The following is a 56,038-nucleotide window of genomic DNA, read 5'->3' as shown; positions in this document are numbered from 1 at the left end:
TCTCGGCCTCGCTCGGCACGTCCTCCAGATAGCGGCGGACGGTGTAGTCGGCCCCCTCCGCATCGAGCAGGCCGATGGCGCTGCGGCACTTGGAACAGGCCGGGTTGATCCAGATCTCCATGCCTCTCACGGTACGCGAAAACCCCTGTTCCACCCCTGTCACAGCACCCCCGAAAGCCCTTGTGGCCAGGGGCTTTTGTCAGTGGGGGCGGGTAGAATAGAAGCAGTGTTCGAGGGTGTGGGGCGGGGCCGCGGAAGCCTCGTCGGACACCCTGACCGCGACAGGAGGATGCCTGTGCCCGCTGCCGCTCTGAAGCCGTTGCCCACCCAGTCGACCGTCCAGCACCCGGTGTTGCTCGACCTGCCGTACGCCCCCGTGGAGAAGCGCCCGCTGCCGCCGGGCCGGCCACGCGAGTGGTACATCACGCACAACCGCCGCCTGAAGGCGATGCGGCTCGCCATCGCCCTGCTCGACTCGGGCGTGTACCTGCCGAACCAGGCGCGCAACGAGAAGATACGGAGCACGGCGGAGACGATCGGCGTACACCCGCCGTCGGACACGACGTGCCACATGGTGCGGGCGCTGATGCGTTACGCGCGGTGAGCCGTGGGGTGCCGGGTGCCGGGTCCGCACGGACCCGGCACCCGGCACCCGCCGCTCACGCCGCCCTATGCCGACAACTCCCGCTCCAGCGGCGTCCGGAAGCGGGGTGTCACCCGGGTCGCCCCCACCCACCCGCGCAGCCGCTCCGCCTCCGCGGCGATGGCCGCCTTCGCCTCCCGCCCGACCCCGTCCTCGTCCAGCAGCCGCCAGACGATCTCCCCGTCGGGCCGCTGGGCCCAGCCGCCCACCACCCGGCCGTGCCACCACACGGTGGGCCCGACATTGCCGCTTCTGTCGAACAGCGGGGGCCGCAGAGCGGGCGCGAGAAACCAGTCCCGCCGCTGCCAGCCCATGGCGGTCGGATCGAGAGCGGGCAGCAGAGCGGCCCAGGGCCGGTCACCCCCGTCCACGGGCTCGGCGTCCCCCTGCGCCACATACCCGGTGCCCTCGTCGAGCGCCACGGCCTCCGCGCCGATCGCCGCCAGCGCCCGCCGGACGTCCGTCACCTTCCAGCCGGTCCACCACTTGAGGTCGTCCTCCGTGGCCGGTCCGCACGCCGTGAGCCAGTGGCGGAGCAGGGACGCCTGGGCCTCGGCCACGTCGAGTTCGGGATGCGGGGGAGCGGCGGCCCACCGGAACTGACTCGAGGTCCAGGACCCCAACGGCCGCCCTCGTACGACCTTCCCCTCCACCCCCAACACCCTCAGCAGCCGGGTCGAGACGGTGTGGACACCCTCGTAGCTCTTCCCGGCGGCGTACACGAACTGCTCCCGCAACCGCGGCTCGTCCTGCGCGAGTTCGGCCGCGGTCGCCTGCCCGCGCCGCTCCAGGGCGGCCAGCGTGGACGCCTCGACGTCCGCCAGCCAGGCGGCGTCCGGCGCCCCCGCCTTGGCCATGTCCTTGACCAGCGAGGTCCGTTCACGCCCCGCCACGACCAGCCCGGTGGAGGCGTGCACCACCGCGGTCAGCTCCGCGGGGAACACGAACACCGTGTGCCGCATGCCGTGCATCCGCACCAGGGTCCGGTCCTCGTACAGCGCGCGCTCGGTCTCCGCGACGGTCTTGCCGGACTCCGCCAGCCGGGCCCCGACGGCCAGATGCACGGTCGCCGGATCGCTGCCGTGCAACGCGACGAGAGCCTCGGCGACCTCCTCGGGCCGCTCTGCTCGCGAGCCCGTCGCCAGCCGATGCCGCACGCCCAGCCGTCCGCGCCGCTCCTCCACCCCGACGTACCGCATCCGACCTGCCCTCCGCCCACCACACCACCGACGCCCCCCCATCCTGCCGAACCCCACTGACAACGACGTCTCGACGCGAACCCCCACCCGTCCCCACCCGTCCCCACCCGTCCCCACCCGTCACCCGATCGCCGTACTCCGCATGCGCGCGCCCCCCTCGCACGCTTCCCTGCGATCAGGAGGTGTCCGACACCAGGGATCAGCCGGCACGGCGAAATCGGGAGGCGCGATGCAGAGGCACGGCGGATGAGCGCCCCGGGAACCCCCGGCTCCCCCGGCGTCGCCGGAACCTCCGGCGGCCCCAGCCCCGGCGACCGCGCCGCCCAAGGACGATCCGCCCGCAAACGCGTCCCCCGCTCCGCCCACGCCACCTGGATCCCCTCCCTCGACCGCCCCGACCCCGTCGCCGTCCTGGAACGCCAGGGCCGTGACCGCCTCCCGGAGCTGCTGCCGATCAGATACGGCAGGATGTCGGCCTCCCCGTTCGCCTTCCTGCGCGGCGCCGCCGCCGTGATGGCCACCGACCTCGCGTCGCAGCCTCACACCGGCCTCACCGTGCAGCTCTGCGGCGACGCCCACCTCCTCAACTTCGGCCTCTACGCCTCTCCGGAACGCAGCCTCCTCTTCGACCTCAACGACTTCGACGAGACGTTCCCCGGCCCCTTCGAGTGGGACGTCAAACGCCTCGCCGCCAGCGTCGTCGTGGCCGCCCGCGAGAACGGCCACAGCGAGGCGAAGGCGCACCGGGCGGCCGTGGAGGCGACCGCCGCGTACCGCACGTCGATGCGCCGGCTCTCCGGGCTCGGGGAACTCGCCGTCTGGTACGAGAGCCTGGACGCCGACGCGCTGCTCCCGCTCGTCCGCTCCACCCGCCTCCGTCGCCGAGCCCGGTCGACCCTCACCCGGGCCCGCCGCCGCACCAGCCTCCAGGCCCTCGGCAAGCTGACCGAGGTCGTCGACGGGCGCCGCCGGATCATCGAGGACCCGCCGCTCCTCGAACGCGCCGGTGTCCCCGACATGGCCGCCCTGCGCAAGATCTTCAGCGACTACCGCTCCACCCTCTCCGAGGAACGCCGCCTCCTCCTCGACCGCTATCGCTTCGTCGACGCCGCCCGCAAGGTCGTCGGCGTCGGCAGCGTCGGCACCCGCTGCTTCATCGTGCTGCTCGCCGGCCGGGACGCGGACGACCCGCTGTTCCTCCAGATCAAGGAGGCGCGGAAGTCCGTACTGGAGGAGCATCTGCCGAGCGGGCCGTACGTCCATCCCGGGCACCGGGTCGTCGCCGGCCAGCGACTGCTCCAGGCCGCCGGCGACATCTTCCTGGGCTGGATGAGCGGACCGCAGGGGCGCGCCTACTACTGGCGGCAGCTGCGCGACATGAAGGGCTCGGCGGAGGTCGCCGGGATGAGCCCGGCGGAGCTCACCACGTACGCCCGCCTGTGCGGCACCGCGCTGGCCCGCGCCCACGCGCGCTCCGGCGACCGCATCGCCATCGCCGCCTATCTGGGCGGCGGCGACACCTTCGACCACGCGATCGCCGAGTTCGCCCGCTCCTACGCCGTCCAGACCACCACCGACCACACCACCCTGGGCGCCGCGATCGCCGCGGGCGTGGTGACGGCGGCACCGGAGGTGTGACCGCGAGAGGTCCACGCGCGGCGCGCTGACGACGGGACCCGAGGGGCTGCTCAGGCGTACCGCTCCAACAACCCGCCCACATAAGCCTCCAGCCGCCCGCCCAGCATCTCCGGCGTCAGATCGCTCCGCCCCAGTTCGCGCCACGGCCCCGCAAGCTTCGCGGCGTCGGGGGCGTAACCGAGGGCGTCGAGCAGCCGCCAGTACAAGTGGTCGGCCCCGTCCGCGAGGTGCCGCCCGCCCTGCGCCTCGTACCGCTCCCGGAACGCCAGCCCGTGCTCCGGCCCGTGCAGCAGCGCCAGCGCCGTCGAGCAGTGGGCCACGTCCAGGTCGGCCGGCCCCCAGGAGGTCTCCACCCAGTCGACGACCCCGCTGATCCGCCCCCCGGCGAAGAGGACGTTCCCCGGGTGGAAGTCCCGGTGCAGGAAGACCCCTTCGTACGACGGCGGCTCGCGCCGGATGACGTCCACGGCCCGCTCCCACATCGCGCCCGCCGGCACCCGCGCCCGCTCGGGAGACGTCCACGCCTGATACGTCCGCGGCCGTTCCTCCGGTACGACGGCGTGTATACGGGCGAGTTGCCCCGCCAGCAGGTCCAGGCGTCGTACGAGATCCTCCTCGTCCACCCGCACCCGGCCCGGCAGCCTGGACATCAACAGGCTGGGATGGTCGGCGAGTTCGGCGGTGGCGTCCACGGCGAGCAGCGCGGGGGCCGGGACGCCGTCCGCTCCGGCGAGCAGCGTGAGGATGGCCGCCTCGCGCGCGAGGAGCCCGGGGGCGTGGTGCCGGAAGAAGGGCTTCACGAAGGACCGCAGCACCAGCTCCGCGCCGTCGTCGAGGGTGAGCCCGCGCATCTGCGAGCTCCAACCGCCCGACAGGAAACGGGTCGTGGCGACCGTACGGCCCTCGGGGAGCTGCTTGGCCAGCCAGGCGCGGGTCGCGGTCCAGCCGTCGGCCAGCAGCGCGTCGGCGAACTCCCGCAGGTCGTCCGGGTGATCGTGGAACCAGACCCCCAACCGGTGTCCGGCGTCCGGGAATTCGACGCGGGTGAACTGCGACCGCGCGGCCAGCGCGTCCTGCACGGCCTCGGTCACGGCGGCCGGGATCACCGCATCGTGCCGCGGCACCGCCAGCACCGCCCGGCCCTCGTACGCCCGCAGCGTGTTCAGCGCGGGTGCCTCGTGCCAGCTGTCCGGGGTACGGATGATCTCGCTGAACCGCCCGTCGCCGTCCCCGAAGGGCACGTCCCACGCCTCGGCCGCGTACACCGCGGGCGCGCACAGGCCGATCGCCGACACGCGCCGCCCGTAGTGCCGTACGAGATCCGCGACCGTCTGCCCGCTCATGCTGAACCCGACCAGGACCAGCGACCCGGCCGCCGGCACCCGCGCGTCGATCACCGCGGCGGCCTGCTCGAACCGCCGACGCAGACTCAACTCCCGTAGCTCACCGCTGGATTCACCGTGCCCGGAGAAGTCCAGGGCGAGCACCCCGCAGCCACGGCCGGCGAACTCCGCCAGCACCGGCGTCAGCCGCTCCGTGCTGCCGTTGCCCGCCCCGTGCAGCACGACGACGGTGGCCCACCCCGAACCACCGCCGTCCTGCACCCCGCTGAGCCGTTCGCCGTCATGACCGAGGGTGAAGGAGGAGAGCATGCCGTCATTCGATCACGGGTCGACGACGAAAAGGAGATGCACGCCGAGTGACGGACTCCCTACGCTGGACACCTGTTGCGGAGCTGTCACCTCTGCTTTCCGCAGGGCGGGCGTCACTCTGCGCGTTCGGCACTACTCTGCTGCTCACCCACCCACGCACACGGAGGCCACCGATGGGCACCATCGTCATGGCCGGGACCGCAGTTCTGGTCGTCTTAGGATTCGGGAACCACCTCTACTGGCTCGCCGCCGTCGCCGTGCTGTTCCTGTACATGCAGTACGGGCGCGGGACGTCCGCCACCCCGTCCAAGGGCGGCGGCTCGTCGTCCGGCGGCGGGATGATGCCCAGCGACTACCGCTCCTACCGCGACCGCCGGGACAAGCAGGCCAAGTGGGAGCGTCGCTACCGTCGCGAGCGCCCCTTCGAGTCGCGCCGCCAGGAGCGCGAGAAGAGCAAGTGAGACCGGTACGGGCAGCCCCTGGTCGGCGAGGTCACAGACCGGGGGCGCCCCACACCGGGAACCAGCGGCTCAGATCCTGTTCGAGCCGCAGATCGTCCGCGAGCGCCGCCTTCACCCGCAGCTCCAGCGCGTTGTCCCGCCGCTGCCCGCCCCCGGGCAGCGGCGCGAACGGGTAGAAGGTGCCGCGCTTGTAGAGGTAGACCAGCGCGAGCATGCGGCCCGCGTCGTCCCGGAAGCCCGCGAGCGAGCACAGCAGCTGCGGGCCGAAGCCGTTGACCTCCATCGAGGAGTTCACCGCGTGCAGATCGTTGACCAGCAGATGCAGCTGGTCGGGGGCGCGCTGGGACACCAGCCAGGAATAGCCGTAGTCGTCCCGCCGCAGCTCGACCGGAGGGCCGTCGCGGTCGGTGTCCGCGTCCAGCAACGCCTGCACCTCGCGGTGCGTCTGCTCGAACGCCGCGCCCTCGACGGTCGCGAAGCACACCGCACCGCTCCCGGTCGGGGTGAACCCCGCCGCGGCCTCCAAGGTCACGGCCGCCGACGGCAGGGCGAAGAGCCGGTCGAGATCGGGCGCGACCGGCTTGGTGCGCCCGAGCAGGATGTCCAGCAGCCCCATCCGCTACTCCGACATCCCGGGCCGGGCGGCCTCGCCCAACTCGGCGGAGATCCGCCCCAGTTGATCGAGGCGCTGTTCCAGGGTCGGGTGGGTGGAGAAGTACCGCTCGATGCCGGGCTCCTTGCCGGTGGCCGGGGTGAAGTAGAAGGCGTTGAAGGCCTGCACGGTCCGCAGGTCCTTGGTCGGGATCCGGGCGATGTCCCCGGACACCTTGGTCAGCGCGGAGGCGAGGGCCGAGGGCCGCCCCGTCAGCTGCGCCGCGGCCCGGTCGGCGGCCAGCTCCCGGTACCGGGACAGGGCCCGGATGAGCAGGAAGCTCAGCGCGTACACGGCCGCCGAGACCCCCATGACGGCGGCGAAGATCACGGCGGTGTTCTGGTCCTTCCGCCCGCCGAAGACCTGCGAGTAGAACGCGAACCGGACGATGAGCCCCGCGATGACCCCCAGGAACGAGGCGACGGTGATCACCGCGACGTCCTTGTGCGCCACATGCGACAGCTCGTGCGCGAGGACACCCTCCAGCTCGTCCTTCTCCAGCCGCCGCAGCAGCCCGTCGGTCACGCACACCACGGCGTGCTCGGGGCTCCGCCCGGTGGCGAACGCGTTGGGCATGTCCATGTGGGAGACGGCGACGACGGGCTTGGGCATGTCCGCGATGGCGCACAGCCGGTCCACGACCCCGTGCAGCTCGGGATACGCCTCCCGCTCCACGACCTGGCCCCGCATCGCGAACAGCGCGACCCGGTCGGAGAACCAGTACTGCGCCACGAGCATCGCGGCCACCACGGCCACGACCAGCACCCAGGACTTCAGCAGCACGATCAACGCGCCCACGAAGACGACGTACAACAGCCCGAGCAGGAACAGCGTGACCGTCATCCGCACGGTCAGGCGCCGGTCGCTCCGGAAGCGGCTCTGCATCTGCATCACCCCGCAGTCAGGCACTCGTCCCGACTCCCAGTGTGCACCCGGCCCCACCATGAAGCGGTCGCGATCAGCCCTGGGACGGGCAAAGGCTCAGGCCGGAAGCCCCGCCTCCAACTTGCGCCGTCGCAGCACGTACTCGCTGAACAGCTCCCGCGCCCGGTCCAGCAGCTCACCCACCTCGACCACCCCGTGGGGCACGTCCGCGGTCGGGTGCCAGCGCTGCACGGCCTGCCGGGCCGCGTGCCGCAGCCTGTCGTCCGGGTCGTCGACGAGCGCGACCGCGGCCCGCAGCCGTGCGAGACCGCTGTGCTCGTGAAGCAGCCGGAACGCGGAGACCCGCACCGCCCGGGTCCGCCCCGCCGCGAGGCGCCCCAGCAGCCACTCCTCGTCCAACGACCGCGCCGAGGGCACCAGCTCCGCCGTCGCCTCCCGCACCACCCCGGGGTCGGGATCGTCGAGCAGCGCCGTGAACCGCGCCACGTCCGACACGTCCAGACTCCGCAGCCCCGCCACGGCCCGCGCCCGCACCGCCGCCACCGGGTGCGAGGTCAGCGCCCACAACACGGCCGTGTCCCGCCGCTCCCCGCACTCCGCGAGCCCGCTGACGACCCCCGGTGACACCTCCGCACCGGCACACCGCTCCCGGTACCAGGCCGCCGGATCACCCCCGTACTGCCGCACCACGTACCGCGCACAGGCCCGCACCCGCCCCGCCCGGTCCCCGAGGAACCCAGCGGCCCGCTCGGGCATCCCGGCCCGCCGCAACGCGGTGACCCCGGCCGCCCGGGCCCGCGGATTCCGCGCGCCGAGCAGCGGTTCCAGTACGCCGTCCCGCGGACCCTCCTGCGCCAGGGCAGCCAGCGCGGCATCGGCGCACAGATCCTGCACGACGGTGTCGTCGTCGAGCGCGGCGGCACGGGCGAGTTCGGCGGGGGAGAGGAGACGGTTGGCGATGACGAGACGGTGGGCGTAGCGGCGTACGGCACGGTCGCTGTGCCGGCACAGCGGTACGAGGATCTCGCGGGGCGCGGTGCTCAGCAGCGCGGTGGTCAGATCGGCGGCGAAGTCGCCCCGCCCGCGGCGCCCCATCCGCAGGATCAGCGGTGCCAGCCGGGCCGCGCCCTCGGCGTCCAGCAGCTCCGCCAGCCGCTCCCGGGCCCGCTCGCGCACCTGGGGAACCCAGTCGGCGCACCGCACCACCACCAGCGGCAGCAGTTCCGGGTGCTCGCCGACCCTCTCCAGCGCGGACTGCCGCACCCGGCCGTCCCGGTGGCACAGGCCGAGCGCCAGCTGGGACGCGGTGAGCCGGACGCCACGGGGCAGCAGACGCCGCTCCCGGCCCAGCACCTTGACGAGCAGCCGGCCGCTGTCGGTCCGCTCCCACGCCGACATCCACACGTACCCGTACGCGTCCGGTACCCGGGTGAGCTGCCGTACCCCGGCGTCCAGCGCGGTCCAGCCGGCCGGGTCGGCGGTGTCGAAGGCCTCCCGCAGGGAAGCCCCCTCCGCGAGCCGCACCGCCGCCGCGTTCCCGTCCTCGATGTCCATGCCCACCCGCCTCCGTACGTCCGGCGAGCGTAAGCGACCGCCCCCCGAGCGGGCGTGCGATTTACCTGCTCGGCGCCGTGCCTAGTACGGCGCCCGAAACCCGCTGTACCCCAGCAGCACGATGACCGCCGCCACGACCCCGAACACGATCGCCGCCGAGGCCCAGCCCGAGCGCGGCCGGGACACTCCCTCCGGGTCGGCGCGGAACGGCTGGGGCTCCGGGGGGTTGTCCTTCCAGCGGGCGGCCAGCATCCGGGCCCTCGCCGAGGGCTCCTTGAGCTCGGCGGCGTCGGCCCAGCGGATGTCGAACTCCCGCTCCTCGTCGTCCCGTTCGGGCATTCTCGTGACCCCCGTCAGCTTTCTTCGAACAGTCGTGCCGGAAACCATACGACGGCGCCCCCGCACCTGGACAACAGGGGCGGGGGCGCCGTCGTACGGACTACGCGTCGATCACACGTCGAAGTAGAGCTCGAACTCGTGCGGGTGCGGACGCAGCTGGAGCGGAGCGATCTCGTTCGCGCGCTTGAAGTCGATCCACGTCTCGATCAGGTCGGACGTGAAGACGTCACCGGCGAGCAGGAACTCGTGGTCGCGCTCGAGGGAGTCGAGAACGGCCGGGAGCGAGGTCGGGACCTGCGCCACGCTCGCGTGCTCCTCGGGAGCCAGCTCGTAGAGGTCCTTGTCGATCGGCTCGGCCGGCTCGATCTTGTTCTTGATGCCGTCCAGGCCCGCGAGCAGCAGCGCCGAGAACGCCAGGTACGGGTTGCCGGAGGAGTCGGGCGCACGGAACTCGACGCGCTTGGCCTTCGGGTTGGAGCCCGTGATCGGGATACGCATGGCCGCGGAGCGGTTGCGCTGCGAGTACACCAGGTTGATCGGCGCCTCGAAGCCCGGCACCAGACGGTGGTACGAGTTCACCGTCGGGTTGGTGAAGGCGAGCAGCGACGGGGCGTGCTTGAGGATGCCGCCGATGTAGTAGCGGGCGGTGTCCGACAGGCCCGCGTAGCCGGCCTCGTCGTAGAAGAGGGGCTGGCCGCCGGCCCACAGGGACTGGTGGACGTGCATGCCCGAGCCGTTGTCACCGAAGATCGGCTTCGGCATGAAGGTCGCGGTCTTGCCGTTCTTCCAGGCCACGTTCTTCACGATGTACTTGAAGAGCTGGAGGTCGTCGGCCGCGGCGAGCAGCGTGTTGAACTTGTAGTTGATCTCGGCCTGGCCGGCGGTGCCCACCTCGTGGTGCTGACGCTCGACCTGGAGGCCGGAGGCGGCGAGCTGGAGGGAGATCTCGGCGCGCAGGTCGGCGAAGTGGTCGACCGGCGGGGTCGGGAAGTAACCGCCCTTGTAGCGGACCTTGTAACCACGGTTGTTCTCGACCGCACCGGTGTTCCAGGCGCCGGCCTCGGAGTCGATGTGGTAGAAGCTCTCGTTCGCCGAGGTGGCGAAACGGACGCTGTCGAAGACGTAGAACTCGGCCTCGGGACCGAAGTACGCGGTGTCGGCGATGCCGGTCGACGCGAGGTAGGCCTCGGCCTTCTTGGCCACGTTCCGCGGGTCACGGCTGTACTGCTCGCCGGTGATCGGGTCGTGGATGAAGAAGTTGATGTTCAGCGTCTTGTCACGGCGGAAGGGGTCGACCCGCGCGGTCGACAGGTCCGCGCGCAGCGCCATGTCGGACTCGTGGATGGCCTGGAAACCGCGGATCGACGAACCGTCGAACGCGAGCTCCTCGTCCGGGTCGAACGCCTCGACGGGCAGCGTGAAGTGCTGCATGACGCCCGGCAGGTCGCAGAATCGGACGTCGACGAACTTGACGTCCTCGTCCGCGATGAACTTCTTGGCCTCGTCGGCGTTCTGGAACATCCAGCTCCTCCTACTCCCGACGGTTCCGTGCCGGGGTGGTAGTTCGTTCGTGCGGCCAGTGCGGTGGCACACGCTGTGCCCGACCCTAGGGACGCGTGATTTCTCAGGCGTGACCCATTTGTTTCGCACAAGTTAACCGGATGCCTTCCGATCCACCCCACCTGTCCGTATCCCGAAACGCGGGCAGTACCGTGGATGGGTGGACAAGAGGGAAGCAATCGGATCGTGGCTCTCCGGCCCCCGTGCGGCCGCCGAGGAAGCCGGTGTGGACTTCGGATACCGCGGTCAGCAGCTGGGGCTGCCCGAGGAGGGGCCGGGCTCCATCGCCCGGCCGGGACGGCGCCTGGGCGCCCTGGCCGTGGACTGGGGGATGAGCATTCTGATTGCATCCCAATTGATCACTCAGGGCTACAAGGCCCCGGCGACCTCGAACTGGGCGCTGCTGGTCTTCTTCCTGATGAGCGTCCTCACCGTCGGCACCATCGGCTTCACGCCGGGCAAGCGGCTCTTCGGCCTCCGGGTCGTCGAGGTGACCACCGGCCAGGTCAAGCCCCTGCGCGCCCTGCTGCGCTGCGTCCTGCTGTGCCTGGCGGTGCCGGCCCTGGTCTGGGACCGCGACGGCCGAGGCCTGCACGACCGGCTGGCGGGCACGGTCGAGGTACGGATCTAGACCCACGGGTTGTACGGATCCAGACTCACTGGTTCTTCTACGACGAAGGTTCTTCTACGACGAAGGTTCTTCTACGACGAAGAGGGCGCCCGGATCACTCCGGGCGCCCTCTTCGTCGTACGGCGTCGATCAGCGCGCCTTCGGCCCGCCCTTCGGCAGCTTCATGCCCTTCGGCATGGGCCCCTTCGGGAGCGGCATGTTGCTCATCAGGTCGCCCATCGCGCGCAGCCGGTCGTTGGTGGCGGTCACCTGGGGGCCGGTCAGCACACGCGGCAGCTTGAGCATCGAGGTGCGCAGCTTCTTCAGCGGGATCTGGTCCTCGCCCGTGCCCACGATCAGGTCGTGCACCGGCACGTCCGCGACGATGCGGTTCATCTTCTTCTTCTCGGCGGCCAGCAGGGTCTTCACCCGGTTCGGGTTGCCCTCCGCGACCAGCACGATGCCGGCCTTGCCGACGGCCCGGTGCACCACGTCCTGGCTGCGGTTCATCGCCACCGCGGGGGTCGTCGTCCAGCCCCGGCCGATGTTGTCCAGCACGGCCGCGGCGGCGCCCGGCTGTCCCTCCATCTGCCCGAACGCGGCCCGCTCGGCCCGGCGCCCGAACACGATCGCCGTCCCGAGGAAGGCGAGCAGGAGGCCCAGGATGCCGAGGTAGACCGGGTGACCGATCAGGAAACCGAACGCGAGAAAGACACCGAGGATGAGGAGGAAGACACCCGCGAGCACCAGGCCGATCGTCTTGTCGGCCCTGCGGGTCATCTTGTACGTCAGGGCGATCTGCTTCAGACGCCCGGGGTTTGCGGCATCCGCCGCGCTGTCACTTCTCGCCATGCCACGAAGTCTACGTGGCCCCGGGAGCGCCGACGACGGCAGTCTCCCGACAGCCGCCGGCGTCACGGACGGGAGGCGAGGGCCTTCTCCAGGACCTGCTGGGTCTCGACCCGGTCCTTGGCGCGGCGGCGGTCCTCCAGGACGGACGTCCAGGCGTTGCGGCGGGCGGTGCGCTGGCCGCTGCTCATGAGCAGCGACTCGACGGCACGGAGTGCATCGGTGAACGACGGGATGGCGGTGGCGCGTACGGGCGCGGCCTGCATGATGGAGGTCCCCCCTCAGGGATTGCGGCTCTGGTGAATGGTGCACGGGCTGTACAACCAGGGTCACTGATTGGTGTTACCAGGGCGTGACCGACCGGTCAAACACCAATGAAGCCTTGATATGCGGCCCGAAAACGCTGACGCGGCCCTGATGAGGCCCCCATCTGCGGGGACATCCAGGACCGCGTCAATCGGCCACTACCGTGCGGTAGTTGCTTGTGCTCGGATTCACACGGAGTGAGTGGCACTCCGTGCCATCCAGTCGTTCTCCAGCGAGGCTCAGACAGCCTGCGAGGCGACGTAGGAGCCGCGCTTCTCGACGGCCATCTGGTAGAGCCGGCCGGCCCGGTAGGAGGACCGGACGAGCGGGCCCGACATGACACCCGAGAAGCCGATCTGCTCGGCCTCCTCCTTCAGCTCCACGAACTCGTGCGGCTTGACCCAGCGCTCCACGGGGTGGTGGCGCACGGAGGGCCGCAGGTACTGCGTGATGGTGACGAGCTCGCAGCCCGCGTCGTGCAGCTGCTGGAGCGCCTCGCTGACCTCCTCGCGGGTCTCGCCCATGCCGAGGATCAGGTTGGACTTGGTCACCAGGCCGAAGTCGCGGGCCTCGGTGATGACCTTCAGGGAGCGCTCGTAGCGGAAGCCGGGGCGGATCCGCTTGAAGATCCGGGGCACCGTCTCGACGTTGTGCGCGAAGACCTCGGGGCGCGACTCGAAGACCTCCCGGAGCAGCTCCGGTACGGCGTTGAAGTCGGGGGCGAGCAGCTCGACCTTGGTGTGGCCGCCCTCGCGCTCCGCGGTCTGCTGGTGGATCTGGCGCACGGTCTCGGCGTACAGCCAGGCGCCGCCGTCCTCCAGGTCGTCGCGGGCGACGCCGGTGATGGTGGCGTAGTTCAGGTCCATGGTGACCACGGACTCGCCGACGCGGCGCGGCTCGTCGCGGTCGAGGGCCTCGGGCTTGCCGGTGTCGATCTGGCAGAAGTCACAGCGCCGGGTGCACTGGTCGCCGCCGATGAGGAAGGTCGCCTCGCGGTCCTCCCAGCACTCGTAGATGTTGGGACAGCCGGCTTCCTGGCAGACCGTGTGCAGACCCTCGCTCTTCACGAGTTTCTGCATGGCGGTGTACTCGGGACCCATTTTCGCCCGGGTCTTGATCCACTCGGGCTTGCGCTCGATGGGGGTCTGGGCGTTCCGGACCTCCAGGCGCAGCATCTTGCGTCCGTCGGGTGTGACTGCGGACACATCGGCTCCCTGTAGCTTCGATTCTTCGGCGTACACCAGGGTACGCCCGTGTTTTCCAGGGCCCTACAGCAGAGGCCAACCTCTCGGCCGCGGGCCCCATTCCCCACCGTCAGGCGGTCGCCCGTTCAATCTCGCGGGGCTTCAGATCGGCGTTCTCCAGCACATCCCGCAGATGCCGCTCCACCACCGGCAGCACCTCGTCGATCGTCACGTCCCGGCCCAGCTCGTTCGCCAGCGACGCCACCCCCGCGTCACGGATGCCGCACGGGATGATCCGGTCGAACCAGCGGTTGTCCGGGTTCACGTTCAGCGCGAAGCCATGCATCGTGACGCCCTTGGCGACCCGGATGCCGATCGCCGCGATCTTGCGGTCCTCGCGCCGCTGCCCGGCGTTGGACGGGGCGTACTCGGGCCCGTTCATGCGCGGGTCGAACTCCTCGTCGTGCAGCCGGGGGTCGAAGTCCAGCGACAGGCCGCCGAGCGAAGGGCGCTGCTCGACGGGGTCACCGAGCACCCACACCCCGCTGCGCCCCTCGACCCGGCTGGTCTCCAGACCGAACTCGGCGCACGTGCGGATCAGGGCTTCCTCGAGGCGTCGTACATGCGCCACGACGTCCACCGGGCGCGGCAGCTTCTGGATCGGGTAGCCCACCAGCTGCCCCGGGCCGTGCCAGGTGATCTTGCCGCCGCGGTCCACGTCGACGACCGGCGTGCCGTCGAGCGGGCGCTCGTTGTCGGCCGTGCGCCGGCCGGCCGTGTAGACCGGCGGGTGTTCGAGCAGCAGGACGGTGTCGGGGACCTCGTCCGCGAACCGCGCCGCGTGCACCCGGCGCTGCTCGTCCCACGCCTCCTGGTACTCGACGGCGTCCGCGCCGAACCCCATACGGACGAACCGCAACTCACTCACGGCAAGCGCCTCCCTAGCACGACCGGCTGTCGTAAGGCACGAAACGTGCCTACGCCACTGTACGACTCGCCGTCGCGCGTCAGCCGTGCGGTCAATCCTCACACGATCGGATGAACGAACGTGGAAGTGTGCGATCGTCTGCTCACTCTCCGCTACATTCACGCCGTCCTATAGAGGCCATAAGGGCTGCTCACAGGCAATCCGGGCAGGAGACACCACCGCAGATGACGGAACGACCCGCGCAGCGCACTCCCAACCGCCAGCTCGCCGCGCTCATCGCAGAAGCGGGGTTCTCCAACGCGGGACTCGCCCGTCGAGTGGACCAACTCGGTCTGGAACACGGGCTTGATCTGAGATACGACAAGACATCGGTCACCCGGTGGCTGCGCGGCCAGCAGCCCCGCGGCACCACCCCCGCCCTCATCGCCGAGGTCTTCACCCGCCGCCTCGGCCGGCGCCTGAGCGCCCAGGACCTCGGTCTCGACGCCTGCGCGCCGGTCTACGCGGGCCTGGAGTTCGCGGCCACCCCCGAGGAGGCCGTCGACATCGTCAGCGGGCTGTGGCGCAAGGACTCCGGCAGCCACGCCGAGCTGCGGAAGATCGCCTTCACCCCGGCGGGCCTCGTCGTCCCCAGCCGCGACTGGCTGATCGGCCGGGCCGACGACAAGGTCGCCCGCGGTGAACCCCCGCTGCGCGTCCCCGCCCAGGGCCGCCCCGCGGTGCCCCGGCAGCGCGGCGCCGAACGCGGCCCCGGCCAGAAGGTCACCGGCGGCGACATCGCCGCGCTCCGCTCGGTCGGCGAGCTCTTCCGCTCCCTCGACAACATGTACGGCGGCGGCCACGCCCGCCAGGCCCTCGTGCGCTACCTGGAGCACGAGTGCGAGCCGATGCTGCGCGGCACCTACGGCGAGCAGACCGGCCGCCGCCTGTTCGCGGCCGCCGCCGACCTGACCAGGCTCGCGGGCTGGACGTCGTACGACATCGCGGCGCACGGGCTCGCGCAGCGGTACTTCGTGCAGTCGCTGCGGCTCGCGCAGGCGGCCGCGGACCGGGCCTACGGGTCGTACGTGCTGATCACGATGAGCCGCCAGGCCGTCTATCTCGGGCACGGACGCGAGGCGGTGCAGCTGGCGCGCGTCGCCCAGCAGGGGCTCGGGACCAACGCCCCGCCGGTCGTGCAGGCGCTGCTGCACGCCGTCGAGGCGCGCGGGCACGGGGTGCTCGGCGAGGTGCGCAACTGCACGGGCGCGCTCGTCCGTGCCGAGCGCGCCCTGGAGGCGGCCCGGCCCGGTGACGAAGTCCCGTACTGGGCCCGCTTCTTCGACGAGGCACAGCTCGCCGACGAGTTCGGGCACGCGCACCGGGACCTTCAGCAGTTCCGCGCGGCGGCGCAGCATGCCGAGCGGTCGCTCCAGCTGCGGGCGCCGGCGTACGCCCGCAGTCGGCTCTTCTGCCGGGTCGTCCTCGCCTCCGCCCGGCTCGGCCTCGGTGAGCTCGATCAGGCCTGCGCACTGGGGGCGGAGGCGGCCGGCGCCGCCGCGGAGATGCGGTCGGTGCGGGCGATCGAGTATGTGAGGGACTTCGAGCGGAGGTTGGAGCCGTACAAGGACGCTGCACCGGTGCGGGGGTATCGGGACAAGGTGGCGGCGCTGGGTTAAGCGGCCTCGGCCGAGGGGAGCGGGTCCGCCCTGTGCATCGAACCCCTTGCGCCCAGGTCCGCCAGCAGCGCCGACGTCGCCCGGTGCGCCGAATGCAGCGCCCCCTGGACCGTGCTGGTGTCCCGGTGGTCGCCGCAGACGTACAGGCCCGCCAGGAGGCGTACCGGGCGGCGCAGGTCGTGGGGGGCCCGCATGGTCGGGACCGCCTCCGGGGTGTGGTGGACGGCGAGGGTCTCCCAGCGGGTCGTCGACGTGCCGTAGAGGCGGGCCAGGTGCATGCGTACGGCGGTCTCGACGTCCGGCGGGGGCGGGCCGAGGACCGTCGAGGAGATCAGGGCGCGGCCCGCGGGGGCGCGGCTCGGGTCCACCTGGCTGACCACCGCCGTGTGGGCCACCGGGCCGCCGCGGTCCGCGTCCAGCAGGAGCGCGGTGCCGGTCGCCGGCGGCTCGTCGGTGGTGTGGTGGACGACCGTCACCTGGTGGAAGTCCGGTACGCGCAGCCCCGGCAGCAGCTCCGCGGCGGCGCGCGCGTCGGTCGCCAGGAGGACCGCACGGCAGCGGAACTCGCCGTGCTCGGCGGTGGTCACCGTGTTCGTCGAGACCGAGGTGACCCGGACCCCGGTGTGCACCGTCCCCGGCGGCAGCGAGCGCGCCAGCAGCTCCGGCAGGACCTCCGCCCCGCCCTCCGGCACACACAGCCGCCCGCCCGCGAAGGAGCGCAGCGCGAGGTCCGCGCAGCGGCTGGACGTCGTCAGCTCCGGGTCGCACAAAAGGGCGGCGAGGAGCGGGCGCAGGAAGCCGTCGATCGTGCGGGCGGGCAGACCGCGGGCGGCGAGGGCCCGGGCGGCGGGGAGTTCGGGGCGGGCGAGGAGGCGCTCGACGGGGGCGCTCGCGATCCGGGCCAGCGCGGCGCCGAGGCGGGCCTGGTCGACGGCGGTGCCCAGCGGGGCGGTGCCGGCGCGGGGGAGCGCCGTCGGGCGCGGCGCCGGGCGGGGGGCGCTCGCCAGGGCGCGTACGGCATGCAGTGCGCCCCGCGCGCCCCTCGTGCTCCGCACAGCGCCTCCCGTGGTGCTCCCCGGGGCGCTCCTCGTGTTCGCCGGGGTGGCGCCCGCGCGATGGTGGCGTCCGTCGCTGTGCAGCAGGACGCCGGGGGCGAAGGGGCGCAGCGCCAGCCCGTCGAGCCCTGGTGTCAGGCGCAGTTCGGGATACGCCGTGGACAGCAGCTGCCCGATGCGGTCGAGCCGGAAGCCGTCGACCTTCTCCGTCGACATGCGGCCCCCCACACCGTGGGCGGCCTCCAGGACTGCGGTCGTCACTCCTGCGCTGGTCAGCCGATGCGCCGCGGAGAGCCCGGCGACCCCGGCTCCCACGATCACGACGTCCGCCTGGTACGCGGGCTCAAGCACGTGCCCCTCCTCGAGGTTGCGCGGCCGGTGGGGACGTCATGCCCCCAACAGGCTCCGGGGATACCCGAGTTCGGCTTGAGGTTAAGGCTGTGATCGGTCAGGGACAGTCGCGCATGAACAGGGCACGGTCGCACGGCGGTCGCATACGGTCATACGGCTGCTCGGAGCGCCCCCTCGATCTCCGGGAACGCGAACGTGAACCCCGCCTCCAACAGCCGCTTGGGCACCACCCGTTGACTCCCGAGGACATCCCCGGCCATGTCGCCGAGCACCGTCCGCAGCACCGGCGCCGGCACCGCGAACACCGTCGGCCGGTGCAGCACGCGTCCCATCGCCTCGGTGATCTCCCGGTTGGTCAGCGGGGTCGGCGCGGTGAGGTTGAACGGGCCGGACAGCCCGTCGGTGTCGATGAGATACCGGATCGCGGCCACCTCGTCGTGCAGCGCGATGAACGACCAGTACTGCCGCCCGTCGCCCAGCCGCCCCCCGAGCCCCGCCCTGAACAGCGGGAACAACCGCCCCCAGGCCCCGCCCCCGCGCGCCACCACCAGCCCGGTCCGGGTGAACACCGTCCGCACGCCCGCCTCCTGGGCCGGAGCCGCGGCGCCCTCCCACTCCACGCACACCTCGGGCAGGAAACCCTCGCCGGGCGGCGCGCTCTCGTCCACGACCCGGTCGCCGGTCTCGCCGTAGTAGCCCATGGCGCTGCCGTTGACGAAGACCCGCGGTGGCACGTCGAGCGAGGCGACGGCCTTCGCGAGCGCCGCCGTGCCGTGCACCCGGCTGGACCGGATACGGGCCTTGTACGCCTCCGTCCACCGCCGGTCCCCGACCCCGGCACCCGCGAGGTTGACCACGACGTCGCACCCGGCGAGCCCGGCCGCGTCCACCGTCCCGCCCTCGGGGTCCCAGCGCACCTCGCCCTCCCCTCGCGGCACGCGCCGGACGAGCCGCACCACCTCATGACCGTCCGCCGTCAGAGACGTCACCAGTGCACTGCCGATGAGGCCGGACGCACCGGCCACCGCGATTCGGGAAGGCTGCATGCCGCCCATTCTGCGCCCGGGCAGCGGGAAAACCCGTCGCCGCGGGGTGGACCCGCCGCCGTAGGCTGACGGTCATGTCCGAGCCGTACATACGCCGCGCCCTGCCCGACGACGACGAGGAGCTGGGGCGTCTCGACCGCGCGACCTGGTCACCGCTGCACGCGGTGATGCCCGAACCGCAGCCGCCCTACGAGCCGTTCTTCGACGAGCGGCACAGCCCCGACGACCACCTGGTCGCCGAGCTCGACGGCCGCGTCGTCGGCTACGTCCGCCTGGCCTTCCCCACCTCACTCGCCGCGAACGCCCACGTCCGCCAGATCCAGGGCCTCGCCGTCGCCGAGGAGGCCCGCGGCCGTGGCGTCGGCCGGGCGCTGATCCGCGCGGTCACCGAGGAGGCCCGCCGCCGCGGCGCCCGCCGCCTCACGCTCCGCGTCCTGGGCCACAACACCCCGGCGCGCAAGCTCTACGAGTCCGAGGGCTTCGTCGTCGAAGGTGTGCTGCCGGAGGAGTTCCTGATCGACGGCGCGTATGTCGACGACGTGTTCATGGGGCGCGGCCTCTGAGGCGCGGCGGCCCCTGGTTCAGCAGTCCCTGATCTGGTCGGCCTCGGCGGCGTCGCGGCGTCTGCGGACGACGACGTAGAGCGCGCCCCCGGCCGCCAGCAGGGAGATCAGGAAGAAGACGGGCAGTGTCATGTGCCCAGGGGTACGCCCGCGCGGGCGCCCGGCCAGGGCATTGGTCCGTCCGAGGGCGCTTCTCCTCGGACTGTCACGACGTGATCAGGTCACCCGTGTCCACCGGCGCGGTCGCCGTCGCCGCGCGCTCGGCGTCGGCGGCCACCTCGTCGGCGGTGAGGACGTACCCCGTCTCGTCGTCCGACGTCGACCGGGCGAAGACCACGCCGTACACCTTGCCGTCCGTGGTCAGCAGCGGTCCGCCGGAGTTGCCGGGCCGGACGGTGGACCGGATCGAGTAGATCTCGCGGGTCACGCTCGCGTCGTTGTAGATGTTCTGGCCGGTCGCCCGGACCCGGTTGGCCACGGTGGCCGCCTGGAGGTTGAGGTCGCCGTCCTGCGGATAACCGGCGACGACCGCGGAGTCCCCGCGCGAGGCGCTGTCGTCGAACTTCAGCACCGGCGCCCGCAGCCCCGGCACGTACAGCACGGCCACGTCCCGGTCCGGATCGAAGAGCACGACCTGTGCCTCGTACGACCTCCCGACCCCGCCGATCCGCACGCTCGGCCCGTCGATGCCCGCCACCACGTGCGCGTTCGTCATCACGTGCTCCGGCGCGTACACGAACCCGCTGCCCTCGCGGCCCTGGGTGCCGGAGGCGCCCTCGATCTTCACGGTGCTGACCTTGGCGGCGGTCGTCGCGGCCCGGGTGACGCTGTCGCCGGTGGGCTTGGCGACCTGGGCCGTCGACTCGTTCTCGAACGGGTTGAAGACCTGCGGGAAGCCCGCCTCGGTCAGCGCGGACGTGGCCCGCGAGAACCAGCCCGGCGTGGTGTCCGGCATCGCGTCCTGCACCGCGCCCAGCAGCCGCGAGTCCCGGATCGACGAGGTGAGCAGCGCCGACGAGGACGCGCCCAGCACGCTCGCCGCCACCCACGCCACGATCAGCACGGCCACCGAGTTGGCGGCGGCCCCGCCGATGCCGTCGGCGACCCGGAGCGGCCCCTTGTCCAGCTCCCGGCGCAGCCGCAGCGCCAGCCGCCCCGCCAGTTCATGCCCCACCACGGCCGGGACCAGCACGGTCAGCACCGCGGTCACCGTCGCCGACGTACTGCCCGGTGTCACCAGATCCATCATCCAGGGCAGCACCCACACCCCGATGACCGCGCCGCCGACGAACCCGGCGAAGGAGACACAGCCGGCCATGAGGCCGCGCCGGTAGCCGGATGCCGCGTAGGCCAGGACGACCAGCACCAGCACGATGTCGAGCAGATCCACGGAGCCGCCTTTCTCTCGGACCCCTTATTACGGGCGGGACGGGCCCGGTGATCAGCACGCCCGCGCGCGTGGCGCCGGAACAGGCCACGCGCGCGTGCACACGATGTCCGTGCACCCGGAGAAACGCCCCGGACCTGGACGATGGTTCCACCGGGTGGCACACCACACATCGCGGGCGCGGCGGATCGGGCCGAGAGTGGGACCATGCGTGTCCGAAGAGCACGGGGGATGCGAAGAGGCCGCCGACCGGTCCGAATACGGACCGGGCCGCCGTGGCGAAGCCGCCGCGCGCTGCTCCTGCTGTCCTGCGTACCCGGCCTCGCGGCCGTGGTGGCCCTGGTCCTGTGCGCGACCGGTGTCGAACGCCGCGCCGAGGCCCGCCCCGCGCACGCCCTCGCGGCCCGCCCGGCCACCTCGCACCACGCGCCGAGGCCGCACATCGTGCCGCGCTCGGTGTGGGCGACGGGCACGGGAGAGGCGAACGGCGTCGCCCGGACCCCGCCCCCCGCCCGGTACGACGACAAGGTCGTCGCCGTCTTCATCCACCACACCGACTCGCCCAACAGCTACGACTGCGCGGACGCGCCCCGCATCATCCGCTATCTCGCGGCCGGCCAGACCGGCGTCCGGGACTGGGACGACATCGGCTACAACTTCCTGGTCGACCGCTGCGGCACGATCTACGAGGGCCGCGCGGGCGGCGTCGACCGCCCGGTCACCGGCGCCCACACCCAGGGCTTCAACCACCGCACCAGCGGCATAGCGGCCCTCGGCACCTTCACGGCGGGCGTCCGGGTCCCCCCGGCCATGGCGCACGCGATCGCGGCCCTGGCGGCATGGAAGCTGGGCCTGGCGGGCGTCGACCCGCGCGCGAGCGTCAAGCTCGTGTCGAGCAACAGCTACAGCCGCTACCCCACCGGCACCACCGCCGCCCTTCCGGCTGTCGCCGGCCACAACGAGGGCTACATGACCAGCTGCCCCGGCGCCGCCCTCACCGCCGAGCTCCCCGCCATCCGGAGCGAGGCGGCCCGCCTCCAGGGCAGGCTCACCCCGTCACCGTCGCCCTCACCGTCGCCCGAGGTAGACCCGCACCGCTCGCTGTAGGACGGCCCCCTGGCCGCCCACCGGCCGTTCCCACTCGCCGAGGTACTCCACGACCCGCCCACCCGCCCCGGTCTTGAAGAGCAGCCGCCCCAGCAGCTTGCTCTCCGCCAGCTCCGGCGTGACGGAGCGCAGGTCGTAGGTCTCGGCGCCCGCCGAGCGGGCGTCGTTGAGCATCCGCCACAGCAACGCGCTGCTGGGCCGGAGCTGACGCCCCCGACGCCCGGAGGCGGCGTACGAGTGCCAGCCCCTGGAGCCCACGTTGATCATCAGCGCGGCGGACAGCGCGACCCCGTCGTACTCGGCGAGATACAGCCGCACCTGGTCGTCGTCCAGGGCGTTGAGCGCCTTCCACAGGCGCCGGAAGTAGTCCGGCGGGCGTGCCTTGAAGCCGTCGTGGGCGGCGGTCGAGGTGTAGAGGCGGTGGAAGTCGGGCAGGTCGGCGGCGCTGCCCCAGCCGACCCGGACACCGGAGTTCTCCGCGGTCCGCAGCGCCTGCTCCCAGTGCGGGGCGAGGGCCGCGCGCAGCTCGTCCACCGACCGCCCGGCGAGCGGCACCTGACACCCGTACCGCGGCTGCCCGAGCCCGAACCCGTTTCCCTCCTCGGCACACCGCCGCCACCCGAGCCGCTCCAGCCGCGCCCCGGCGTCCAGCGCGAACCCGTCCACCCCGTCCGCGGGCACCTCCCGCAGATGCCGTACGGCCGGGTCGGCGACGCCCGCCGTGACGGTGCCCGGCTCCCAGTGCCGCACCACCAGCGGCGGCCCGATCCGCAGCGAGAAGGCGCCGCGCCTCTCCACGTGCGCCACGAGCGGGTCGAGCCAGGGTTCGAGGCGCGACCGCCAGTCGATCGACGGCCCCTCCGGGACGTACGCGAGGCAGCGCCGGGTCCCGGGAAGCGGCCTGTACAGCACGAGCGCGGCCGCGACCAGCGCCTCCCCCTCGAACCACCCCACGCTCTCCGCCTGCCAGTCGGGCTTCACATCGCCCCACTCGGGAATCTGGAGATGACTGACCGCGGGGTGCCGCCCGAGGTGGGCGAGATGCTCCTCGCGCGATATCTCCCGCACGTACGGGCTGGTCATGGGCAGGGCGCTCCTGTTCGGGGGCGGCCACGGTACGCCGCGTGTCACGCCACGGGTCAAGAGACCGAAGGTGAACCTTCTGTGCTCCGCTTGCTTCCGTGCGCTCACAGGCTTCTCGTAGCCGGCTCAACGACCACCCCGAGACAACCCTCCTACCGTCAACGCACACGCACTGAAACTGACTGGAGGCGGGGAAGATGAACAGCAGTCACACCGGCACCAAGACGTCCCGCGGCCCCTGGGCGGCGCTCTGCGCGGCCGTGGCCGTCGTCCTCGGCCCGGCCGCCGTCACAGCCTCCGCCCTCGATCAGGCCAACGCGGCGCCCCTGCATCACGTCGTGCTGAAGGCGGATCAGACACAGGCCTACATCCCGACGGACCCGACCCGCCGCAAGGGCGCGGCCTGACCGGGATCCAGGCGAGGCGGGGCTCAGCCCCTGAACCGCTCCCACAGCTTCGGGTAGCGCTCCGCGAGTGCTGTCTCGTCCTCGAAGTCGATCGGTGTGCCCTCCGGCTCCGGAGCCGCCGGGGGGATGCCGAGGTCGGGGGCGACGGCGCCGGTGAGCTGTTCGTACGCCTCGTCCGCCGCGTAGCCGAGCTCCTCGCCGTCGCCGTCGATCTCCTCGTCGAAGTCGCCGAGCAGGTCGGCCAGCGCGTCGGGGGCGTGCACGGCGCCCTCGTACACCTCACGGCCCTGCCCGATCAGCCAGCACCGGAAGAAGTCGAAGGCGTCGTCGCTGGCCCCGTCGAGGAGCAGCCACGCGGCGCCCCAGAGGTCCCAGGTGTACGCCCGGTTGTAGCGGGCCTCGAAGTGACGGGCGAAGTCGAGGACCATCTCCGGGTCCAGTTGGAGGAGTCTGTCGACGAGCAGGTCGGCCTGCTCCTCGGGGTCGCCCTCGGCGGCCTCGCGGGTGGCGTCCACCAGCTCCCAGAACTCCGTCTCGTCCATCACGGGTCCAGCATCGGCCCTGCGCGGGTGGGGCGCACGTGGAGTGCGGCGGATTGTTATGTCCCGTACAGGCGCCCCAGGCGCAGCGCGTCCGCGGTGAAGCGCGCCCGGAGGCTCTCCGGGGCCAGCACCTCCACTTCCGGGCCCAGCCCGGCGAGCTGGGTGTGCGCGACCTCCTCGGACTCCACGGGCACGGTCACCGTCACCCAGCCCTCCGCGTCCGGTGCCGCGGCCCGCGCCAGCGCCTCCCGCACGGAGAGCCGGTCCAGGACGTGCGGCAGCACGCGCACGCCCTCCGGGGACAGCCGTACGACCACTTCCGCCCGCAGGATGGCCCGCGCGAACTGTGCGGCCCGCTCCTCCCAGAACCCCGGCAGATCGAAGTCCGCGTCGCGGGAGAACCGTTCCTCGCCCGGCTCCACCGCCGTGAACCGGTCGATCCGGTACACCCGGAACGCTCCGGATGCCCCCTGTACCCGCGCGCACAGGTACCAGACGCCCGCCTTCAGCACGAGCCCGTACGGCTCCAGCTCCCGCTCCACCTCCGCCTCGCCCTTGCGGTAGCGCGCGACGACCCGCCGGTCGTCCCACACCGCGTCCGCGACGGCGGGCAGCAGCTCGGGCGTCTTCGGCTCGCTCCACCAGGTCGGGGCGTCGAGGTGGAAACGCTGGGCGGCCGAGCGCGAGGCGTCCCGCAGGGAGGGCAGAAGCGCCGCCGACACCTTCAGGCGGGCCGCCGAGGCCGCGTCCTCCAGGCCCATCTCGCGCAGCGCTCCTGGCAGCCCGGACAGGAACAGCGCCTCCGCCTCACCGCGGTGCAGGCCCGTGAGCCGGGTCCGGTACCCGCCGATCAGCCGGTACCCGCCGGCCCGCCCCCGCTCCGCGTACACCGGCACCCCCGCCTCCGACAGCGCCTGCGCGTCCCGGGTGACGGTCCGCTCGGACACCTCCAGCTCCTCGGCGAGCTCGGCGGCGGTCATGGAGGGACGGGACTGGAGGAGGAGCACCATCTTGATCAGGCGGGCGGCACGCATGGGCTCATCATGCAACGAGGCCCCCGCCGCGGCGGGGGCCTCCTCACTCACCGGGCTCCTACAGCCCGTACTTCTCGCGCGCTTCCTTCACCGCCGTCGCCTTGACCTCGCCGCGACGGGCCAGCTGGGCGAGCGCGGCCACGACGATCGACTCGGCGTCGACACCGAAGTGGCGGCGGGCCGCGTCGCGGGTGTCGGAGAGGCCGAAGCCGTCCGCGCCCAGCGACGACCAGTCCTGCTCGACCCACTGCGCGATCTGGTCCGGGACCTGGCGCATGTAGTCGGAGACGGCCAGGACCGGGCCCTCGGCGCCGTGCAGCGCCTGACGGACGTACGGCACCCGCTCCTCGCCGCGCAGCAGGGCCGCGTCGGCCTCCAGCGCGTCACGGCGCAGCTCGGTCCAGGACGTCGCGGACCAGACGTCGGCCGCCACGCCCCACTCCTCGGCCAGCAGCCGCTGTGCCTTCAGAGCCCAGTGGATCGCCGTGCCGGAGCCCAGCAGCTGGATGCGCGGGGCGTTGGCCGCGGCCACGTTCAGGCCCGCCGACTCCGCGGTGTTGAAGCGGTACAGGCCCTTGACGATGCCCTCGTCGATGCCGAGGCCGGACGGCTTGGCCGGCTGCGGGAGCGGCTCGTTGTAGACCGTCAGGTAGTAGAAGACGTTCGGGTCCTCACCCGGGGCCGCCTCGCCGTACATCCGGCGCAGACCGTCCTTGACGATCGTGGCGACCTCGTACGCGAACGCCGGGTCGTACGTCAGGGACGCCGGGTTGGTCGCCGCGATGACCGGCGAGTGGCCGTCCGCGTGCTGGAGGCCTTCACCCGTCAGCGTCGTACGACCGGCCGTCGCGCCGACCAGGAAGCCGCGGCCCAGCTGGTCGCCGAGCTGCCACATCTGGTCGGCCGTGCGCTGCCAGCCGAACATCGAGTAGAAGATGTAGAACGGGATCATCGCTTCGCCGTGCGTGGAGTACGCGGTGGACGCGGCGATGAAGTCGGCCATCGAACCGGCCTCGGTGATCCCCTCGTTGAGGATCTGGCCGTTCTTGGCCTCCTTGTAGTACATCAGCTGGTCGCGGTCGACCGGCTCGTACGTCTGGCCCTTGGGCGAGTAGATGCCCAGCGACGGGAACAGCGACTCCATGCCGAAGGTGCGCGCCTCGTCGGGGACGATCGGCACCCAGCGCTTGCCCGTCTCCTTGTCGCGGACCAGGTCCTTGACCAGGCGGACGAAGGCCATGGTGGTGGCCACGTTCTGGGAGCCGGAGCCCTTGTCGAAGGAGGCGAAGGCCTTCTCGGCGGGGGCGGGCAGCGGGGCCAGCGGGTGCGTACGGCGGGCCGGGGCCGGGCCGCCGAGGGCCGCGCGGCGCTCCTGGAGGTAGCGCACCTCGGGGGAGTCGGCGCCGGGGTGGCCGTAGGGGACGACACCGTCGACGAAGTCGCCGTCCGAGATCGGCAGCTCGAGAAGATCACGCATCGTCTTGAACTCGTCCACCGTCAGCTTCTTCATCTGGTGGTTGGCGTTCTTCGACGCGAAGCCCTCGCCGAGCGTGTGGCCCTTGACCGTCTGGGCCAGGATCACCGTCGGGGCGCCCTTGAACTCGACCGCGGCCTTGTAGGCGGCGTACACCTTGCGCGCCTCGTGGCCACCGCGGGAGAGGTGGAAGCACTCCAGGATCTTGTCGTCGCTCAGCAGCTTCGCCATCTCGGCGAGCGCCGGGTCCTTGCCGAAGAAGTCCTGGCGGATGTAGGCGGCGTCGCGGGTCTGGTACGTCTGGACCTGCGCGTCCGGTACCTCGCGCAGCCGGCGTACCAGCGCGCCCGTGGTGTCGAGCTGGAACAGCTCGTCCCAGGCCGAGCCCCACAGCGTCTTGATGACGTTCCAGCCGGCGCCGCGGAACTGGGCCTCCAGCTCCTGCACGATCTTGAAGTTCGCGCGGACCGGGCCGTCGAGGCGCTGGAGGTTGCAGTTGATGACGAAGGTGAGGTTGTCGAGACCCTCACGCGAGGCCAGTGCGAGTGCCGCGGTGGACTCGGGCTCGTCCATCTCACCGTCACCGAGGAAAGCCCAGACGTGCGAAGCGGACACGTCCTTGATGCCGCGGTTGGTGAGGTACCGGTTGAAGCGCGCCTGGTAGATGGCGGAGAGCGGACCGAGACCCATGGAGACGGTCGGGAACTCCCACAGCCAGGGCAGCCGGCGGGGGTGCGGGTACGAGGGGAGGCCGTTGCCGCCGGACTCGCGGCGGAAGTTGTCGAGGTGCGCCTCGTTGAGACGCCCGTCGAGGAAGGCGCGGGCGTAGATGCCGGGGGAGGCGTGGCCCTGGATGTAGAGCTGGTCGCCGGAACCGTCGGCTTCCTTGCCCTTGAAGAAGTGGTTGAAGCCGGTCTCGTAGAGCCAGGCCGCGGAGGCGAAGGTGGCGATGTGGCCGCCCACGCCGTACTTGCTGCCCCGGGTCACCATGGCGGCCGCGTTCCAGCGGTTCCAGGCGGTGATCCGGGCCTCCAGCTCCGGGTCACCGGGCAGGCCCGGCTCCGCGGAGGTGGGGATGGTGTTGACGTAGTCGGTCTCGAGGAGCTTCGGCAGCGCGATGCCGTTGCCCTCCGCCCTCTCCAGCGTGCGGCGCATCAGGTACGCGGCACGGTGCGGGCCGGCAGCCTTGGCGACCGCGTCCAGGGAGGCCTGCCATTCGGCGGTCTCCTCGGGGTCCCGGTCGGGGAGCTGGTCGAGCTCGCTCGGCTGGATGGCGTTGGGGTCGGTCATGTCGCCGCCTTCCTCAGTCGAAGGGGGTTCCCTCATCGGTAAGGGTTCGGGGGTGCCCTTGGTCTTTGGCAGGACAGGGCTTGAGCTTCGGTGGAAGCCCGTCAGGCCCCGGTGGAGGCCCGTCGGCGACTGTAACTCCCTGATCGATGATCGATCAAAGGGTTGACGGGCAAAACCTCTCGATTCCGAGAAAGTAGGCACGGGGTGCCTTCGGTGATGGCACCGGGTGACCTTGTTGAGGGCTTGTTTTCGCAGGTGAGCGGGGGGCTGCTCGGGTGGTGCCGAGTGGTGTCAGGTACCTAGGGGCGCGGGGCTGTATTCATTTGCGGCTCCGCCGCGTGGGCGCGCCCAGCCACAACGCACCCGCACCCGACAATGCACCTTTCCTACTCGCCTTCATGCCGGGGCGCACACCCCAGCACATGCGCCTTCACCAACTCCGCGATCCGAGGATCCCGGCGCCGAAACGCCTGCACCAACTCCTCGTGCTCCTCCGCATACGACTGCTGCACCGTCCCCAGCCACCGAATCGACAGCGCCGTGAACACCTCGATGCCCAGCCCCTCCCAGGTGTGCAACAACACCGAGTTGCCCGCCGCCCGGACCATCTCCCGGTGGAAGCCCACCGTGTGCCGCACCTGCGCCGTGCCGTCCGACTCCCGGTCCGCCTCGTACAGCGCGGCGACATGCGGCTCAAGGGCCGAGCAGTCGCCCGCCAGCCGCTCCGCCGCCAGCTCCGCCGCGATCGCCTCCAGACCGGCCCGGACCGGGTAGCTCTCCTCCAGGTCGGCCGCCGTCAGGTTCCGCACCCGCACGCCCTTGTTCGGCGCCGACTCGATCAGCCGCAGCGACTCCAGCTCGCGCAGTGCCTCCCGCACGGGCGTCTGGCTGACCTCCAGCTCGGTCGCGATCCGACGCTCGACGATGCGCTCGCCCGGCTTCCAGCGCCCGCTCACGATCCCCTCCACGATGTGCTCGCGGATCTGTTCGCGCAGCGAGTGGACGACGGGCGCGGTCATGAGTGCTCCTTAAGGAGGGGCCGCCCATCGGCCCCGGGGGCGTTTGACGTTTAGACAATAAGGCCGCAAGCGCTTCCCGGAGGGGCGCACGGGGGCGCTTTCCCGCAGGTGAGACGAGACTTACACGCTCACAGGACGACTCGCCCTGTAAAGCCCCGTACCGGAGCGGCCCCGGAGGCGTCACCGCCGTGTCACCGGAGGAACCCCGGCCCGCCTCCTCCCCGTCGCGGTCGGCATGGGGTGCCCGCGCGGGGCGCCCCCGCACCATCGGGGGATGGCATGAACAACCGAGGACGGCGCGGAGCGCTCCGCTGGACGGCCGCGGCGGCCGTGATCGGCGCGATCGTCGGCATCACCGGCTGCCAGCAGACGGCGCCCCGGGCGAAGGCGGCGGCCACGCCCAGCGGCACCGCGGCGATCACCAACATGGCGGGCGGCGGCCAGGCCGGCGGCGGCGCCTGCGTCTTCGTCAAGCCGGACGGGGCGCAGAAGTTCGGGCACGTCGGCTGGGGCTTCCGGGTCACCGGCACGAACCAGTGGGTCTACGGCGCCGTGGAGAACCCCACCAACAAGCTCTACACCCCGCCGGGCGGCGACATCGGCGCCTGGCACGCGCAGGGATCGTACGACCGCATGCTCAGCGACATGTCCCGGGACGCCCACTACCCGGGCAAGTCCACGCACCCGTACAGCCGTTACCGCTGTGTCGCGTCCTCGACCAGTGACGTGAACGCGGCCTGGGCCATGATCCGCAGCGTCGAGAGCCGCGGCTTCCTCGTCGGCCTCGACCCGAAGAGCGGCGAACTCACCTCACGCGACTGCCTCGACGCCACGTACGACGTCCTGAAGGCCTACCGGACCCGGCACCTGACCTACTCGCCCCGGCTCAACGTCCCGAACGTGTGGGTCGAGACCCTGTGGGCCTGGAGCGACCGCACGCTGACGCCCCGGTAGCGGACACGACGGTGCCCCGCCCGGAACAGCTCCGGACGGGGCACCGTACAGGCACTGAAGAGGCTTACAGGCCGAGCTCGACCTCGAACTCGCCCGCCTCCAGGATCGCCTTGACCGCGGTCAGGTAACGGGCCGCGTCGGCGCCGTCCACCAGACGGTGGTCGTAGGAGAGGGTCAGGTAGGTCATGTCGCGGACGCCGATGACCGTGCCCTCCTCGGTCTCGATGACCGCCGGGCGCTTGACCGTGGCACCGATACCGAGGATCGCGACCTGGCCCGGCGGCACGATGATCGTGTCGAAGAGCGCGCCGCGCGAACCGGTGTTGGAGATGGTGAAGGTCGCGCCGGACAGCTCGTCGGGCGTGATCTTGTTGGCGCGGACCTTGCCGGCCAGCTCCGCCGTGGCCTTCGCGATGCCGGCGATGTTGAGGTCGCCCGCGTGCTTGATGACCGGGGTCATCAGGCCCTTCTCGGAGTCCACCGCGATACCGATGTTCTCGGTGTCGAAGTAGGTGATCGTGCCTTCGCCCTCGTTGATCTTGGCGTTGATCGGCGCGTGCGCCTTCAGCGCCTGGGCCGCGGCCTTGACGAAGAACGGCATCGGGGAGAGCTTGACGCCCTCACGGGCCGCGAACGCGTCCTTGGCGCGGGCGCGCAGCTTCATCAGACGCGTGACGTCGACCTCGACGACCGAGGACAGCTGCGCCTGCTCGTGCAGCGCCTTGACCATGTTGTCGCCGATGACCTTGCGGATGCGCGGCATCTTGACGGTCTGGCCACGCAGCGGCGAGGCCTCCAGCGTCGGCGCCTTCTTGGCGGCGGGGGCGGCCGGGGCCGCGGCGGGGGCGGCCGGGGCAGCGGCGGCGGCCTTCGCGGCCTCGGCGGCGGCGATGACGTCCTGCTTGCGGATACGACCGCCGACGCCGGTGCCCTTGACGGAGGCCAGCGCGACACCGTGCTCGGCGGCGAGCTTGCGCACCAGCGGGGTCACGTAGGCGCCGTCGTCACCGGAGGTCGCGGCCGGAGCCGGGGCCGCGGGGGCGACCGGAGCCGGAGCGGCCGGCGCGGGGGCCGGAGCGACCGGAGCCGGAGCGGCGGCGACCGGGGCGGGCGCGGGAGCCGGCGCGGCGGGGGCGGGAGCCGGGGCCGGCGGCGCCACGGGGGCGGCCGGGGCGGCGGGAGCCGGGGCAGCGGCGGCCGGAGCCGGAGCCGCGGGGGCGGCAGCGGCCGGAGCGGCACCCGGGGCACCGATGACGGCGAGCTTGGCGCCGACCTCGGCGGTCTCGTCCTCACCGACGGTGATCTCCAGCAGCACACCGGAGGTGGGCGCCGGGATCTCGGTGTCGACCTTGTCCGTGGAGACCTCGAGCAGCGGCTCGTCGGCCTCGACGGAGTCGCCGACCGACTTCAGCCAGCGGGTGACGGTGCCCTCGGTGACGGACTCGCCGAGCGCGGGCAGGACGACGTCCGTGCCCTCGGCGGAACCGCCGCCGGTGGCGGCCTCGGCGGTGGGAGCGGGCGCCGGGGCGGCCTGCTCGGTGGACGGGGCGGCAGCGGCCGGCTCCGGAGCCGGGGCGGGCTCGGGGGCGGGCTCGGCGGCCGGGGCCGGAGCGGCGGCGGGGGCGCCGGTGCCGTCGTCGATGATGGCCAGCTCGGCGCCGACCTCGACGGTCTCGTCCTCGGCGACCTTGATGGAGGACAGGACGCCGGACACGGGGGAGGGGATCTCGGTGTCGACCTTGTCGGTCGACACCTCGAGCAGCGGCTCGTCGGCCTCTACTCGCTCACCCTCGGCCTTCAGCCAGCGGGTGACAGTGCCCTCGGTGACGCTCTCGCCGAGCGCCGGAAGGGTTACGGAAACCGCCATGGTTTCGGTTGCTCCTTACGAATTGCGGAAGTCTGTGTCGTCGCGGAGACGGAGTCGCTTCGCGGTGTTCGACCGAGGGTCAGTCGTGCGCGTGCAGCGGCTTGCCCGCCAGGGCCAGGTGGGCCTCGCCGAGCGCCTCGTTCTGCGTCGGGTGGGCGTGGATGAGCTGGGCGACCTCGGCCGGCAGCGCCTCCCAGTTGTAGATCAGCTGGGCCTCGCCGACCTGCTCGCCCATGCGGTCGCCGACCATGTGGACGCCGACCACGGCACCGTCCTTGACCTGGACGAGCTTGATCTCGCCCGCGGTCTGGAGGATCTTGCTCTTGCCGTTGCCCGCCAGGTTGTACTTCAGAGCGACGACCTTGTCCGCACCGTAGATCTCCTTGGCCTTGGCCTCGGTGATACCGACGGAGGCGACCTCCGGGTGGCAGTAGGTCACGCGGGGGACACCGTCGTAGTCGATCGGGACGGCCTTGAGGCCGGCCAGACGCTCCGCAACCAGGATGCCCTCCGCGAAGCCGACGTGCGCGAGCTGGAGGGTCGGGACCAGGTCGCCGACGGCGGAGATGGTGGGGACGTTCGTCCGCATGTACTCGTCGACCAGGACGTAGCCGCGGTCCATCGCGACGCCCTGCTCCTCGTAGCCGAGACCGGCGGAGACCGGGCCGCGGCCGACGGCCACCAGCAGGACCTCGGCCTCGAACTCCTTGCCGTCGGCCAGGGTGACCTTGACGCCGTCGGCGGTGTACTCGGCCTTCGAGAAGAAGGTGCCCAGGTTGAACTTGATGCCGCGCTTGCGGAACGCGCGCTCGAGAAGCTTGGAGGAGTTCTCGTCCTCGACCGGGACCAGGTGCTTCAGGCCCTCGATGACGGTGACGTCCGCGCCGAAGGACTTCCAGGCGGAGGCGAACTCGACGCCGATGACACCGCCGCCCAGGATGATCGCGGACTTCGGCACGCGGTCCAGGACGAGGGCGTGGTCCGAGGAGATGATCCGGTTGCCGTCGATCTCCAGGCCCGGCAGCGACTTCGGCACGGAGCCGGTCGCCAGGAGCACGTGCCGCCCCTGGATGCGCTGGCCGTTCACGTCGACGGAGGTCGGGGAGGAGAGCCGCCCCTCACCCTCGATGTACGTCACCTTGCGGGAGGCGACAAGTCCCTGGAGGCCCTTGTACAGGCCGGAGATGACACCGTCCTTGTACTTGTGGACCCCGGCGATGTCGATGCCCTCGAAGGTGGCCTTCACACCGAACTGCTCGCTCTCGCGGGCCTGGTCGGCGATCTCGCCCGCGTGGAGCAGGGCCTTCGTGGGGATGCATCCCCGGTGCAGGCAGGTGCCGCCGACCTTGTCCTTCTCGATCAGGGCGACGTCCAGGCCCAGCTGCGCCCCGCGCAGGGCCGCGGCGTAACCGCCACTACCACCGCCGAGGATCACTAGGTCGAAAACGGTGCTGGCGTCGTTCGCCACGTCACGTCCTCCATGCATGTGCGCCTACGCCGGTCTGCGGTGACCGGTCGGCGGCTGGTGTCCGGCCGCTCTTTCTTCGGCCCTGTGGTGGGGCCCTGTCCTGCCGAGCCCCATCTTCGCACTTGTCCGAAGGGAACGAGACGCCGGGCCGGGGTGTGAGACGCCACACGCTCACATGTGAGGACGGCACAAAGTGAGATGCCTGGGGTGACATACGGAGGGGCGCGGGGAACTGCGCGACCGGCCACAGCCGGCCCGCAGCCGCCCGCGAACCCCAGGCACCGAGCACTCAGGCGATGGTCACCCCAGGTCACCCGCGGCAGTCAGCTCCGCCAGCCGCACCAAGGTACGCACAGCGGTACCCGTCCCGCCCTTGGGCGTGTACCCGAACGGCCCACCCTCGTTGAACGCGGGACCCGCGATGTCGAGGTGCGCCCAGGTGATCCCCTCGCCCACGAACTCCCGCAGGAAGAGCCCGGCGACCAGACCGCCGCCCATCCGCTCACCCATGTTCGCGATGTCGGCGGTCGGGGACTCCATCCCCTTGCGCAGGTGCTCGGGCAGCGGCATCGGCCACGCCGGCTCGCCGACCTCCTCCGCGGCCTCGTGCACGGCCGTGCGAAACGCGTCGTCGTTGGCCATGATCCCGTACGTCCGGCTGCCCAGCGCCAGCATCATCGCCCCGGTCAGCGTCGCCACGTCGACGATCGCGTCCGGCTTCTCCTCCGACGCCGCCCACAGCGCGTCGGCCAGCACCAGCCGGCCCTCGGCGTCGGTGTTGAGGACCTCGACGGTCTTGCCGCTGTACATCCGCAGCACGTCACCCGGACGCACCGCGGACCCCGACGGCATGTTCTCGGCGAGCGCCAGCCACCCGGTGACGTTCACTTCGAGACCGAGCCGCGCGACGGCGACGACGGCGGCGAAAACGGCCGCCGCACCGCTCATGTCGCACTTCATCGTCTCGTTGTGACCGGCCGGCTTCAGCGAGATGCCGCCCGAGTCGTACGTGATGCCCTTGCCGACCAGGGCGAGGTGCTTCTTCGCCTTGGAGGAGGTGTACGACAGCTTCACCAGCCGTGGCTTCGCCTCGGAACCGCCGCCGACGCCCAGGATGCCGCCGTAACCGCCCTTGACCAGCGCCTTGTCGTCGAGCACCTGCACCTTGAGGCCGTGCTCCTTGCCCGCGGCCTGGACGACGGCGGCGAAGGCCTCCGGGTACAGGTCGTTCGGCGGGGTGTTGATCAGGTCCCGAGCGCGGTTCAGCTCCTCCGAGACCGCGAGGGCCCGCTCGACGGCCGCCTTGTAGGCGCGGTCGCGGGGCTTGCCGCCCAGCAGGGCCACCTCGGCGAGCGGCGCCTTGCCCTTCTTCGGGTCCTTGCCGTTCTCCTTGTACGCGTCGAAGGAGTACGCGCCCAGCAGCGCGCCCTCGGCGATCGCACCGGCGTCCGCGGCGTCCGTCAGCGGCAGCGCGAACGCGGCCTTCTTCGAGCCGTTCAGCGCGCGGGCGGCCGTACCGGCGGCCCGGCGCAGCGCCTCGGCGTCGAAGGAGGAGTCCTTCTCGGGCTCCGGGCCGAGACCCACGGCCACCACGAGGGGCGTCTTGAAACCGGACGGCGCGGGCAGCTTCGTCACCTCGCCCTCGGCACCGGAGGCGCCGAGGGTCTCCAGGACGCCGGCGAGCTTGCCGTCGTAGGCCTTGTCCACGGCTTCGGCGCCCGGGGCGACGACCAGGCCCCCGGACCGGGATGCAGCGCCCTTGGCGACACCGATCACGATCGCGTCGGCCCGCAGGCCGGGCGCCGCGGCGGTGCTGAGAGTGAGAGCAGTCACGGTGGTGAAATCTCGCTTCCGATGTGAAGTTCCAGTGGTCGAGCGGGTGGGTCGACCGGGCCCGACAGCCGACCCTAGATCTGACTCAGGGGGCGGCATCGACCGGGGCCTTCACCCCGTCGATGAACACCCGGAACGAGCCTACGCGCGTGGCGCGGTTTCGCTCATTCCTACGGGCGTTCACCTGTCGGTGGCGTCGTAGCCATTTCCCAGCTCTCACTCGCGGTCACCTCGGCCACACTCACTGTGTTCCGGTGGGCGCTCTGTTCGCCGCTTCGCATGATTTCCACGGATCCTCCCCGGATTGCCCGCAAAGGGGCCGCACGAGGATCTTCTGGGGGGAAGGACACCCAATGGCGCAAAGTGCGCACAGATGGAAGGCCGTCGCCGCCGTCTCCACGGCGGCGGGGCTGATCGCGCTGGGCCTGGGGGCGCCCGGCGCCGCCGCGGCGACGACACCGCGCATCGACCTGAAGGTGCTGGTCGTGGACAACGGCGACAGCCCCGTCCAGGCCATCACCGCCCAGCTCAGGAGCACCGGCATCCCGTACACCGTCGTCGACCTGAACGACGCGGGTCGCCCCGCCATCACGAGCGCGTTCCTCGCCGACACGGTGGGTGGCACGCCCCGGGCCAGGTACCAGGGCGTCGTGCTGCCCAACGAGACCCCGTTCGGGGCCGGTTCGGCGGAGCAGACCGCGCTGGAGGCGTACGAGAAGACGTACGGCATCCCGCAGGTCGACGCCTACACCTGGGCGCACCCGGAGGTAGGCCTGGACTACAGCGTGTACTCCGGGACGCTGGACGGCCGGACGGCGGACGTCACCACGGCGGGCAGGGCGGGCTGGTTCGGCTATCTCGACGGGGCCGTCGCCTTCGAGGACAACTCCGCCTCGACGCAGGAGAGTTACGGCTTCGTCGCCACCCCTCGCACCGGCTTCACCAGCTACGTCGACGTCCCCGTGCCGGGCGGCACCGGCCGGGGCAGCCTGATCGGCGAGTACGCGCACGACGGCCGCCGCGAACTCGTCGTGACCTTCGCCTACAACCAGTACCAGCAGCAGTTCCGGGTGCTGGCCCGCGGCATCGTCGAGTGGCTGACCCAGGGCGTGCACCTGGGGCAGGCCCGCAACTACTTCGAGGTCCACGTCGACGACGTCTTCGCCCCCGACAGCCGCTGGGACACCGCGCACAACTGCACCCCGGGCGACTTCACCTGCCCCGGCGGCGACGGCGCGGGCACCGTGCCGATCCGGATGACGGCCGCCGACGCCCAGTACGCGGCGCAGTGGCAGCAGGAACACGGCTTCAAGCTCGACATGGTCTACAACGCCGGTTCCGGCGAGGAGTGGAAGACCGAGAACGGCGGCACCGACGCGCTCGCCACCCAGATGCTCGCCGACAAGGCCAAGTACCGCTGGATCAACCACACCTACACGCACAAGTTCCTCGGCTGCGTCCAGGACACCACCAGCGTGCCGTGGAGCTGCGCCAAGAACGCCGACGGCAGCACCCAGTACCTGAGCCGCGCCGACATCTCCGCGGAGATCGGCGACAACTACAACTGGGGCGTCGGCAAGGGGCTTCCGCTCAACCGCGCCGAACTCGTCACCGGCGAACACTCGGGCCTGCGCACCCTGCCCCAGCAGCCCGACGACAACCCCAACCTCGCGGGCGCGCTGGCCGCGAACGGCGTCAAGTGGACCGCCTCCGACAACTCCCGTGAACCCGAGCAGCGTTCGGTCGGCAGCAGCACCCTCACCGTGCCGCGCTACCCGATGAACGTGTACTACAACACGGGCACCGACGCGGAGATGGCCGACGAGTACAACTGGATCTACACCTCGGCGGCCGACGGCGGCAGCGGCCTGTGCGAGAACAACCCGTCGTCCACCTGCCTGCCCGCGCCGCTCGACACGGCCACCGGCTACCGGTCGTACATCGTCCCGCAGGAGGCCCGCACCGCCCTCGGGCACGCGATCTCGGGCGACCCGCGGCCGCACTACGCCCACCAGTCCAACCTGGCCGAGGACCGCACGCTCTACCCGGTCCTGAACAAGGTGCTGGCCGACTACCAGGCCCTGTTCGCCGACAACACCCCGCTGGAGAACCTCGCCCAGGCCGCCATCGGCACCGAACTCCAGCGCCGCGCCGCCTGGCAGGCCGCGCTGGCCTCCGGCAAGGTCACGGCGTACCGGGTGGGCAACACGGTGACGATCACGGCGCCGAGCGGGACGCAGATCCCGGTGACGGTTCCGGAGGGGAGCAAGCAGCAACTCCTCCTTGGTACGACGACCTTCGGTACGGCGTATGCGGGCAGGCGTTCGGCCTGGGGGGCGCCTGCGGCGCTGCAATCGGCGTTGACTTTGAAACTGCCGTAAGGGGAGCGGCTTTCAGGGGCGCGGGGAACTGCGCGACCAGCCCCCACCCACCCGCAGCCGGGTCTGGTCCGCAGTCCTCCGCACAACATCCGCACAACAGGGGGGAACACGCGCGGCTATGCGAACCGGCCGTCACGTCACCATGCTCACCGAAGGCACCTACCCGCACGTCCACGGCGGCGTCAGCACCTGGTGCGACCAGCTCGTCAAGGGCATGCCGGAGGTCGACTTCCACATCCTGTCGCTCACCGGCAGTGGCCGCGAACCCGTGACCTGGGAGTTGCCGCCGAACGTCTACCGCCACACCTCGGTCCCCACCTGGGGCCCGCGCCCGGGCCGCAGGTCCGCCCCGTTCGGCAGGGCGAGGCGCCGCTTCCTCGACTCCTACGAGCGTTTCCTGCTCTCTTTCCTGGACCCGGAGGCCGGGCACCAGCACGACTTCGGCGAGGCCCTCCACGAACTGGCCCGACTGGCCCGCGACGGACGGCTGTCGGCGGCCCTGCGCACGGAGTCCGCCCTGCGTTCCCTGATGTGGATCTGGACGATGCCGCACCTGCCCGTCGCCGCCGCCCGGCCCACGGTCCACGACGCCCTCACCGCCACCGACCTCCTCGAACACGCCCTGCGCCCACTGGGCGTCCGGGTCCCCGAGGACTCGGTCGCGCACGCCGTCAGCAGTGGCCTGGCCACCCTGCCGGCCCTCGCCGCCCACGCCCTCGACGGCGTGCCGTTCCTCCTCACGGAGCACGGCATCTACCTCCGCGAGCGCTACCTCGGCTACCGCTCCGACGCCCAACGCTGGCCGGTGAAGGCGTTCATGCTCGGCTTCTACCGTGAACTCAATTCACACGGGTACAGAGCCGCCGACCTGATCACACCGTGCAACCAGTACAACCGCCGCTGGGAGGAGCGCGGCGGCGCCGACGCCGACAAGATCCGCACGGTCTACAACGGCGTCGACCCGGCCGCCTTCCCGCACGCGGGCCCCGAACCCGAGGTCCCCACCCTCACCTGGTGCGGCCGCGTGGACCCCATCAAGGACCTGGAGACCCTGATCCGCTCCTACGCGATGGTCCGCGCCGAACTCCCGGAAACCCGCCTGCGGTTGTTCGGCCCGGTCCCACCGGGCGGCGAGGAGTACCGCACCCGTCTGGAGAAACTCGCCGCGGAACTCGGTGTCACCGACGGCCTCACCTTCGAGGGCCGCATCAGCGAGGTCTGGCGCGCCTACGCCGCCGGCCACGTGGTGATGCTCTCCTCCATCTCCGAGGGCTTCCCGTTCTCCATCATCGAGGCCATGTCCTGCGGCCGTACGACGGTGTCGACGGACGTCGGCGGGGTGCGCGAGGCCGTCGGCGACACCGGCCTGGTGGTCCCCCCGAGGGAACCGGAGAAGATGGCGGCAGCGGCCCTGACCCTCCTCAAGGACGACGAACGCCGCCTGAAGCTGGGCGAGTTGTCGCGCCGGAGAGTGATCGACCGCTTCACGCTCCGCCGCTCGGTGGACGCCTTCCGCACCATCTACCAGGAACTCGCGGGCCTGCCCGAGGTGTACGAGCCCACGGTCGAGACCGTCACCGACTGGACCCTCGAACTGCGCGACCCCTGGTACGCGGCGGTCGCGACGGACGGAACCGACTGGTGAGCGGCTCCCTCTGGCTGCCGCCCGGCGCCCGCCCCGACACCTTCCCCGCGATCCCCAAGCAGCGCACCACTCCCAGCTGGGCCGGCCCCGACCCCGTCGACGAACTCGCCGCCCGCCTCGACGACTTCGTGGCGGCGGCGGTCCACCCCGACGAGATCGCCGCGCTCCTGGAGTCCGACGGCCTGTCGGACGACCAGATACGCGAGCGGTACGGCGTGAAGAACTCCTTCGCGCTGGCCGAGGAACTCTACGAACGCGTCGGCCGCCGCCACCCGGAGCCGGAGACCCCACCCCACGACCCGTGGCGGGTCGGCCTGCTGTCCTGCCTGCTCCGAGGAGCCCTCTTCGCCCTCCCGGGCTTCGCCTACGTACTGGCCGCCGCAGCCCCGCTCCCGCTCCTGGCCGGCGCCCTGACCGGCTGGGCCTGGAACCAGGGCCTGGCCCACAGGGCGTACACCTGGCTGGGCTTGGGGGACGGGAGGGCGGCGAGGCGGAGCCTGCTGCTGGGGGCGCCGACGGGGGTGGTGCTGGGCGCCGTGGTGGCATTGCTGGTGTCAGGCGCGGCAGACGAGGCCGCGGCCTTCGCGGCGGGACAGGCCGTGTACATGGGGGCATCGACGATCCTGCTGGTACTGAGCCGCGAACGAGCATTGTTGTGCGCCCTGTTGCCCATGGCGGCGGGAGCGATCCTGACCCTGCTCCACCCCGTCCCGGACGCAGCGAGACTGACGCTGCTCCTGGGCTCGCTGCTCGCGGTGACAGCCCTGGCAGCACGTGAAGTCACGCGTGAGGGCAACGCCCGTCAGGGGCGCGGGGAACTGCGCGACCAGCCCGCACCCGCCCGCAACCAACCAACAGCGCGAGGCCCCCGTCTTTCCGGCTCTTTCCCCTACGCCGTGTTCGGCCTCGCCACCGGCACCCTCGTCCTCCACGCAGCCCTCGCCGACAACCTCACCGCCGTCATCCTCACCCTCAGCATGGGCCCCGCCGAATGGCTCCTGTACCGACTCCGCAGCACAGCCCTCACCGCCCTACGATCGAGCACCACCCCAACAGCGTTCCGCCGCACAACAACCCACACCCTGCTGAAGTACCTGACCGCCTACCTCCTCACCCTCCTCATGGCCCTCACCACCGGCATCAGCCCGGCCCCCCTCCTGCTCCTCGGCGCGGTCCTGTGGACAGCCCTGCTCCTACAGTCCTTCGGCGCGATCCTCACCACGACAGCGATCTGCTCCATGGCGGCCCTGGCCCAGACGCTCGCGTCCCTGACGCACTGTTGCAGCCCGTACTGGATCACCCTGACCGTGTACGCAACCACCGCCACCACCCAAGCCGCCCTCGCCTGCGCCCTGTTGGGGAGGGCGACCGCCCACCGATGACGAACCTCCTGCTCCCGTACTACGAGCACCCGTCCGTCCGCCCCGCGGAGTGGGACGCGATCATCGCGGCGGCCCCCCACCTCTACGCGGTCGTCCTCAACCCGGCGAGCGGCCCCGGCGACCGCCCCGACGAGGCCTTCGTCGAGCTGGCCGCACGCCTCAGAGCCGCAGGCGTACGGACCCTCGGCTACGTCGACACCGCCTACGCCCACCGCCCCCGCACCGACGTCGTCCGCGACCTCACCCAGCACCGCGACTGGTACGCCACGGACGGCGCCTTCCTCGACCAAGTGGCCGCAGGTGAAGCCGAGTTCACGTACTACCGCCGCCTCGCGACAGCGGTCCGAGGCACCCTTGCCCTCAACCACGGAACCGCCCCGCACCCCGCCTACGCCCGCATCGCCGACGTCCTCGTGACCTTCGAGGGCCCCTGGACGTCGTACCTCCACCTGGGCCCGCCGAAGTGGCGCGGCGGCACGGACGTACGGCTCTGCCATCTCGTGTACGGCGTCCCGCGTGGCGCGGATCTCGCCGTGCACGGGGCGGATCTGTACTGCGGGGTGCCCGGTATGGGTGATCATCCTTGGGGTACGTTGCCCCACACTCTGGAGCCCGCGCAGTGAGACGCCTTCTCTGGCTGTTCCCCGTCCTCCTCCTCGCCGCCTGCACCACGGCCCAGGACGGCAAGCCGAGCCCCCGCTGGCAGCCGACCCCGGGTCTGGCCTGGCAGTGGCAGCTGAGCGGCAAGACGATCGACACCTCCGTCGACGTCCCGGTCTACGACATCGACGGCTTCGACCAGCCGAAGGCGACCGTGGCCGCCCTGCACCGCGAGGACCGCAAGGTGATCTGCTACCTGTCCACCGGCGCCTGGGAGGACTGGCGGCCCGACGCGAAGAAGTTCCCCAAGTCGGTGATCGGCCGCGGCAACGGCTGGGAGGGTGAGCGCTGGCTGGACATCCGGCAGACCGATGTCCTTGAGCCGCTCATGGCCGCCCGCATGGACATGTGCGAGGACAAGGGCTTCGACGCGGTCGAGCCGGACAACATGGACGGCTACAAGAACCGCACGGGATTCGACCTCGACGCCTCCGACCAGCTCCGCTACAACCGCCTGATCGCGAAGCTCGCGCACGACCGGGGCATGGCGGTGGGCCTGAAGAACGACCTGGACCAGATCCCGCGGCTGGTGGACGACTTCGACTTCGCGGTCAACGAACAGTGCGCCCAGTACGACGAGTGCGCGGCCAACACGCCCTTCATCAAGGCGGACAAGGCCGTGTTCCACGTGGAGTACGAGCTGCCGACGAGCGCCTTCTGCCCGGAGTCGCGCCGCCTGAAGCTGAGCTCGATGGCGAAGAAGTACGAGCTGGGGGTGTGGCGCCGGGCCTGCTAGGCCCCGAAGCTCAGGACGACCAGCGCCGTCGTCGTCGCGGTCTCCGCGAGGCCGCCGAACACATCCCCCGTGATCCCGCCGAAGCGGCGCGTGCAGTGCCGTAGCAGCAGTTCGGAGGCGGCAAGGGCGACGAGGACGGCGACGACCGGGCCGTAGCTCCCGACCAGCAGCCCGATCCCGGCCGCCGCCACCAGCACCGCCACGACGACCCCGACCGCACCCCCCACCGGCACCACGCCCGCCACCGCCGCCCCCAGCCCCTCCGGCCGGGCCGCCGGCACCCCGGCGCGGGCCGCCAGGGTCAGGGCGAGCCGCGCGACGACCGCCGCGACGACGGTGGCCACCGCGCCCCGGGCCCATGAGTCGTCGTAGGCCCGTGCCAGCGCGGCCACCTGGCCCAGCAGCACGAAGACGAGGCTGATCACCCCGAACGGCCCGATGTCCGACTGCTTCATGATCCGCAGCGCGTCCTCCGCGGGCTTGCCGCTGCCGAGCCCGTCGGCGGTGTCGGCGATGCCGTCGAGGTGCAGGCCCCGGGTCAGTACGGCCGGTACCGCGACCGAGCCGACCGCGGCGAGCAGCGCCCCCGAGCCCAGCCACAGCAGCGCGAGCCCGACGCCCGCCGCGACCCCGCCGATCACCACACCCACCAGCGGGGCGCACAGCATGCCGCCACGCGCCGCCTCCCGGTCCCAGCGGCTCACCCGGACGGGGAGCACACTCAGGGTGCCGAGAGCGAAACGAAGGCCGTGGAGCTGCACAGACGTGGACACGCCCGGAAGAGTAGCCCGGTCAAGGGCCCCGCCCGACAGCCCGCCCCCGGCCCCCGTAGCCCGGTCGCCGCACCCGCCGGGCAGGCCGTCCCTCCTGGCCCGAAACTGGGCCCATGGGCCACTGGCTGCACCGCAACATCGTCGAACCCGGCAAGCTGCCCCTGCTCCTGGCCCTGACCGCGTTCGTCGTCACCTTCCTCGTCACCCGGGTCATCACCCGCCTCATCCGCGCGGGCAAGGGGCCGTTCGGCAACATCAGCTCCGGCGGGGTGCACATCCACCACGTGGTGCCCGGCGTGATCCTGACGGTCCTCGGCGGCTTCGGGGCGGTCGCCAGCGGGCGGCACGGCTTCGGGTCGGCGGTGTTCGCGGTGGTCTTCGGGGTCGGCGCCGGTCTGGTGCTGGACGAGTTCGCGCTGATCCTGCACCTGGACGACGTCTACTGGACGGAGGAGGGCAGGAAGAGCGTCGAGGTCGTCGTCCTCACCGCGGCCCTGGTCGGGCTCATGCTGTCCGGGTTCTCGCCGTTCGGGGTCAACGACATGAGCCAGGAGGAGCTCAAGGACCGCGGCAGCGTCATCTCGACCGTCCTGGTCAACTTCCTCTTCGCCCTCGGCGTGCTCCTCAAGGGCAAGACCCGGATGGCGATCTTCAGCGTGGTCGTCCCGTTCGTCGGCATCATCGGGCTCGTCCGCCTGGCCCGCCCCGGCTCACCCTGGGCCCGCCGCCTCTACCGCCGTCGCCCCCGCGCCCGCGCCAAGGCCATCCTGCGCGCCTACCGCCACGACCGCCGCTGGGCGGGCCCCCGGCGCCGCCTCGAGGACCTGATCGGCGGCAAACCCGACCCGGACCCCGCACTCGAAGCCGGCCGCCGGTGACGGTGCCGCAGGGCCGACACCCCGCACAGCGCCAGCACCGCCACGATCGCCGCCAGATGCTCCTTGCCCGCGAGGTTGTCCTTCAGCACCACCTCGACCACCATCGCGGCGATCACCACCCCCGCGGTGACGTACGCCCGGTACCGCCACCCCAGGAACACGGCCAGCCCCACCACCGCCGCCGACGGGCCGGTGTCGACGACCAGGGAGTCCGAGGCGGGCAGACCGAACGGGCTGTCGGGGCCCAGCCAGATGCCCACACGCGCGTACAGCGTGCCGGCGAGCGTGGCGACGTACGCGATGACGAGCGTGCGCCACCAGCCCAGGCAGATCTCCGCGATGCCGAAGACCAGCAGGATCTGGGCGAGCGCGCCCCAGACGGGCAGGTCGAGGGCGGGGACGAACAGCGACAGGGGAGTGCGGAGCAGAGCCAGCCACAGCGGGTCCTCGGCCCGTACCGCGCCGACGTCCTCGACGAACCGGAAGCCCCACGACTGGTTGTGCACGAGGTGCAGCACCGCCGTCAGGCACACCACCCCGACCGTCATCGGCACCGCCCGCCACCGCCGCCGCACCAGCGGCCCGCGCACGGCGACGTACAGCGGCCCCCATTCGGTACGGGCCCAGCGGGCGAGTGTCGTCATCTCTGCTTCTCCAGGTGTGTCCGGTGCAGCCCCGGCAGCTCCAGGAACCCCTCCGCGCGCGCCGAGGCGAGCCCGATGCGCGGCAGGTCCGCGCTCTTCTCGAAGAGCAGGAACCGCGGCTCCCAGATGGGCCGGTACTTGGCGTTGGCGCGGTACAGGGACTCGATCTGCCACCAGCGCGAGAAGAAGCTGAGCAGCGACCTCCACAGCCGCAGCACCGGTCCCGCACCGAGCCGTCCACCACGTTCGAAGACCGACCGGAACATCGCGAAGTTGAGCGAGACCTGAGTGATCCCGATCTCGCGGGCCCGCCGCAGCAGCTCGATCACCATGAACTCGACCAGTCCGTTGTCGGAGTCCCGGTCCCGCCGCATGAGATCGAGCGACAGCCCGTGCGGCCCCCACGGCACGAACGACAGCAGCGCCCGCAACTCGCCCTGGCCGTCCGCGCATTCGAGCATCACACAGCGCCCGTCCCGGGCGTCCCCGAGCCGCCCCAGCGCCATGCTGAAGCCGCGCTCGGTGGCCCCGTCCCGCCAGTCGTCGGCCCGCTTGACCAGCGCGGCCATCTCCGTGGCCGGGATCTCCTCGTGCCGCCGGATCCGCACCGTGTACCCGGCCCGCCGCACCCGGTTGTGGGCCTGCCGCACGGTCCGCATGGCCCGCCCCTCAAGGGTGAACTCGGCGACCTCCACCAGCGCCTCGTCCCCGAGCTCCAGCGCGTCGAGCCCGTGCCGCGCGTACACGGTCCCCGCCTCCTCGCTCGCCCCCATCACCGCCGGGATCCACCCGTGCGCCCGCGCCTGGTCGAGCCACGGCTCGATGGCACCGGGCCAGGCCTCCGGGTCGCCGAGCGGATCCCCGGAGGCCAGGGCCACACCTCCTACGACGCGATAGGCGACGGCGGCCTTGCCGCTCGGCGACCAGACGACGCTCTTCTCCCGGCGCAGCGCGAAGTAGCCCAGCGAGTCCCGCTCGCCGTGCCGGTCGAGCAGCTCCCGCAGCCGCTTCTCGTCGTCGTCGGTCAGCGGGTCGACGGCACGGCGGGAGCGGAAGGCTGCGTAGAGGACGGCGAGGAGGAGCACCGTACTGAGGCCGTTGACGGTGACGTCGACCCAGTTGGGGGTGGCGATGCCGGGAGAGCGGAAGTCGGTGATGGAGACCAGGCGCAGGGTGCCGTAGCGCCAGCAGGCGGCGAAGGGGGAGTGCCGCTCGTTGGTCACCGTCACCAGCAGTGCCGCGAGCAGCGAGGAGGCGAGCAGCCCGCCCGCGCCGACGGCGGCGGCCAGCTTCGGGTTGGCCCGGTCACCCTTGGCGTAGAACTCCCGCCGCCCGAGCACCAGCGCGCCCGTGAAGGCGGCGGTCAGACCCAGCGACACCCAGTTCTGCGGATGCCGCCGGATCTCCGGGAACACCATGGCGAACGCCAGCAGCGCGAGGAACGCCCCGCTCAGCCCGAGGTTGAGCAGCCATGCGGCCCGCTTGCGGCGCCGCATGGTGATCGCCAGGAACGCCGTGAAGACCCCGGAGGCGAAGCCGGCGGTCAGCAGGTACGGCGTGAACAGATCCTCCTGGTTGTGCCGCCGCACGTCCTGCCCCAGGGACACCCACACCGCACTGAGGAAGTTGACGAACGCGACGAGCCGGAGGTACCAGACGGCGAATCGGGCGTATCCCATGAAGGTGGATCATATGGGCGCCCTTGTCCGTTCTGCCGGACCTACTCCTCCTTCTCCGGCTCCTCCTCGACAGCCGGCTCCGGCTTCTCCGGCAGCTCGGCCGCCAGCGCGGCCGCGGCCTGCACCAGCGGCAGCGCCAGCAGCCCCCCGGCGCCCTCGCCCACCCGCACTCCGTGGTCGAGCAGCGGCTCAAGGGCCATCCGGTCCAGCGCCTTCGCCTGCCCCGGCTCCCCGGAGTCGTGCGCGGCCAGCCACCAGTCCGGCGCCCGGAAGGCGATCCGCTGCCCGACCAGCGCGCAGGCGGCGACGACCACACCGTCCAGGACCACCGGCAGCTTCCGCACCGCGGCCTGCAACAGGAACCCGGTGATCGCGGCGAGGTCGGCGCCGCCCACGGTCGCGAGCAGCTGCAACTGGTCGCCCAGCACCGGCCGCGCCCGCCGCAACGCGTCCCGGATCGCCGCGCACTTGCGCATCCACGTCAGGTCGTCGATCGCGAGCCCGCCCCGCCCGGTCACCACCGACGCGTCGGTCCCGCACAGCGCGGCGATGAGCACGCCCGCCGCCGTGGTCCCGCCGACGCTCACATCGCCGAGCACCACCAGATCCGTACCGGAGTCGGCCTCCTCGTCGGCGACCGCCATCCCGGCCCGGAACGCGGCCTCGGCCTCCTCCAGGGTCAGCGCGTCCTCGACGTCGATACGACCGCTGCCGCGCCGCACCCGATGCCGTACGACGTCCTCCGGCAGCGTCTCCGGGTCGGTGTCCAGCGCCATGTCGACGACCCGCACCGGCACCCCGAGCCGCCGTGCGAGCACCGACACCGGCCGCCCGCCCTCCAGCACCTCGCGCACCAACTCCCCGGCGCTGCCCGCCGGCCGGGCCGAGACGTCGAGCTCGGCGATGCCGTGGTCACCGGCGAAGAGCACCACCCGCGGTCGTTCGATGGGCCGTACCGGCACGGCGGACTGTGCGGCGGCCAGCCACTCACCCAGGTCGTCGAGGCGGCCCAGCGACCCGGGCGGCACGATCTGGCGCTCACGACGCGCCTCGGCGTCGCGGCGCACCCCGCCGTCGGGGCGCTCGATCAGATCGGAGAAGTCGTCGAGATTAAGCGAGCTCATTCGCCGAACAGTACCGGCACCGGTCGAACAGAACGGCGGCGCCGGGGCACCACGCACACCGCACGTCGTTGCTCCCAAGATCGAGATCCCATACGTTCCGTTTTGCAGCGGATTGTCGTATGTCTCAGGGAGCCCCCATGAAACGCCTGCGCGCCCGACTCGCCGACCTCGACCGCAGACGGCGCCACCGCTCCACGGCCCGCGCGATGCTGCGCCTGAACCCCGAACCGGAGAGCTGGCTGGACGTCGGCACCGGCGAGGCCCACTTCCCGGCCGAGGCCAAGGCGCTGTTCCCGTACACCTCCTTCGACGGTCTCGACACGACCACGGCCGTGCTCGTGGCCCGCGAGGCGGAGCGACTGGAGGAGGCGTACCTCGGCACCCCGGCGGCCCCGCACCTCACCCGGGCCCTGACCGCCCGCTACGACGTGATCAGCGTCCTGAAGCCGGTCGCGGAGCTCGGCGCGGTCCTGACGTTCCTCCGCCCGGGCGGCCATGTGCTGGTGGAGACCGAGGGAGCCACCGACGCGCTCCGCGGGGAACTCGAAGCCGCGCACTGCACGATCCTCCCGCCCACCCGGCACCCCGCCCTCGACCGCCTGTCGAGGACGACCCGAGTGATCGCCCGCAGGCAGTCGCAGTCGCAGTCCTCAGCCCCGTAGCACCAGCGCCTGCCCCGCCACCACCAGCAGCACCTGCTCGCACTCCCCGGCGAACGCCGCGTTCAGCCGCCCGAGTTCGTCCCGGTAACGCCGTCCGGAGGCGGTGGCGGGCACGATCCCCGACCCCACCTCGTTCGACACGGCGACGACGGTCCGCCGGGTCGCCCGCACCGCGTCCGTCAACTCCCGCACCCGCTTGCGCAGCGCCCGCTCCCCGCCCCCGGCCCACTCCGCGTCGTCCCACGCCCCGACGGCGTCCATCGCGTCCGTCAGCCACAGCGACAGACAGTCGATCAGCAGCGGCGGCCCCTCGTCGGCGAGCAGCGGCACCAGGTCGCAGGTCTCGGCCGTACGCCAGGAGCCGGGCCGCCGCTCCCGGTGCGCGAAGACCCGCGCCGCCCACTCCCCGTCCCCGTTCCGCGTCCCGCCGGTGGCCACGTACAGCACCTCCGGGAAGGCCTCCAGCCGCCGCTCGGCCTCCACCGACTTCCCGGACCGCGCCCCGCCCAGCACCAACGTCCGCCGCGGTACGTCCGGTACGTCCTCGTAGGCGCCGACGGCCAGTGTCGTCCCGTCGGGTACGGCCCGCGCGCCCGCCGCCGCGAGCCGGCGCCGCAACTCGCCGCCCGGCGGCACGTCGTGGTCCAGGTGCACGGCGACGACGTCGGTGGTCGGCCCCACGGCCCCCACCGCCCGCAGCCTGGCCAGCGCGTCCGGCCGCCCCACGACATCGGCGAGGACCATGTCGTAGACGTCCGTGCCGTTCTCCTCCAGCCCCGCCGGAGCGCCCCCCGGCGGCAGATACAGCAACCGCTGCCCGTCCGGCCCGGTCACCGCGTACCCGGTGCCGGGCGAGTCCATCGCCACCGCCCGCACCCGATGCCCCGTCAACAACGCCAGCTCCCGCCCGTCCGGCACCCGCCCCGGCTGCGGCAGTCCGGCCGGCACCTCCACGGCGGGCCCGTCGTGCGGATGCGACAACAGCACCTGCCGTACGCCCCCGAGCGAATGCCCCGCCCGAGCGGCGGCGAAGGCGACACCGGGCGTCAGATCGAGCATGAGCGCCCCGTCGACGAGCAGCGCGGTGGCGGCACGGGCGTCGACACCGAGCGCGACAGCACAAGAGGAACAGGGGCAGGAGGGCCGGGGCAGCCCCGAGGGCCCTCCGGTACCGAGCAAAGTCACGTCCACAGGACAGATTTTCGCCGGTAACTTCTGATCATGCGCGCGCTGCATGCCCCCACGCAGCCGCGGACAACCGAATAGGCTCTGAAACGCAGTCACACCTGGGAGGCGTACATGGCGGCATGGACGTGGCGATTCGAGAAGGCCGACGGGACGGAGGTCCAGCCCGCGGTGCAGCCCGAGGAGTTCACCACGCAGGGGGATGCCGAGTCCTGGGTCGGTGAGTACTGGAAGGACCTCGCCGAGGGCGGCGCCGATCAGGTGCACCTCTTCGAGGACGGCACGAAGATCTACGGTCCGATGAGCCTGCACGCCGAGGAGGCGTAGGACCTGGAAAAAGGGGGGCGGCCCGCTCGGGCCGCCCCCTTCTCACTGCTCGCCCAGCGTCACGTCCACCGTCTTCACGTCCCCGTCCCGCGTGTACGTCACCGACGTCTCGTCACCCGGCGACTCCGCGGCCAGTGCCTCGGAGAGGGACGTGATCGTGGTGATGTCGGTGGCACCCAGCTTGGTGATGATGTCGCCGGCCTCCAGGCCGGCCTTGTCCGCGGCCCCGCGGCTCTTCACCTCGACGACGGCCACCCCCGCGGCCTGGAAGCTGTCGTCGACGACCGTGCGCCCGGTGATGCCGAGCGCGGCCCGGCCCGAGTCGGTGACCTTGCCGTTCTCGACGATCTGGTCGGCGACCGTCCGCACCATGGACGCGGGGATGGCGAACCCGATCCCGGGCGCCGCGCTGTTCCCGAAGTTGGGGTCGGTCGCGGCGAGCGTCGGGATGCCGATGACCTGCGCGTCGAGGTTGACGAGGGCGCCGCCGCTGTTGCCGGGGTTGATGGCCGCGGAGGTCTGCACCATGTTGCCGATCGTCGCGCCCGTACCGCCGTCCGAGCGGCCCTCGGTGACGGTCCGTCCGGTCGCCGAGACGATGCCCTGCGTCACGCTGGACGACAGGCCGAGCGGCGAGCCCATGGCCAGCACGATCTGGCCGACCTGGACCTTCGAGGAGTCCGCGAACGTCGCCGCCCTCAGCCCGTCCGGCACCTTGTCCAGCTTGATGACGGCGAGGTCCTGCTCCGGGTAGGAGTAGACGAGCTTCGCAGACAGGGTGTTCTCGTTGTTGGCGGTGGTGACCTGGAAGGTCTTCTCGTTGCCGACGACGTGCGCGTTGGTGACGATGTGTCCCTTGTCGTCGTAGACCACCCCGGAGCCCAGGTCACCCGAGGCCTGGATCTGCACGACCGACGGCAGGACCTGCTTGATGACCTTCTGGTAGGCGTCCTGGAGATCGTTGTCGACGGCGGGAGCGGCGGCCTGGGTGGTCGGGTCCTGCCGCTCGCCGGCCGAACCGGAGGAACCGGAGTCGGAGCATCCGGCGAGCAGCGCGACGGAACAGGCGAGCGCGGCGAAGGGCGTGACAAGGCGTGGGGCACGGCGGCGGTGAGCGTCCATGCCCCGAGTCTCACTTCAGGGTGAATATCCGGCTTGTGCTGTACACCCGAACGGGCGCCTCAGCCCCGTACCCCGCACAGATGCAGCAGCGCCGCGACCGCCCGGTACGGATCGGTCCGCCCGGCCCGCTCCTCGGCCGCCAGCAGCGACTCCAGGTCGGCCGGGATCTCCGCCCCGTCCACCGCGGTGTCCGTGAAGACCCGTACGCCGTACCAGGCCTGGAGCGGCGCCCCGATCCCGGCGAGCGTCGCGGTCAGCGCGGCGAGCCGGTCGGCGCGTACGTCGAGGCCGAGACGGTTGGTGTAGGAGACGGTGTCGAAGGAGGCGAGAGCCGTCGCCCAGTCACCGGACAGCCCGGGCCGCATGGCCAGCGCGTCGGCGTTGCGCACCAGCAGCGACACCAGCCCGCCCGGCGCGAGCATCCGCCCCAGGCCCGCCAGCAGGGCGTCCGGCTCCTCGACGTACATCAGCACGCCATGGCACAGCACCACGTCGAAGCTGCCGGGCAGGAAGTGCACCCCGGTGTCCCGGCCGTCGCTCTGGACCAGCCGCACCCGCTCCCGGATGCCCTCCGGCTCACCCGCCAGGGACTCCCGGGCGGCGGCGAGCATCGTCGCGTCCTTCTCGACACCGGTCACCTGGTGACCGGCCCGGGCCAGACGCAGCGCCTGCGTGCCCTGGCCCATGCCCACGTCGAGCACGCGCAGCCGCTGCCCGACCGGGAAACGTCCCGCTATCTGCTCGTCGAGCTGCCGGGCGACCAGCTCCTGTCGTACGACGTCCCGCAGTCCGCCCAGCTTGTTCAGCCAGGCTTCCGCGCCCCCGGTGAACGGCGTAGTGCTCAGGGCCGCTCTCCGCGCTTGACCTGCGGCTTGGGCAGCCGGAGCCGGCGCATCTGGAGGGAGCGCATGAGGGCGTAGGCCACCGCGCCCTTCCGGTTGTGGTCCGGGAAGCGCTCGGCGAGCCGCTTCTTCAGGCGGAAGGCGGTGAGGATCGAGTCGAGCACGATCAGCACGATCACGACGAGCCACAGCAGCAGCGCGATGCTCTGGAGCGAGCCCACCTGCACCATGCTCAGCACGAGGATGATCACGGCCATCGGCAGGAAGAACTCCGCCACGTTGAACCGCGCGTCGATGGTGTCGCGGGCGAGCTTGCGGACCGGGCCCTTGTCACGCGCGGGCAGGTACCGCTCGTCGCCGCCGGCCAGCGCCTGGCGCTGCCTCTCCATCGCGGCACGACGCTCGTCGCGCTGGCGCCGGGCGGCGTCCTTGCGCGTCATCGACGTGTTGGCGACGCTGCGGCGCTGGGACTGCGCCTCACTCCGCTTGGGAGTGGGGCGACCCTTGGGGGCCTGCGGATCGCGGGGCTGCTTGGAGTCGGTCACCGGGGCCTGGGCGGCGGTGGCCTTCTCTTCCTTGGTGGCACGGCTACGGAACACAAAACCCAAGGGTACGGGGTGCCCGGGGTTGGACCCCAGCCCGGTGGGGAACGATCCGGCAACACCAGTCGTCATGTAGGGGGACAGAGGGGACGTCCGGTGACCGACTGCTCACCCTGAAGGTCACCTACTCCTCACGCCGGAGCAAGGCCTGGGGCAGTCGTCCTTGGGGATGAGCGCATCCGTCCCCGAACAGTGCGTCAATGGATGCAGGGCCCGTACTGTGGGTTCTGTCGCAGAGCTGGAGCTGGAGTCCGTCAGAAGGGGGCGCGCGAAGCCCATGAGCGGTGTCATGAAGCGTATGGGGATGATCTTCCGCGCGAAGGCGAACAAGGCCCTTGACCGGGCCGAGGACCCTCGCGAAACCCTCGATTACTCGTACCAGAAACAGCTGGAGCTGCTCCAGAAGGTCCGCCGCGGGGTGGCCGACGTGGCCACGTCCCGCAAGCGCCTGGAACTCCAGCTGAACCAGCTGCAGTCGCAGTCCTCCAAGCTGGAGGACCAGGGCCGCAAGGCGCTCGCGCTCGGCCGTGAGGACCTCGCCCGCGAGGCACTGTCCCGCCGGGCCGCCCTCCAGCAGCAGGTCACGGACCTGGAGACCCAGCACGCGACGCTCCAGGGCGAGGAGGAGAAGCTCACCCTGGCGGCCCAGCGGCTCCAGGCCAAGGTCGACGCCTTCCGGACGAAGAAGGAGACCATCAAGGCCACCTACACGGCGGCCCAGGCCCAGACCCGGATCGGCGAGGCCTTCTCCGGCATCTCCGAGGAGATGGGCGACGTGGGCATGGCCATCCAGCGCGCCGAGGACAAGACGGCCCAGCTCCAGGCCCGCGCCGGCGCCATCGACGAACTCCTCGCCTCCGGCGCCCTCGACGACCAGTCCGGCATGCACAAGGACGACATCCAGGCCGAGCTGGACCGGCTCTCCGGTGGTACGGATGTAGAGCTGGAACTGCAGCGCATGAAGGCCGAGCTGGCCGGAGGCTCCTCCTCCCAGCAGGCCATCGAGGGTGGCACGAGCCAGTCGCAGTCCCAGCAGCAGCCGCAGGACACCCCGCGCTTCGACAAGCAGTGACGGACGGCGGGGCCCACGCCTAGGAGGGCGACATGATCGTACGGATCATGGGGGAGGGGCAGGTGAGGCTGGCTGACAGCCACCTCACCGAGCTGAACAAGCTGGACGACGAGCTGTTGGCCGAGATGGAGAACGGCGACGGCCCCGGCTTCCGCCGCACCTTCGACGCCCTCCTGGCCAAGGTCAGGGAGCTCGGCGACCCGGTGCCGGACGACTCCCTGGAACCTTCGGACCTCATCCTCCCGTCCCCGGACGCGACGCTGGACGAGGTCAGGGAGATGCTCAGCGACGACGGGTTGATCCCGGGGTGACTTCTTAGCGCTGTCCGGGGGCGGGAGCCCCCGGTGACGGCCACGGAGGCGCCCCGTACCTTGTCAGACGTGAGTACCGTCGACCGCGTCCGGCACCAGCTGAAGGCGCACCCCATGGCGCTGGACGCGATCCTCGCGGTCGGCGTCCTCGCCTGCATGGTGGTCGGCTCCTTCGTGGACCCCCGCGGCCCCGACGGAGTGACCTGGGGCATCCGCACCCCGGACCCGCTCAGCCTCGTCCTCATCGGCCTCAGCGCCGCCGCGCTCGTCTTCCGCCGCCGCGCCCCCATCACGGTCCTCGCCCTCACCGGCACCTTCTCGATCGTCGAGTGCGTCACCGGCGACCCGCGCGCCCCCGTCGCCATGTCCGCGGTGATCGCCCTCTACACCGTCGCCTCCACCACCGACCGTCCCACCACCTGGCGGGTCGGCCTGCTCACGATGACCGTCCTCACCGCCGCCGCCATGCTCGGCGGCCCGCTGCCCTGGTACGCCCAGGAAAACCTCGGCATCTTCGCCTGGACCGGCATCGGCGCCACCGCGGGCGACGCGGTCCGCAGCCGCCGCGCCTTCGTGCAGGCCATCCAGGACCGCGCCGAGAAGGCGGAACGCACCCGCGAGGAGGAGGCCCGCCGCCGCGTCGCCGAGGAGCGGCTGCGGATCGCCCGCGATCTGCACGACGTCGTCGCCCATCACATCGCCCTGGTCAACGTCCAGGCGGGCGTCGCCGCGCACGTCATGGACAAGCGCCCCGACCAGGCCAAGGAGGCGCTGTCCCATGTGCGCGAGGCCAGCCGCTCCGCGCTCAACGAACTCCGCGCCACCGTCGGTCTGCTCCGGCAGTCCGGCGACCCCGAGGCCCCGACCGAGCCCGCCCCCGGCCTCGACCGCCTCGACGAACTCGTCGGCACCTTCCGCAGCGCCGGCCTGCATGTCGAGGTCGCCCGCGCCGACGCCGGCACCACCCTGCCCGCCGCCGTCGACCTGGCCGCCTACCGGGTCATCCAGGAAGCCCTCACCAACGTCCAGAAGCACGCGGGCGGCGAGGCCAAGGCCGAGGTCAGCGTCGTCCGCGTGGGACCGAACATCGAGATCACCGTCCTCGACAACGGAGCCGGCGAGGAGGAACCCGCGGACGGCGGCGGGCACGGGCTGCTCGGCATGCGGGAGCGGGTCACCGCCCTGCGCGGCACCCTCACCACCGGTCCCCGTTACGGCGGCGGCTTCCGCGTCCATGCGATCCTGCCGGTCAAGACCCGCGGCCGCGGGTCTCCCGACACCGTATGAGCGACTCGCGGAACTCTGGCGCACCGCGCGGCAGTTGTCGTAGCACCGAGCCTTCCGCCGCAACCGAGACCCCCGCCGCCGTCCGGCATCTCGCCGCGACCGAACCCCCTGCCGCAGAGGACCCCGTATGACCATCCGCGTCCTGCTCGCCGACGACCAGGCCCTGCTGCGCAGCGCCTTCCGCGTGCTCGTCGACTCCGAGCCCGACATGGAGGTCGTGGGGGAGGCCTCCGACGGGGCGGAGGCCGTGCGGCTGGCCAAGGAGGAGCGGGCCGACGTCGTGCTGATGGACATCCGGATGCCCGGCACCGACGGTCTCGCCGCCACCCGCATGATCAGCGAGGACCCCTCCCTCGCCCAGGTCCGCGTGGTGATCCTGACGACGTTCGAGGTCGACGACTACGTGGTGCAGTCGCTGCGGGCCGGCGCCTCCGGCTTCCTCGGCAAGGGCAGCGAGCCCGAGGAGCTGCTCAGCGCGATCCGGATCGCGGCCGGCGGCGAGGCCCTGTTGTCCCCGGCCGCAACCAAGGGCCTCATCGCCCGCTTCCTCGCCCAGGGCGACGGCGCCGACGAGACCGCCGACCCCGCCCGCACCGCCCGTCTGGAGGCACTGACCGTGCGGGAGCGGGAGGTGCTCGTCCAGGTCGCCGGCGGGCACTCCAACGACGAGATCGCCGAGCGGCTCGAAGTCAGCCCGCTGACCGTGAAGACGCACGTCAACCGGGCCATGGCGAAACTGGGCGCGCGGGACCGGGCGCAGCTGGTGGTGATCGCCTACGAGTCGGGGCTGGTACGTCCAAGGGTGGAGTGAACTCCACCCCGGCGTACTGCGGCCGGAGTATGCGCCGGATAAGGAAATGGACCTGGGGGCTACGAAACACCAGTCCCACAGGACCCAGGGTGTAGGGGCCACTTCTGCCGCTCACAGAATTGAGATCCCTGACCCATGTCCTGGCTGTCGAAGTTCAGCCTCGCCCAGCGTGCCCTGATAGGCCTGATGTCGATCATCGCGCTCGCCTTCGGCGCGATCGCGATCCCCCAGCTCAAGCAGCAGCTGCTGCCGTCCATCGAGCTGCCCATGGTGTCCGTGCTGGCCCCTTACCAGGGCGCTTCCCCGGACGTCGTCGAGAAGCAGGTCGTCGAGCCCATCGAGGACAGCCTCGAAGCCGTCGACGGCATCGAGGGCGTCACCTCGACGGCCAGTGAGGGCAACGCCGTGATCATGGCGTCCTTCGACTACGGCCCCGACACCAAGCAGCTCGTCGCCGACGTCCAGCAGGCCGTCAACCGGGCCCGCGTGCAGCTCCCGGACTCCGTGGACCCGCAGGTCATCGCCGGTTCCACGGACGACATGCCGACCGTCGTCCTCGCCGTCACCTCCGACAAGGACCAGCAGGCCCTCGCCGACCAGCTCGACAAGACGGTCGTGCCGGAGCTGAAGTCCGTCGACGGCGTCGGCCAGGTCACCGTCGACGGCGTCCGTGACCTCCAGGTCACCGTCACCCCGGACGACGCCAAGCTCGCGAAGGCCGGTCTCACCTCGGCCGCCCTCGCCCAGGCCCTCCAGGCGGGCGGCGCGACCGTCCCGGCCGGCTCCTTCGACGAGGCCGGCGCCAACCGCACCGTGCAGGTCGGCGGCGGCTTCACCTCGGTCGCGCAGATCCAGGACCTGATGGTCACGGGTACGACCGGGAAGAAGCCCGTCCGTCTCGGTGATGTGGCCGACGTGAAGCAGGAGGAGGCCGCCGCCGACTCCCTCACCCGCACCGACGGCAAGCCCAGCCTCGCCGTCATGGTCACCATGGACAAGGACGGCAGCGCGGTCTCCATCTCCGACGCCGTCGAGGACAAGCTGCCCGCCCTGCGCAAGGACCTCGGCGGCGGCTCCGAGATCACCGTCGTCTCCGACCAGGGCCCCGCGGTCGCCAAGGCCATCGAGGGCCTGACCACCGAGGGCGCGCTCGGCCTGCTCTTCGCGGTCCTCGTCATCCTGGTCTTCCTGGCGTCCGTCCGCTCCACCCTCGTCACGGCCGTCTCCATCCCGCTGTCGGTGGTGCTGGCGCTCATCGTGCTGTGGACGCGTGACCTGTCCCTGAACATGCTCACGCTGGGCGCGCTGACCATCGCC

At 71.8% G+C, this 56,038-nt stretch carries 53 protein-coding genes (2 of these 53 only partly in view); 22 read left to right on the top strand and 31 right to left on the bottom strand.

Annotated features, from left to right (window positions below; genetic code table 11):
- On the bottom strand, positions 1-121 hold the start of the coding sequence (locus EJC51_RS14725; protein WP_208870709.1) for an arsenate reductase family protein. Its footprint begins 239 nt before the window's first position; only the first 121 of its 360 coding nucleotides appear in the window; it begins with the start codon at positions 119-121; its stop codon lies off the left edge, out of view.
- Between the two features lie 174 nt (positions 122-295).
- On the opposite strand from EJC51_RS14725, the gene EJC51_RS14720 reads away from it, so the two are divergent.
- Positions 296-604: a hypothetical protein gene (locus EJC51_RS14720; protein ID WP_126271494.1), complete on the top strand. Its 309-nt coding sequence runs from the start codon at positions 296-298 to the stop codon at positions 602-604.
- Between the two features lie 65 nt (positions 605-669).
- Here EJC51_RS14720 and EJC51_RS14715 read toward each other — a convergent pair whose 3' ends face one another.
- On the bottom strand, positions 670-1,842 hold the full coding sequence (locus tag EJC51_RS14715; RefSeq protein WP_208870708.1) for a winged helix DNA-binding domain-containing protein: 1,173 nt from the start codon (positions 1,840-1,842) through the stop codon (positions 670-672).
- A gap of 246 nt (positions 1,843-2,088) precedes the next feature.
- Here EJC51_RS14715 and EJC51_RS14710 point away from each other — a divergent pair, with 246 nt between their 5' ends.
- Positions 2,089-3,480: a DUF2252 domain-containing protein gene (locus tag EJC51_RS14710; protein ID WP_126271492.1), complete on the top strand. Its 1,392-nt coding sequence runs from the start codon at positions 2,089-2,091 to the stop codon at positions 3,478-3,480.
- 50 nt (positions 3,481-3,530) lie between these two features.
- On the opposite strand, the gene EJC51_RS14705 is transcribed toward EJC51_RS14710, so the two are convergent.
- A complete protein-coding gene (locus tag EJC51_RS14705) occupies positions 3,531-5,132 on the bottom strand; it encodes an alpha/beta fold hydrolase (protein ID WP_126271491.1) in 1,602 nt (533 codons plus the stop codon).
- Between the two features lie 173 nt (positions 5,133-5,305).
- Here EJC51_RS14705 and EJC51_RS14700 point away from each other — a divergent pair, with 173 nt between their 5' ends.
- Positions 5,306-5,593, top strand: coding sequence for a hypothetical protein (locus EJC51_RS14700; RefSeq protein ID WP_126271490.1), 288 nt, complete (start codon positions 5,306-5,308; stop codon positions 5,591-5,593).
- A gap of 31 nt (positions 5,594-5,624) precedes the next feature.
- Here the strand turns inward: EJC51_RS14700 and pspAB are convergent, their stop codons facing one another.
- The 5 genes from pspAB to glnA form a co-directional block, all read right to left on the bottom strand.
- The gene (pspAB, locus tag EJC51_RS14695) at positions 5,625-6,209 is read right to left on the bottom strand and encodes a PspA-associated protein PspAB (RefSeq protein WP_126271489.1); all 585 of its coding nucleotides are present in this window, start codon (positions 6,207-6,209) and stop codon (positions 5,625-5,627) included.
- A gap of 3 nt (positions 6,210-6,212) precedes the next feature.
- Positions 6,213-7,136 (bottom strand): zinc metalloprotease HtpX, encoded by a 924-nt coding sequence (gene htpX, locus EJC51_RS14690; RefSeq protein ID WP_126271488.1) that lies wholly within the window; start codon positions 7,134-7,136, stop codon positions 6,213-6,215.
- Between the two features lie 90 nt (positions 7,137-7,226).
- Positions 7,227-8,684, bottom strand: coding sequence for a hypothetical protein (locus EJC51_RS14685; protein WP_244362625.1), 1,458 nt, complete (start codon positions 8,682-8,684; stop codon positions 7,227-7,229).
- Between the two features lie 81 nt (positions 8,685-8,765).
- Positions 8,766-9,023, bottom strand: coding sequence for an SCO2583/SCO2584 N-terminal domain-containing protein (locus EJC51_RS14680; protein ID WP_126271486.1), 258 nt, complete (start codon positions 9,021-9,023; stop codon positions 8,766-8,768).
- A 111-nt stretch (positions 9,024-9,134) separates the two neighbouring features.
- On the bottom strand, positions 9,135-10,544 hold the full coding sequence (glnA, locus tag EJC51_RS14675) for a type I glutamate--ammonia ligase (protein ID WP_059191344.1): 1,410 nt from the start codon (positions 10,542-10,544) through the stop codon (positions 9,135-9,137).
- Positions 10,545-10,743: 199 nt separating this feature from the next.
- On the opposite strand from glnA, the gene EJC51_RS14670 reads away from it, so the two are divergent.
- A complete protein-coding gene (locus EJC51_RS14670) occupies positions 10,744-11,214 on the top strand; it encodes an RDD family protein (protein WP_126271485.1) in 471 nt (156 codons plus the stop codon).
- 129 nt (positions 11,215-11,343) lie between these two features.
- Here the strand turns inward: EJC51_RS14670 and EJC51_RS14665 are convergent, their stop codons facing one another.
- The 4 genes from EJC51_RS14665 to lipB all read right to left on the bottom strand — a co-directional run bounded on the left by EJC51_RS14665 (position 11,344) and on the right by lipB (position 14,460).
- Positions 11,344-12,045 carry a DUF4191 domain-containing protein gene (locus tag EJC51_RS14665; RefSeq protein ID WP_097263131.1) on the bottom strand — a complete coding sequence of 234 codons (702 nt, stop codon included), beginning with the start codon at positions 12,043-12,045 and terminating at the stop codon, positions 11,344-11,346.
- Positions 12,046-12,107: 62 nt separating this feature from the next.
- Positions 12,108-12,308, bottom strand: coding sequence for an SCO2195 family GlnR-regulated protein (locus EJC51_RS14660; protein ID WP_126271484.1), 201 nt, complete (start codon positions 12,306-12,308; stop codon positions 12,108-12,110).
- A 279-nt stretch (positions 12,309-12,587) separates the two neighbouring features.
- Complete coding sequence (gene lipA / locus EJC51_RS14655; protein ID WP_097263128.1) at positions 12,588-13,553, bottom strand: lipoyl synthase; 966 nt, start codon at positions 13,551-13,553, stop codon at positions 12,588-12,590.
- Between the two features lie 109 nt (positions 13,554-13,662).
- On the bottom strand, positions 13,663-14,460 hold the full coding sequence (lipB, locus tag EJC51_RS14650) for a lipoyl(octanoyl) transferase LipB (RefSeq protein ID WP_126271483.1): 798 nt from the start codon (positions 14,458-14,460) through the stop codon (positions 13,663-13,665).
- Between the two features lie 224 nt (positions 14,461-14,684).
- Here lipB and EJC51_RS14645 point away from each other — a divergent pair, with 224 nt between their 5' ends.
- Positions 14,685-16,118, top strand: a complete 1,434-nt coding sequence (locus EJC51_RS14645; RefSeq protein ID WP_126271482.1) for an NsdA family TPR-like regulatory protein — start codon at positions 14,685-14,687, stop codon at positions 16,116-16,118.
- Here EJC51_RS14645 and EJC51_RS14640 read toward each other — a convergent pair.
- Both EJC51_RS14640 and EJC51_RS14635 read right to left on the bottom strand, forming a co-directional pair.
- Complete coding sequence (locus EJC51_RS14640; protein WP_126271481.1) at positions 16,115-17,524, bottom strand: NAD(P)/FAD-dependent oxidoreductase; 1,410 nt, start codon at positions 17,522-17,524, stop codon at positions 16,115-16,117. The genes EJC51_RS14645 and EJC51_RS14640 overlap by 4 nt on opposite strands.
- Positions 17,525-17,673: 149 nt before the next feature.
- The gene (locus EJC51_RS14635) at positions 17,674-18,570 is read right to left on the bottom strand and encodes a TIGR01777 family oxidoreductase (protein ID WP_126271480.1); all 897 of its coding nucleotides are present in this window, start codon (positions 18,568-18,570) and stop codon (positions 17,674-17,676) included.
- A gap of 74 nt (positions 18,571-18,644) precedes the next feature.
- Between EJC51_RS14635 and EJC51_RS14630 the strand changes: the two genes are divergently transcribed.
- Positions 18,645-19,133 (top strand): GNAT family N-acetyltransferase, encoded by a 489-nt coding sequence (locus EJC51_RS14630; RefSeq protein ID WP_207924727.1) that lies wholly within the window; start codon positions 18,645-18,647, stop codon positions 19,131-19,133.
- Between the two features lie 205 nt (positions 19,134-19,338).
- On the opposite strand, the gene EJC51_RS14620 is transcribed toward EJC51_RS14630, so the two are convergent.
- Positions 19,339-20,523: a MarP family serine protease gene (locus EJC51_RS14620; RefSeq protein WP_126271478.1), complete on the bottom strand. Its 1,185-nt coding sequence runs from the start codon at positions 20,521-20,523 to the stop codon at positions 19,339-19,341.
- A gap of 228 nt (positions 20,524-20,751) precedes the next feature.
- Between EJC51_RS14620 and EJC51_RS14615 the strand changes: the two genes are divergently transcribed.
- Positions 20,752-21,627 (top strand): peptidoglycan recognition protein family protein, encoded by an 876-nt coding sequence (locus tag EJC51_RS14615; protein ID WP_244362623.1) that lies wholly within the window; start codon positions 20,752-20,754, stop codon positions 21,625-21,627.
- On the opposite strand, the gene EJC51_RS14610 is transcribed toward EJC51_RS14615, so the two are convergent.
- Entirely contained in the window at positions 21,589-22,710 is a 1,122-nt protein-coding gene (locus tag EJC51_RS14610) for a lipid II:glycine glycyltransferase FemX (protein ID WP_126271476.1), read from the bottom strand. The two genes, EJC51_RS14615 and EJC51_RS14610, sit on opposite strands and share 39 nt — an antisense overlap.
- Positions 22,711-22,907: 197 nt before the next feature.
- Here EJC51_RS14610 and EJC51_RS14605 point away from each other — a divergent pair, with 197 nt between their 5' ends.
- Entirely contained in the window at positions 22,908-23,117 is a 210-nt protein-coding gene (locus tag EJC51_RS14605; RefSeq protein WP_126271475.1) for a hypothetical protein, read from the top strand.
- Positions 23,118-23,140: 23 nt separating this feature from the next.
- Here EJC51_RS14605 and EJC51_RS14600 read toward each other — a convergent pair whose 3' ends face one another.
- The 4 genes from EJC51_RS14600 to EJC51_RS14585 form a co-directional block, all read right to left on the bottom strand.
- Positions 23,141-23,659: a DUF4240 domain-containing protein gene (locus EJC51_RS14600; protein WP_126276951.1), complete on the bottom strand. Its 519-nt coding sequence runs from the start codon at positions 23,657-23,659 to the stop codon at positions 23,141-23,143.
- 56 nt (positions 23,660-23,715) lie between these two features.
- Positions 23,716-24,693 carry a helix-turn-helix transcriptional regulator gene (locus EJC51_RS14595; protein WP_126271474.1) on the bottom strand — a complete coding sequence of 326 codons (978 nt, stop codon included), beginning with the start codon at positions 24,691-24,693 and terminating at the stop codon, positions 23,716-23,718.
- A 58-nt stretch (positions 24,694-24,751) separates the two neighbouring features.
- Positions 24,752-27,457, bottom strand: a complete 2,706-nt coding sequence (gene aceE / locus EJC51_RS14590; RefSeq protein WP_126271473.1) for a pyruvate dehydrogenase (acetyl-transferring), homodimeric type — start codon at positions 27,455-27,457, stop codon at positions 24,752-24,754.
- A 386-nt stretch (positions 27,458-27,843) separates the two neighbouring features.
- Positions 27,844-28,476 carry a GntR family transcriptional regulator gene (locus EJC51_RS14585; protein WP_059191326.1) on the bottom strand — a complete coding sequence of 211 codons (633 nt, stop codon included), beginning with the start codon at positions 28,474-28,476 and terminating at the stop codon, positions 27,844-27,846.
- Between the two features lie 279 nt (positions 28,477-28,755).
- Here EJC51_RS14585 and EJC51_RS14580 point away from each other — a divergent pair, with 279 nt between their 5' ends.
- Positions 28,756-29,430, top strand: coding sequence for a hypothetical protein (locus EJC51_RS14580; protein WP_126271472.1), 675 nt, complete (start codon positions 28,756-28,758; stop codon positions 29,428-29,430).
- A 64-nt stretch (positions 29,431-29,494) separates the two neighbouring features.
- On the opposite strand, the gene sucB is transcribed toward EJC51_RS14580, so the two are convergent.
- From sucB to EJC51_RS14565, 3 genes are all read right to left on the bottom strand, one after another.
- A complete protein-coding gene (sucB, locus tag EJC51_RS14575) occupies positions 29,495-31,297 on the bottom strand; it encodes a 2-oxoglutarate dehydrogenase, E2 component, dihydrolipoamide succinyltransferase (protein ID WP_126271471.1) in 1,803 nt (600 codons plus the stop codon).
- Between the two features lie 79 nt (positions 31,298-31,376).
- Entirely contained in the window at positions 31,377-32,765 is a 1,389-nt protein-coding gene (gene lpdA, locus EJC51_RS14570; protein WP_059191323.1) for a dihydrolipoyl dehydrogenase, read from the bottom strand.
- A gap of 300 nt (positions 32,766-33,065) precedes the next feature.
- Positions 33,066-34,598 carry a leucyl aminopeptidase gene (locus EJC51_RS14565; protein ID WP_126271470.1) on the bottom strand — a complete coding sequence of 511 codons (1,533 nt, stop codon included), beginning with the start codon at positions 34,596-34,598 and terminating at the stop codon, positions 33,066-33,068.
- 353 nt (positions 34,599-34,951) lie between these two features.
- Here EJC51_RS14565 and EJC51_RS14560 point away from each other — a divergent pair, with 353 nt between their 5' ends.
- The 5 genes from EJC51_RS14560 to EJC51_RS14540 all read left to right on the top strand — a co-directional run bounded on the left by EJC51_RS14560 (position 34,952) and on the right by EJC51_RS14540 (position 41,402).
- Positions 34,952-36,979 carry a hypothetical protein gene (locus EJC51_RS14560; RefSeq protein WP_126271469.1) on the top strand — a complete coding sequence of 676 codons (2,028 nt, stop codon included), beginning with the start codon at positions 34,952-34,954 and terminating at the stop codon, positions 36,977-36,979.
- 118 nt (positions 36,980-37,097) lie between these two features.
- The gene (gene pelF, locus EJC51_RS14555; RefSeq protein WP_126271468.1) at positions 37,098-38,624 is read left to right on the top strand and encodes a GT4 family glycosyltransferase PelF; all 1,527 of its coding nucleotides are present in this window, start codon (positions 37,098-37,100) and stop codon (positions 38,622-38,624) included.
- Entirely contained in the window at positions 38,621-40,006 is a 1,386-nt protein-coding gene (locus tag EJC51_RS14550) for a hypothetical protein (RefSeq protein ID WP_126271467.1), read from the top strand. The genes pelF and EJC51_RS14550 overlap by 4 nt, the downstream gene beginning before the upstream one ends.
- Positions 40,003-40,629: a spherulation-specific family 4 protein gene (locus tag EJC51_RS14545; RefSeq protein WP_126271466.1), complete on the top strand. Its 627-nt coding sequence runs from the start codon at positions 40,003-40,005 to the stop codon at positions 40,627-40,629. The genes EJC51_RS14550 and EJC51_RS14545 overlap by 4 nt, the downstream gene beginning before the upstream one ends.
- Positions 40,626-41,402, top strand: a complete 777-nt coding sequence (locus EJC51_RS14540) for an endo alpha-1,4 polygalactosaminidase (RefSeq protein WP_126271465.1) — start codon at positions 40,626-40,628, stop codon at positions 41,400-41,402. The genes EJC51_RS14545 and EJC51_RS14540 overlap by 4 nt, the downstream gene beginning before the upstream one ends.
- Here EJC51_RS14540 and EJC51_RS14535 read toward each other — a convergent pair.
- A complete protein-coding gene (locus EJC51_RS14535; RefSeq protein WP_126271464.1) occupies positions 41,399-42,175 on the bottom strand; it encodes an adenosylcobinamide-GDP ribazoletransferase in 777 nt (258 codons plus the stop codon). The genes EJC51_RS14540 and EJC51_RS14535 overlap by 4 nt on opposite strands.
- 113 nt (positions 42,176-42,288) lie before the next feature.
- On the opposite strand from EJC51_RS14535, the gene EJC51_RS14530 reads away from it, so the two are divergent.
- Complete coding sequence (locus EJC51_RS14530; protein ID WP_126271463.1) at positions 42,289-43,053, top strand: hypothetical protein; 765 nt, start codon at positions 42,289-42,291, stop codon at positions 43,051-43,053.
- On the opposite strand, the gene EJC51_RS48215 is transcribed toward EJC51_RS14530, so the two are convergent.
- The 3 genes from EJC51_RS48215 to cobT are packed head-to-tail and all read right to left on the bottom strand — an operon-like array spanning position 42,951 to position 46,500.
- Positions 42,951-43,697, bottom strand: a complete 747-nt coding sequence (locus tag EJC51_RS48215; protein ID WP_207924726.1) for a hypothetical protein — start codon at positions 43,695-43,697, stop codon at positions 42,951-42,953. The genes EJC51_RS14530 and EJC51_RS48215 overlap by 103 nt on opposite strands.
- Entirely contained in the window at positions 43,694-45,376 is a 1,683-nt protein-coding gene (locus EJC51_RS14520) for a phosphatidylglycerol lysyltransferase domain-containing protein (RefSeq protein WP_126271462.1), read from the bottom strand. Before EJC51_RS14520 ends, EJC51_RS48215 begins: the two co-directional genes overlap by 4 nt.
- 41 nt (positions 45,377-45,417) lie before the next feature.
- Positions 45,418-46,500, bottom strand: coding sequence for a nicotinate-nucleotide--dimethylbenzimidazole phosphoribosyltransferase (gene cobT / locus EJC51_RS14515; protein ID WP_126271461.1), 1,083 nt, complete (start codon positions 46,498-46,500; stop codon positions 45,418-45,420).
- A 137-nt stretch (positions 46,501-46,637) separates the two neighbouring features.
- On the opposite strand from cobT, the gene EJC51_RS14510 reads away from it, so the two are divergent.
- Positions 46,638-47,162, top strand: a complete 525-nt coding sequence (locus EJC51_RS14510) for a methyltransferase domain-containing protein (RefSeq protein ID WP_126271460.1) — start codon at positions 46,638-46,640, stop codon at positions 47,160-47,162.
- Here EJC51_RS14510 and EJC51_RS14505 read toward each other — a convergent pair.
- Positions 47,151-48,353, bottom strand: coding sequence for a bifunctional adenosylcobinamide kinase/adenosylcobinamide-phosphate guanylyltransferase (locus EJC51_RS14505; RefSeq protein WP_126271459.1), 1,203 nt, complete (start codon positions 48,351-48,353; stop codon positions 47,151-47,153). The two genes, EJC51_RS14510 and EJC51_RS14505, sit on opposite strands and share 12 nt — an antisense overlap.
- A gap of 108 nt (positions 48,354-48,461) precedes the next feature.
- Between EJC51_RS14505 and EJC51_RS14500 the strand changes: the two genes are divergently transcribed.
- On the top strand, positions 48,462-48,674 hold the full coding sequence (locus EJC51_RS14500) for a hypothetical protein (RefSeq protein WP_126271458.1): 213 nt from the start codon (positions 48,462-48,464) through the stop codon (positions 48,672-48,674).
- A gap of 42 nt (positions 48,675-48,716) precedes the next feature.
- Here EJC51_RS14500 and EJC51_RS14495 read toward each other — a convergent pair whose 3' ends face one another.
- The 3 genes from EJC51_RS14495 to EJC51_RS14485 form a co-directional block, all read right to left on the bottom strand.
- Positions 48,717-49,796 carry a S1C family serine protease gene (locus EJC51_RS14495; RefSeq protein ID WP_126271457.1) on the bottom strand — a complete coding sequence of 360 codons (1,080 nt, stop codon included), beginning with the start codon at positions 49,794-49,796 and terminating at the stop codon, positions 48,717-48,719.
- 59 nt (positions 49,797-49,855) lie between these two features.
- Entirely contained in the window at positions 49,856-50,560 is a 705-nt protein-coding gene (locus EJC51_RS14490; protein ID WP_126276950.1) for a class I SAM-dependent methyltransferase, read from the bottom strand.
- Positions 50,561-50,637: 77 nt separating this feature from the next.
- Positions 50,638-51,312 (bottom strand): DUF3043 domain-containing protein, encoded by a 675-nt coding sequence (locus EJC51_RS14485; RefSeq protein ID WP_126271456.1) that lies wholly within the window; start codon positions 51,310-51,312, stop codon positions 50,638-50,640.
- Between the two features lie 232 nt (positions 51,313-51,544).
- On the opposite strand from EJC51_RS14485, the gene EJC51_RS14480 reads away from it, so the two are divergent.
- The 5 genes from EJC51_RS14480 to EJC51_RS14460 form a co-directional block, all read left to right on the top strand.
- Entirely contained in the window at positions 51,545-52,312 is a 768-nt protein-coding gene (locus EJC51_RS14480) for a PspA/IM30 family protein (protein WP_244363389.1), read from the top strand.
- A gap of 32 nt (positions 52,313-52,344) precedes the next feature.
- Positions 52,345-52,623 carry a PspA-associated protein PspAA gene (pspAA, locus tag EJC51_RS14475; protein ID WP_126271454.1) on the top strand — a complete coding sequence of 93 codons (279 nt, stop codon included), beginning with the start codon at positions 52,345-52,347 and terminating at the stop codon, positions 52,621-52,623.
- 69 nt (positions 52,624-52,692) lie between these two features.
- The gene (locus EJC51_RS14470; RefSeq protein WP_126271453.1) at positions 52,693-53,910 is read left to right on the top strand and encodes a sensor histidine kinase; all 1,218 of its coding nucleotides are present in this window, start codon (positions 52,693-52,695) and stop codon (positions 53,908-53,910) included.
- A gap of 127 nt (positions 53,911-54,037) precedes the next feature.
- On the top strand, positions 54,038-54,721 hold the full coding sequence (locus EJC51_RS14465; RefSeq protein ID WP_126271452.1) for a response regulator: 684 nt from the start codon (positions 54,038-54,040) through the stop codon (positions 54,719-54,721).
- A 135-nt stretch (positions 54,722-54,856) separates the two neighbouring features.
- On the top strand, positions 54,857-56,038 hold the start of the coding sequence (locus tag EJC51_RS14460) for an efflux RND transporter permease subunit (protein ID WP_126271451.1). Its footprint extends 1,926 nt past the window's final position; 1,182 of the gene's 3,108 nt are visible here — the first part of the coding sequence; its start codon is at positions 54,857-54,859; the stop codon falls past the right edge of the window.

Origin of the sequence: Streptomyces aquilus (genome assembly GCF_003955715.1) — a bacterium.
Taxonomy (GTDB): Bacteria; Actinomycetota; Actinomycetes; order Streptomycetales; family Streptomycetaceae; genus Streptomyces; species Streptomyces aquilus.
This window is presented reverse-complemented; position numbering and strand designations above follow the sequence as displayed.

Excerpts from the sequence above, each read along its gene's own strand:
- EJC51_RS14715 (WP_208870708.1), bottom strand. The coding sequence starts at position 1,842 with ATGCGGTACGTCGGGGTGGAGGAGCGGCGCGGACGGCTGGGCGTGCGG.
- EJC51_RS14710 (WP_126271492.1), top strand. The coding sequence starts at position 2,089 with ATGAGCGCCCCGGGAACCCCCGGCTCCCCCGGCGTCGCCGGAACCTCC.
- EJC51_RS14705 (WP_126271491.1), bottom strand. The coding sequence starts at position 5,132 with ATGCTCTCCTCCTTCACCCTCGGTCATGACGGCGAACGGCTCAGCGGG.
- EJC51_RS14700 (WP_126271490.1), top strand. The coding sequence starts at position 5,306 with ATGGGCACCATCGTCATGGCCGGGACCGCAGTTCTGGTCGTCTTAGGA.
- pspAB (WP_126271489.1), bottom strand. The coding sequence starts at position 6,209 with ATGGGGCTGCTGGACATCCTGCTCGGGCGCACCAAGCCGGTCGCGCCC.
- htpX (WP_126271488.1), bottom strand. The coding sequence starts at position 7,136 with ATGCAGATGCAGAGCCGCTTCCGGAGCGACCGGCGCCTGACCGTGCGG.
- EJC51_RS14685 (WP_244362625.1), bottom strand. The coding sequence starts at position 8,684 with ATGGACATCGAGGACGGGAACGCGGCGGCGGTGCGGCTCGCGGAGGGG.
- EJC51_RS14680 (WP_126271486.1), bottom strand. The coding sequence starts at position 9,023 with ATGCCCGAACGGGACGACGAGGAGCGGGAGTTCGACATCCGCTGGGCC.
- glnA (WP_059191344.1), bottom strand. The coding sequence starts at position 10,544 with ATGTTCCAGAACGCCGACGAGGCCAAGAAGTTCATCGCGGACGAGGAC.
- EJC51_RS14665 (WP_097263131.1), bottom strand. The coding sequence starts at position 12,045 with ATGGCGAGAAGTGACAGCGCGGCGGATGCCGCAAACCCCGGGCGTCTG.
- EJC51_RS14660 (WP_126271484.1), bottom strand. The coding sequence starts at position 12,308 with ATGCAGGCCGCGCCCGTACGCGCCACCGCCATCCCGTCGTTCACCGAT.
- EJC51_RS14645 (WP_126271482.1), top strand. The coding sequence starts at position 14,685 with ATGACGGAACGACCCGCGCAGCGCACTCCCAACCGCCAGCTCGCCGCG.
- EJC51_RS14635 (WP_126271480.1), bottom strand. The coding sequence starts at position 18,570 with ATGCAGCCTTCCCGAATCGCGGTGGCCGGTGCGTCCGGCCTCATCGGC.
- EJC51_RS14630 (WP_207924727.1), top strand. The coding sequence starts at position 18,645 with ATGTCCGAGCCGTACATACGCCGCGCCCTGCCCGACGACGACGAGGAG.
- EJC51_RS14615 (WP_244362623.1), top strand. The coding sequence starts at position 20,752 with ATGCGAAGAGGCCGCCGACCGGTCCGAATACGGACCGGGCCGCCGTGG.
- EJC51_RS14610 (WP_126271476.1), bottom strand. The coding sequence starts at position 22,710 with ATGACCAGCCCGTACGTGCGGGAGATATCGCGCGAGGAGCATCTCGCC.
- EJC51_RS14605 (WP_126271475.1), top strand. The coding sequence starts at position 22,908 with ATGAACAGCAGTCACACCGGCACCAAGACGTCCCGCGGCCCCTGGGCG.
- EJC51_RS14600 (WP_126276951.1), bottom strand. The coding sequence starts at position 23,659 with ATGGACGAGACGGAGTTCTGGGAGCTGGTGGACGCCACCCGCGAGGCC.
- EJC51_RS14595 (WP_126271474.1), bottom strand. The coding sequence starts at position 24,693 with ATGCGTGCCGCCCGCCTGATCAAGATGGTGCTCCTCCTCCAGTCCCGT.
- aceE (WP_126271473.1), bottom strand. The coding sequence starts at position 27,457 with ATGACCGACCCCAACGCCATCCAGCCGAGCGAGCTCGACCAGCTCCCC.
- EJC51_RS14585 (WP_059191326.1), bottom strand. The coding sequence starts at position 28,476 with ATGACCGCGCCCGTCGTCCACTCGCTGCGCGAACAGATCCGCGAGCAC.
- EJC51_RS14580 (WP_126271472.1), top strand. The coding sequence starts at position 28,756 with ATGAACAACCGAGGACGGCGCGGAGCGCTCCGCTGGACGGCCGCGGCG.
- sucB (WP_126271471.1), bottom strand. The coding sequence starts at position 31,297 with ATGGCGGTTTCCGTAACCCTTCCGGCGCTCGGCGAGAGCGTCACCGAG.
- EJC51_RS14560 (WP_126271469.1), top strand. The coding sequence starts at position 34,952 with ATGGCGCAAAGTGCGCACAGATGGAAGGCCGTCGCCGCCGTCTCCACG.
- pelF (WP_126271468.1), top strand. The coding sequence starts at position 37,098 with ATGCGAACCGGCCGTCACGTCACCATGCTCACCGAAGGCACCTACCCG.
- EJC51_RS14545 (WP_126271466.1), top strand. The coding sequence starts at position 40,003 with ATGACGAACCTCCTGCTCCCGTACTACGAGCACCCGTCCGTCCGCCCC.
- EJC51_RS14530 (WP_126271463.1), top strand. The coding sequence starts at position 42,289 with ATGGGCCACTGGCTGCACCGCAACATCGTCGAACCCGGCAAGCTGCCC.
- EJC51_RS48215 (WP_207924726.1), bottom strand. The coding sequence starts at position 43,697 with ATGACGACACTCGCCCGCTGGGCCCGTACCGAATGGGGGCCGCTGTAC.
- EJC51_RS14520 (WP_126271462.1), bottom strand. The coding sequence starts at position 45,376 with ATGGGATACGCCCGATTCGCCGTCTGGTACCTCCGGCTCGTCGCGTTC.
- cobT (WP_126271461.1), bottom strand. The coding sequence starts at position 46,500 with ATGAGCTCGCTTAATCTCGACGACTTCTCCGATCTGATCGAGCGCCCC.
- EJC51_RS14510 (WP_126271460.1), top strand. The coding sequence starts at position 46,638 with ATGAAACGCCTGCGCGCCCGACTCGCCGACCTCGACCGCAGACGGCGC.
- EJC51_RS14500 (WP_126271458.1), top strand. The coding sequence starts at position 48,462 with ATGGCGGCATGGACGTGGCGATTCGAGAAGGCCGACGGGACGGAGGTC.
- EJC51_RS14495 (WP_126271457.1), bottom strand. The coding sequence starts at position 49,796 with ATGGACGCTCACCGCCGCCGTGCCCCACGCCTTGTCACGCCCTTCGCC.
- EJC51_RS14485 (WP_126271456.1), bottom strand. The coding sequence starts at position 51,312 with ATGACGACTGGTGTTGCCGGATCGTTCCCCACCGGGCTGGGGTCCAAC.
- EJC51_RS14480 (WP_244363389.1), top strand. The coding sequence starts at position 51,545 with ATGATCTTCCGCGCGAAGGCGAACAAGGCCCTTGACCGGGCCGAGGAC.
- pspAA (WP_126271454.1), top strand. The coding sequence starts at position 52,345 with ATGATCGTACGGATCATGGGGGAGGGGCAGGTGAGGCTGGCTGACAGC.
- EJC51_RS14465 (WP_126271452.1), top strand. The coding sequence starts at position 54,038 with ATGACCATCCGCGTCCTGCTCGCCGACGACCAGGCCCTGCTGCGCAGC.